Here is a 57,671-nt window from a genome sequence, read left to right as displayed (position 1 = left end):
ATGCTTCGCCCAGTACCTATGCGGTTAATGGCAAGCAATATGTGGTGATTGCCTGCGGGGGTGGCAAACTTAAAACGAAATCGGGGGATCGGTACGTGGCGTTTGCTTTACCGTAAACAACCCCTGTGTCGGTAAGCGGTTGGCCAACGTTGGGATAGAGCAAGAAGCGGCCAGGTAATTTTGAGAGCGGACTATCAAAATTACCTGGCCTGTAACCCAACCGATTTGACCGTAGGGCTTTCCGTCAATTCCTGAATACGATCTTGTCAAAAAAAGCTGCTTACAATGGAGCAGTAAACCCAAATCTGTGTTAGGGGAGTAGGTGTTTTACTGGTTATACACAAACTCTACTGTACTAACCTGGCGTTCATCCCGGTAAATAGCAACGCGGGACGGATACCCATCTGAACGATAGCTGTAATCGTACTGCCACTGGACACGGCTTCCTTCGGAGTTTGTTGAAGAGGCTGTAACGGTGTTGTTAACTGCTATCAAGTCAAGGCCATTCAGATCGCCAAAGTCGAGCGGTTGAATATCGCCGGTCGTGCGAAACGGATTTGGGTTTTGGTCGTAGCTATAGCGAACGGCTTCCCATCGGTTGTTAAGCAGGCCTGTTCGGCGAAGGATAACATTGCCCGATTCATCGCGACGGTACAGCGTGTACTGACTCAGAACACCTTTCTGGTCTGTTTTTTCATCCCAGATCAGCAGACCAGCCTGGCTGAATCCTAAACGAGATACCGTTGTGCCGGGCTTCTGATACCCGTCCAGAAATTCGATAGCGGTTGTTTTTTGAATCCAGCCAGCACTATCGGCCAGTGTGCTTACGGTGCTGGGCCGCAGCTCGTTCTTCCGTGGATAGCTCGTCAAGGCATTAACCTCCTTGTTGATCTCCGAGACAATTTTAGTTGGTTTACCCGCTTCGTAACTATACGTGAACTTTTTATAGATATGCGTTCCATCGGTGTAATAATCAGTTCGTTCGGCCAAACGTCCCTGATCGTTGTACAGATAGTTACGAATAGGCCGACCATTGTACAGAACACGGGTTAACCGGAGCGCTGTGTTGAGTTGATAGGCGTTGCTGTATGGAAACTGACGAACCGTATTAGCATCGCCAAAGGCAGGCCGGTAAGCCGCTATCGAATCAGGTGTAAGTGGGTCCGACGATTGCCGGGCGGCTGCTGAGGCTAGTTGCTGGTCGGGCTGAACGGGTTCATCGCCCCGAGACTGGCAGCCCATTTGTAAACCAGCCAAAACGGCTAATGAGAGAAAAAGACGCTTATCCATGGCTTTACAGAATTAAGGTATCATGCGACAAGGTGTCTTAATACAACGCATTTTGGGCAGATAGGTTGTATTTTTTAGGATTAGTGATCGTCTGTTTACTTATCCTATGGCCAAAGTAGGCTCATTGAAAGCCACTTAATGAATGCGACTGCTCTTAGGTTGATATCGTATTGGAGAATGGATGATGAGCATAGCGTAAGGAGAATACAGGTTTTCATCTATACGCTGAAATATAGGTATTCCTGTAACTGGAATACAGGCTTTTCGCTATTTCAGCCGCCAGGGGCAACGGCCAACTTTGTATCGTTCACCAAAACAAAATCTGAGCGATGAAAACCTTACTGCTTTTGCTTCTATCTACTTGTTTATTAGGCCTATCAGTTAGTTATGCCCAACGAAAAACAGCGAACCGGACAATCGATGAAGTCCTGACCGATTACATCCGGGCTGTAGAAACCCACGATACCACCCTGCTGGCTGACTGCTTCCATTCGAGTGTATTTCCGCTTTTTGAAACAACTCGACAGGGATTTGCCAACCAGATTTTTACAAGTATCAACAAGATTGGGTTTACGGTTCATTTCGAACGAGCTCCCTATCAGTCCATAAAAAAAGAATATACTGTGGATCAAATCGCGTACCAATCGCTTGGGGTTGTCTGGAAAGCAAGCTGGCGGGTAAAAGCGGGCTCAAAAGACGGCCCGGAACTGAAAAAAATGGCTGAGATTTACCGATCAATGTACAAGAATATGCAGGAGGTTTACCAACTGACGTATAATATCCCTGCCGATGTTGAACTGGTATCGCTCAACGAAAAGAAAGGGGAGTTAGTCGTCTTACAGCCTGAAACGAATCTGTTTGTGTATGAAAAATCGAAACGCGAATGGCGGATGGTTCCCCGCAATTATTCGGCCCTCCAAATGATGTCGGCTGCTTCGTCAACAAAACCGAAGACTACTAAAAAGCGGTAAAGGGCAAGCGTCGTAACTTGCCCAGCCGGAAAGGCAGCGAATCACTTCTGTTTTAATAGCTGATCCAGTTTTTGCTCCAGGGCTTCCTGCTTTTGTTTCAGCTTCTGTAGCTCCTGTTGCTGTTGCTGGTTCGTTTTCTCAAGTTGTATGCTGTAGAGTGTTAATTCCTCTACTTTTTCCAGCAAGGTAGCGTTCATTTGAACTAGGCCAACACCGTTATCAATTATCTGTTGGGCGGAAGGAACATTGGGTAAATGGCCGTGTTGGTGAATATAATCGGCAACAACAGATAATGGGCGAAGGTGGTACGATGGGCTGAACACCTTATCACTCCATTCATCGGCATGAGTAATACGGAGTTGATAGCCTGCTTTGACCACATCCCCCTTTTCGTTGACGGTTAGAAATTGATCCGTGGCTTTGACGGGTTTGCTTTGACTGGTCAGATTCGTTAGCCGTAGGCCGCTGGCATCGACAGCTTCACTGACTACTTCCAGCCGGGCGGTAGGGGCGGATGTGCCAATTCCGACATTAGCATTGCGGCCTAACACGACAGCATTACTAACTGCTACATGAGCATTGGCACCAATAGCCGTTGCATTGTGCAAAGCCATCGATTCTGCGCTGCTATAATGTCCAATGAGTGTATTGTTTCCTCCGGCCCAGAGTCCTCCACCGGCTTCTCCTCCAATAATGACATTGTGATTTCCGCTACCATCACCCGCTTGAGCGTTATATCCCATCAGCACATTATCATCACTGGTTGTTATGGTCGTACCAGAATTTGGACCAATGATGATGTTATTATTGCCCGTTGAGGTATTATAGCCAGCTCGATATCCTAATAGGGTATTTTGTATACCTGTAGTATTTCCCTCACCTGCTCCCCACCCATAAAATGAATTGCGCCCCCCTGATGTATTTTTACCGCCAGCTCCATAGCCCATAAACGAATTTTCGCTTCCTGTTGTGTTGGTGTAACCTGCAAATGAGCCCATAAATGAATTTTCGCGGCCAGTTGAGTTAAACCCACCAGTCGCAAAGCCGATAAAAGAATTGTAACTTCCCGTCGTACTATTAAGCCCTGCATTTTGGCCGATAAAGGTATTCTGGCTTCCAGAAGTATTATACAAACCTGCTGCGTTACCGAAAAAGGAATTGCCATATCCTATTGTATTCGACAAACCTGTCTGGGTGCCCATGAATGTATTGCCAAAGCCAGTACTATTCGAAATACCAGCTTTAGATCCTACAAATGAATTGTTTTCGCCAGTTGTATTGTTATAACCAGCTTCAAAGCCCAGAAAGGAATTATTATTGCCCGTTGTATTATAAAGGCCAGCCTGCATACCAATAAAAATATTATTGCTGCCTGTTGTGTTGGCATTACCCGAGAGTGAACCGGCAAAAACGTTACTCCAGCCGCCTGTCGTTTTAGCCCCAGCCTGAAAGCCTAAGAAAGTATTATAAAGACCTGTTATAGTCGAGTTGCCAGCCTGTATACCTACTATTGTATTGTTCGTACTGGGTGTATCTGAGGAAGGAGAAGTAGCAATGTAGTTGTTCTGGGCTGATACGAGATTACTGACTAGTAAAAAAAACAAAGGTATGAGTCTTTTCATTGATAGTGATGGGATGTAACTGTTTTTATCCGTGAGCAATTTAGTTGAATTTTGATTGACTAATTGTTTAATTGTTTTTTTGAAGTTGTTTTGGTTACTTAATAGGGCAGATTTGGGCCCTTAGTTGCAGTCAGCGTTTCTCCTTCATAAAAAATTTGTTTTTTTTATACTTCCAGTAAATACATCGTCATACTAGCTTCATTTAGTTTAAAGTTGGCTAACGTTCGTTTCTCATCAGTATTAATGAAAAATTACATGAAAAAAGTAGCGTTATTATATCTGTACCTGTTTGTGTACATATCTGCCAATGCTCAGCAGAAGGGCGTCTGGAATGGTAAAAAATGTGCCGTGGTCCTAACCTACGACGATGCTTTACAGGTTCATCTGGATAATGTGATTCCGGTTCTGGATTCGCTGGGTCTGAAAGGAACATTCTATCTGTCGGGATACTTTCCGGGGTTTGTCAACAACCTGAACCGCTGGAAATCAGCGTCTGATAAAGGACATGAGCTGGCAAATCATACATTGTTTCACCCCTGCGCGGGCGACCGACCGGGCCGTGAATGGGTCAATCCCAATTACGATCTGAGCAAATACACCGTTAAGCGGATGACGGACGAGATGAAAATGACCAACGTCCTGCTCAACACGCTCGACGGACAAAAAGCCCGAACCTTTGCGTATCCCTGTGGCGATACCAAAATTGGCGACGTGGATTACTACAAAACCGCTGAAGCCGATTTTGTAGCGGCCAGGGGTACAACCAGCGAAATGAAACCGATTACCGAAATCAACCTGGCCGATGTTGGCTCCTACGCCATCAATGGGCAGTCGGGCGAGCAGTTAATCGAACTGGTCAAAAAAGCGCAGGCAAGTGGTTCATTGCTGGTATTTCTGTTTCATGGTGTGGGTGGAGGACATTCGTTGAATGTGGCTTTGCCAGAGCATAACAAGCTATTGCGGTATCTGAAGCAAAACCTGGGCGACATCTGGGTGGCTCCGTTCATCGACGTTGTCCGGTATGTGAAGAGTAAGCAGGTAAGTCAAAAATGACCTAGCTATGAGCCACAAGCACCTGACGCTGCTCCTGCTTTCACTGGCCTGTTCGTTCACGGCATTGGCCCAACGGGTAGTTATTCAACAAACACAACCATCACCGCAGAGTCGGTATGCCGCTAGTCAGCTTGCGAAAGCACTTACGTCGAAACACTATACCATACTCAGGGAGAAGGCTGGGGATGCCGATTATGCCATTCGGCTTGAACCCGTCAACACCACACTCGGATCTGAAACGTATAGAGTAGACCGTCAGGGGCGTCAGCTACTTGTTACAGGTGGCGATGCACGAGGATTAATCTATGGATGTCTGTCGTTGGTCGAAGCCATTCAGAACGGAACATCGTTAGCGAAAATCACGTCCAGCAGCGAAAAGCCCCATTTGCCATTGCGGGCCATAAAGTTCGACCTGCCCTGGGATACGTATCGCCATAGCTATGCCCTTGACCTGCATTACGACACCTGCCGCGATACGTTGTACTGGAAAGCGTTTCTGGATATGATGGCCGCCAATCGGTTCAATGCGCTGAGTCTTTGGAATCTGCATCCATACACCTTTATGATTCGGCCGACGAATTTTCCGGCGGCTATCCCTTTCAACGATCAGCAACTGGCCGAATGGCAAGCGTTGTTTCACGCTATTTTTCGGATGGCGCACGAACGGGCTATTGATACGTACCTGGTGCCTTTCAACATCTTTACGAGTCCTGAATTTTCGAAAGCGTACAACGTCAATCCAAAGCTCAATAATCTGGAACACCACCATTTTATCGATGGCGACACGTCGGCGATTGTTAAACGCTACACGCGTGAGTGTGTTACCCAAGTGTTGCAGGAGTATCCTGAACTGACCGGCTTTGGCCTGACATTGGGCGAAGCCATGGGCGGCATGACACCCCAGCAGCGCGAAGAATGGATGAAGTCGACCATCATTGAAGGGATGCGGTTGGCCGGACGGAAAACCAAACTAATCCACCGGATTCCGTTCTCAAGCACGACGGGTTCGCTGGGCGTTACCAGCATCGATACCGAAAAACTGACCCGAAAATCGATTGAAAGCGAAGGGGATCTACCGTTTATCGAAGGGCCTGTCTGGGCTGATCTGAAATACAATTGGTCGCACGCGCACTCAACGCCTAAACTGGTGAAAGTGCATGGCGGGAAGTTATACGACACCTATTTCAAGCCATTGCCCACGGCCTACAAAATCACCTGGACGGCCCGTAATGAGGATTTTTTCTGTCTGCGCTGGGGTGCGCCTTCGTTTGTGCGGGCGCATATTGCCGAGAATAATCAACCGTATGTGGGCGGCTATTTCCTTGGCTCAGAGACGTACATTCCGGCCAAAGATTACTTCACCACCCCCGGCGGTCCCGTCGACTGGAAGTTTGCGTTTGAGCGGCAATGGCTGTTTTATAAACTCTGGGGACGATTGCTTTACAACCCCGCCACGCCCGATGCCCTCTTCAAGGCCGAATTTGTCCGACGGTATGGCTCGTCGGCCGCTTCGTTGCTGGAAGCCTATGCATTGGCCTCATCGACCCCGCTTCGACTGGCAGCCGACTTCGACTTTACCTGGGATTTTTCGCTGTATAGTGAAGGCATGATGGCTTTCGATGCGGCTAAAAATGTGGCCTATATCTCCGTCAATCAGCAGATTACCCAACCAACACTCGATCCAAACTATGTATCGGTGGCCGATTATGTGAAAGCAAAAAATACAGGCGCAGCATTCGGGTCAGAAAAAATAACCCCGCCTGTGTTGGTCAGTATGCTTGAAACGGATTGCCAGAAAGCCTTACAACTGGTCAGGTCGATTAATACCTTATCGAGTCGGTCGCTTTTGTATGAGGTGGCCGATGTAAAGGTGTGGTCCAATCTGGGACTACATTTTGCCGAAAAGTTGAAAGGCGCGGTTGCCTTGCAAACCTACCGGACTACCGGGCAGGAAGTACAGAAACAGGCCGCCATTCAGCACTTGAAAGAAGCCCTCCGTTATTGGGATGAGGTCATTGCCATTACGCGTCCACTGTACAACGACATGCCGTTGGTCCATCTGACCGAACAGAAAGGCCACACCTGGGCCGAAAATAATCAACTCCGCTTCCACTGGGAAAAACTCCGCCCCGATGTGGCCCGCGATATTATCGTCGCTGAACAGGCACAACCCGATTTGCGAAACTAGTGCAATCGGGTATTTCTGTGGTGTCAGATGCTCACATCTGACACAAGGAGGTTTCTCAAAAACCGATATAGATGAGATTTTGAGAAACCTCCCTGTGTCGGTTATAAGTAACCGACACCACAATGGCATCACAGCTACAAAGCTGAGTCTTCTCTGTGTTGTCAGATGCGAGCATCTGACACAGGGAGGTTTTTCAAAACCGATAGCCCATGTGTCATTTTAGTTGAAAATCGGGTATAATTCAATTTTTCAAAAAAATAATTAAAAAATGACTAAGTGTTTTTAATGCACTTTCCCGTCTATCCTCTAAGACGGGTTAAGGCAGTAGGCCTATGACTTCACCCGTCGGACTATTCCACTAACAGATCCTGGTTTTTTGTCGCAGCGTACAAGCCTCTTACCATAACCTAGCAGCACAAACTACATAAACCCTGTACCATATGGAAAAATCAGTACGTATTCTACTCCTTTTGGGAGTAGTGATGGGAGGACTACATCCTGGCTTTTCCCAAACCCTGGCGCGCGCTGAACAACTTCAGCCAAAAGAGGTATATGCCAAAGCCTCAACGAAACGATTAAAAGATGTATTGAAGAACTTACAGGATCAGTATGCTACCGACATCCTGTATCTGGATCGTCATGTAGAAGGGTTGACCGTTGCGGCCGATGCCGTTGACCTCAATGCCAAAATAGACGATAATCTGAGCACGATTCTGAAGCCATTGGGCCTGCGCTACCGGAAAATCAGAAACGGTAGTTATGTGATTACGGCGAAGGAGTCGTCGGGAAAGGTGGAGGCCACCAACGCCCGATTTCCGGTTGCTACACCGATAACCGAGCGGTACCAGGAGTCGGAATCAACAACACAACTGCCCTTATTGACCGCATCGGCTGAAATCACCGTCGAAAAAGTGCGGGCGGCCGATGTTTCGGTTCAGGGAAAAGTGTCAGATGAAAAAGGGGAGGGCTTGCCCGGTGTCAGTATTCTGTTGAAAGGGACTCAGAAAGGAACGACTACCGACGTTGACGGACGGTATAGAATCGACGTTCCGAATGCGTCGGCCACGCTGATTTTCAGCTTTGTCGGCTATGCTTCGCAGGAGATTGTGGTGGGTAATCGCACTAGCCTGAACATTACGCTGGAAACCGATAACAAAACCCTGAGCGAAATTGTCGTCATCGGATACGGGTCTATCGAGAAAAAAGACCTGACAGGCTCTGTGGCCTCTATCGGTAGCAAATCCATTCAGGAGGTGGCCGTTCCGCGGGTCGATCAGGCGCTGATGGGTAAAATTGCCGGGGTTCAGGTGAAACCTGTTTCGGGCGAACCCGGTGCTGCTCCGCAAATCCGAATTCGGGGCATTGGTAGTATTTCGGCGGGTGCTGGTCCGCTGTATGTAGTCGATGGTTTCCCGATTTCCAGCATCCAGACCCTGAACCCAAACGATGTGGAAACCATCGACGTGCTGAAAGATGCGTCGGCAACGGCTATCTACGGATCGCGGGGGGCCAATGGCGTTGTGATTATCAATACCAAACGGGGTAAATCGGGCAAGGCAGCAATCAGCTTCAGTTACCAGTTCGGTTTTCAGAAAATAGCCAAGCGGCCCAAGCTGCAATCGGGCCTGGAAGAAGCACAGCACTATTTTGATGGTGTTCGCAACCGAAACCTGGACGAAGGAAACGATGTGTCGGGCGATCCGCTCAAGTGGAAGGCGCCTGTTCCGCAAACGATTCTGGATGTACTGTCAGGAAAGATCACCACGAACGAAGACCCGCTCGATGCCATATTGCGTACAGGCCCTCAGCAGCAATATCAATTAAATGCGTCGGGTGGCACCGAAAATATCCGGTATGCTGTGAGTGGCGAATACTTCAATCAGGACGGGATTATTCTGAACACCAACTTCAAACGCTACTCGGTCCGGGCTAATATCGACGCCAAACTGGCCCCCCGGCTTACGTTGAAAGTGAACCTGAATCCCTCGTATACCGATAAATTCAACGTGGGCGGTGTCGGTGCTGAAGACGTAGCGACTTACTCGGATATTACCAACAACCCACTCTACAATGCGCTGGTCATTCCGACTTATCAGTCCTTATACAATCCGGATGGCAGTTATTATCCGTTTGGCAATGGCCTGGATGCGGTGGTGACCAGTAAGAATCCGCTGGCGCTAGCCAACGAAATAAAGGCCCGGCAAAAAGGCATCGGTTTTCTGGGGAATACGTTCATGGAATACGCCATCCTGCCCAATTTGAAGGTGAATGTGATGCTGGGTATCAACCTGATGAGTATCAAAGGGAGCTACTTCAAACCCCAGATGGCGGCTTTCCTCAACGAACTGGCCAGTGGTACCGACAACGCATCGCAACGGCTCAACTGGATTACGGAAACTACCGTGAACTATACCAAGAGCGTTGGTAAGCACAACTTCACGGGGTTATTAGGCTACACGACCCAAAAGGAAACCTTCGAATCCAACACACTGACCAGCAATCGCTATCCCAACAATCTGGTGCCTACGTTGAGTGCCGTGAGTGGGATTCTGACGGGCGGTTCGTCGAACGTAGCGGAATGGTCGCTGCTGTCGTATTTAGGACGGATCAATTATAACTACAACAGCAAGTACTACGCAACGGCTTCGTTGCGGACGGATGGTTCTTCGCGCTTTGGCGCAGAAAATAAGTACGGTGTGTTTCCATCGGTTGCACTGGCCTGGCGTATTTCGGATGAGGCTTTCATGAAAGATATTCGCGCCATCAACGAATTGAAATTGCGGACCAGCTACGGGAAAACCGGAAACAACAACATCGGCAATTACGACCACCTGGCTACGATCAACTACGAAAAGTATGTACTGGGTGGAACAGGCGTAGGTGGGTTCTCACCGGGCCGACTCGCCAATCCGAATCTGACCTGGGAAACGCAGCAGCAGATCAACGTGGGTGTCGATGTTAGTTTCCTCAATAACCGGCTGGCACTGACGCTGGACCATTTCCGGTCGAAAAACACCGATCTGCTGCTCAACGTAAATATTCCCGACATCACGGGTTTTAATACCGCGCTCCAGAACATTGGCGAAGTGCAGAATACAGGCTGGGAAATTACCCTGAACACGGTGAATACCCAGGGTGCTTTCAAATGGCAGACAGCCCTGAACTTCTCGATGTATAAAAATAAAGTGACCCGCCTGGGCCCCTCTGGCGACCCCATTATTGCAAGCCAGGGCGGAAACATCACCATGATTGGCCAACCGATTGGGATGTTCTACGGGTGGCTGACCGATGGTATTTTCAAAACCAAAGCGGAACTGGACAAAGGACCGATCTGGAACCCTGGTGGTCGTGATGCCTCGCGCGTGGGCGATGTTCGGTTTGTGGATGTCAGCGGGCCAAACGGCGTTCCCGACGGAATCATTAACAGTTTCGACAAAACCATCATGGGTTCGCCTTACCCCGATTTTTACTACGGCATGACCAACAGCTTTTCGTATAAGAATCTGAGCCTGAGCGTGAGTTTGCAAGGCGTACAGGGGAACAGCGTACTGGCATTGTCGCGGGAGCAACTGGCCAACGACCGTGCCCGGTTCCGGCAGTATGCTTTTATGAACAACTACTGGAAATCGGAGTCGGAACCGGGCGATGGCTATTCGGTACGGCCCAACGATGTGCCAACGGGTAATTTTCGGGGGACCTACAGCCAACGCTGGCTGGACGATGGTTCGTATCTGCGGATCAACAACATCGTGTTGGGCTACACCCTTCCCGAACTGATCGCGAAAAAGGCCAAACTCAGCTCAGTGCGCCTGTCGGTAACCGCTAACAATCCCTTCCTCTTCACGAAGTTCGTTGGGTTTAACCCCGATGTGAGCCGGACCGATAGCCCGCTTACGCCCGGTAACGAGCGGTACGATTACCCAACGGCAAAAAGTATTCTGTTCGGCATAAACATTGGCTTTTAACCCTTTCTTTTCCAATGAAAAAGACAATTTCTCTGGTGGCGCTGGTCATGTTGCTGACGACCGCCTGCCGAAAGGATTTTATCGAAATTCTGCCCGTCGATACCGTCACGGTCGATGTGCTGTATAAAACCGACAAAGACTATCAGGATGCTATTATTGGTGTCTATGGGATTTATCAGGATCAGTACGCCAATATGTACTACTTTGGCGATATCCGGGGCGACGACGTTTGGGATGAGCTGGTGAAAGGTACGGCAGGAGCCATTGATAATTTCACCCTGGCCAACGACGACCCGCTGCTGATAACCACCTGGCGGAATTACTACAAAGCTATTACGCGGGCCAACACCATTCTGGAGCGTATTGCTACCGCCGACGCGTCGATCACCAACAAAAACCGGCACATTGGTGAGGCTGAATTTCTGCGGGCGCTGGCCTACTTCGACCTGGTTCGGATTTTTGGCGATGTGCCGATGGTGACCAAAACCCTGAGCATTGATGAGTCGTACAAAACCCCACGCGAGAAGGTCGATAAAATCTACGATGAAGTCATTATCAAAGACCTGCTCGATGCCGAAAGTAAGCTGCCCGCTAGTTATGCCGGTTCGGAAGTGGGCCGGGCTACTAAAGGCGCGGCCAGAGCGTTGCTGGGAAAAGTGTATCTGACCCGGAAGGACTTTACCAAAGCGGAAGCCAAACTTCAGGAGGTAACTACCATGGGCTACTCGTTGCTACCCAACTGGGCCGACCTGTGGGATTATACCAAAAATGAGCACCACAGCGAGTACATTTTCGACATCGAATACGAGCAGGGTTTAGGGGGCGAAGGCAGTATTTACACTAACCGATTTACACCCAAGGTTACGTCGATGATTGCGTTCTATGGAATTGCTGGCTCGGTCGATGATCAGAATACGCCCAACCAGGTGCTGTTCGATCTGTTTGAGGCAAAGGACAAACGGAAAGATATAACCGCTAGTCGTGGGTATACCGATGCGACAGGGAAATTTATCCCGCTCCTGGTTTCGTCCAACAACATGTCGGCTTACACCCGCAAATACATTGTTAAAATCAGTACGGCCAACGATAGCCCCGCTAACTGGAAAGTGATTCGGTACGCCGATGTGCTGCTGATGTATGCCGAAGCGCTCAACGAAAACGGTAAAACGGCGCAGGCGCTGCCTTATTTGAATCAGGTGCGTACACGGGCGGGTATCGATGCGCTGGCTACCGGAATAACGCAGACAGACCTCCGCGATCAGATTGTGCTGGAACGTCGTCGGGAACTGGCGTTTGAAGGGCATCGCTGGTTTGATCTGGTTAGAACAGGGCAGGCGCTTAACGTAATGGGTAAATATGGAATGAAAGCACGTAATGTCGTATTTCCTATTCCCCTGGCACAGATTCAGTTAATTAACGATCGTACCATTTTCCCACAGAATCCGGGCTATGATTAAAAATAAGGTTTAGATAAGCGCTCGTCCGCGATTGTATAGCCTGCACCGTGGTCTGTGTCCTCTCAGATCACGGTGCAGGCCAGCCCACCTGAAAACTGAAATGTTTATCCGAACAATAAAAACACATCAACCCAATTAGCCTTTAAACCTTTCTTGTATGAAGACGACAAAAACCATTTTATCGCTGCTTCTGTGTAGTATACTTTTTATATCGGCAACGGCCTGGATCACCGCTTCGAAAGATAAGCTGGGCACTAATCCCACAAAACCTACGAAGCCCGCTCCGAAAGTACAGCGCCTGCTTTACGTGGTTACGCCAGGTATTCGAAATTATCTGGGTTATGGTGGGCACGGTATCCAGGTGTTCGATATCGACAATAATCACAAGTTTGTCAAATTCATTAGTACACCCGGTGGTTTGTTACGAAAAGACATGCCATCTCCCACAGGTTCGTCGAAAAAAGGTGTCCCATCGAATGTGAAGGGCGTCGATGTGAGTCTGGCATACAATTGTATTTATATCAGCACGCTGGAGGCCATTCAATGTATTGATCTGGTTACCGAAAAAACACTTTGGGAAAAAGATTACGAAGGTGGAGTGGACCGCATTTCGATATCGCCCGATGGTAAAATTATTTATGCGCCATCGCTCGAAAAAGCCCACTGGAACGTCATCGACGCCAAAACGGGCGATGTGATTACCAAGATTGTGACCAATTCGGGCTCGCACAATACGATTTACGGTCCCGATGGTAAAGAGGTGTATCTGGCAGGCTTGAAATCGACCATGCTTAATGTAGCTGATACCAAAACGCATACCGTTTCTCGCCAGGTTGGACCTTTCAGCGCCGATATTCGTCCTTTTACGGTCAACGGTTCGCAGACGCTCGTGTACGTGAACGTCAACGGATTGCTGGGTTTCGAGGTGGCCGATTTAGTAACGGGTAAATTCCTGCATCGGGTCGTGGTCGAAGGCTGGAATATGGGCGAAGTAAAACGACATAGTTGCCCCAGCCACGGTATTGGCCTAACACCTGATGAGAAGGAGCTTTGGTTGTGCGATGGGCATAACTACCGGCTACACGTATTCGACAATACCGTAATGCCGCCCGTTCAGAAAACAAGCATTGCCCTGAAAGACATGCCCGGCTGGATCACATTCAGCCTGGATGGGAAATATGCGTATCCGGCAACGGGCGATGTGATCGATGTAAAAACCCGCAAGATCATCGCTTCGCTGGAAGATCAGGATCATAATGATGTGCAAAGTGAGAAAATGGTTGAAATTCACTTTAGTGGTGGTAAGCCTGTTGCCGCCGGTGACCAGTTTGGTCTTGGTCAGGTGAAAAAGGTGAATAAAAATTAGTTCACGGTAGTTGGTTTAGAAGTTGTTTGAGCTTGTGAGGTCAGGTTCTTACAACCTGACTTGTGAGGTTTCTCAAAACCGAACGGGTTGTCTGGCTCGGTTTTGAGAAACCTCATCAAGGGTATATTTGAAAATCTGACCTCACCCTAACTGGCTAAAAGCTGTAAAATGACTAACGCAAACAACTGCTTACGCATGCCAGTCCTTACAGACACTGACATGCGTAAACCAGCTACAGAAAACCGTTTAATCGCTTCGTAATGAGAAAATTGCACATTAACCGCTCGCTGGCTTTACTGGTTGGTATGGTCGTATTGATGACTGTGGCGGTACGCGCACAGTCGGCCGAAAGCTGGACCGGAAAAAAGGCCGACCAATGGTTTGCTAAAATGGACTGGCTCGGCGGACTGCCTGCCAAACCCGCCGAGGTGATCAACAAGGAAGAGTTTGCCCGGCAATACCACGGCAATAAAGCCGCCTGGGACAAAGCGTTTGCGTTTCTGAAAAATACCGATTTCACCCGGCTTCGCCCTGGCAAATACCCCATCGATGATGAGGCTGTCTATGCTACCATTTCGGAAGGCCCACCGCGCGAAATCTCCAACGACAAGTTCGAAGCCCACCAGAACTACAGCGACATTCATTTCGTGGTAAAGGGCAAAGAACAAATTGGCATCATCCCGGTCGAGAAAGTAAAATCGAATCTGGTCGAGGCATATAGCCCCACTAAAGACATTATGTTTTACTCATCCGATCAGGGCAAATTCTACGTCGCCGAACCCGGTATCTTCTACATCGTTACGCCCAAAGAAGCGCATAATCCCGCCAACAAAGTAGACGGGTACGACGGGGTCAAAAAAGTAGTGGTTAAGGTGCGGACGATTCCGTGAGAGTGCTCTGCTCTGTATTTCCAACCCATTCGCAGTCTTTACCCCAGTACCGTTTACGATCCCCTTCTTATGGAATTAGTGTTTCTGGATACGAAAACCATTGGTGATATCCCCAATCTGAATCTGCTGGAAAAATTTGGTCGGGTGACCTACTACGAAACCACTCAGCCCGATCAAACGCTGGAGCGAATCAGGAACGCCGATATTGTTGTCTCGAATAAGGTAGTGCTGGATAAAACCATTATTGAGCAGGCGCCGAAACTAAAGCTGATCTGCATTGCCGCTACCGGCACCAACAATGTCGATAAAGAAGCTGCCGAAAAGCGAGGTATTCCGGTAAAGAACGCCATGGATTACTCGACACAGAGCGTTACCCAGGGCACATTTGCCATTTTGCTGCATCTGCTGGTCAATGTGCCGTATTTCGACCACTATGTAAAAGACGGTGAATACGCTAAAACGGACATATTCACTCATTTCGGATCGGGTTTCTGGGAGCTGGCCGGAAAGCGGTTTGGCATTGTGGGCCTGGGTAATATTGGTCGGCAAGTAGCCAAAATTGCGTATGCGTTCGGCTGCGAAGTCGTGTATTACTCTACGTCTGGACAGAATACCCAGCAGCCTTATCTGCGACTTGAATTAGATGAGTTTTTACATACCTGCGACATTGTTTCTATCCACGCCCCTTTGAATGAAAACACGGCCAATTTTATCAATTATGACCGATTGGCGCGTATGAAAAAATCGGCCATTCTGCTCAACGTGGGTCGGGGGGGCATTGTCAACGAAGCCGACTTAGCCCGAGCGCTGGACGAAGGACTAATTGCGGCCGCCGGTATCGACGTGTTTACCAAAGAGCCCATTCTGCCCGAAAACCCGCTTTTGCACGTAAAGCATAAAGAACGACTCGCTCTGACACCCCATGTAACCTGGGCCAGTATCGAGGCCCGAACGCTGCTGATGGAGAAAGTCGGCCAGAATATCGAAGCGTTTTTGAAAACGGAGTCGTTACTAGCTAGCACATAACAACTACACTATTGACTAACTGAATTGAGAAATAAGGTCGTTACACAGAGATTCACCAAGGAAACACAGAGCTACACAAAGGTCTCAGCGAATCTCTCTTTACTCGGCGAATCTCTGTGTAACAGCATCTCTTAGCACAACTAACGACTAGTATATGAAAATTAGGGCAGCCGTATTACACGAAATGGGCAAAGAACGCCCCTACACCACCAGCAAACCGCTTACTATTCAGGAACTTGACTTACAGGCCCCGCAGGAGGGGGAAGTGCTGGTGAAAATCAGAGCCGCCGGTCTGTGTCATTCCGATCTGTCGGTCATTGATGGGAACCGCCCACGACAGATGCCGATGGCGCTTGGCCACGAAGCGGCTGGTGAGGTAGTCGAGCTGGGGCCTGGTGTACATGATCTGGCCGTTGGCGATCATATCGTGTTTTCCTTTCTGCCCATTTGTGGTCATTGTATGCCTTGTATGACCGGACGCCCGGCGCTTTGCGAAAATGGATTGGCTGCCAACAACAAGGGAGAATTGATGAATGGAGGCATGCGCCTTCAAGACCAGCAGTACCATCCGGTTCATCACCACATGGGCGTGTCAGGTTTTGCCGAATACAGCGTGGTATCGCGGAAATCTATTGTCAGAATCGACTCAACCTTACCCTTCGATATTGCCGCCTTGTTCGGGTGCGCCATCATGACGGGTGTGGGAGCGGTAATCAATACGGCCAAACTAACGCTTGGCCAAACCGTACTCATTACGGGTATGGGCGGAATCGGCTTTGCTGCCCTGCTGGGTGCGTTGGCGGGTGGTGCCAGTAAAATCATCGTGGCCGATGTCAACAAAGACAAACTCGCCAAAGCCCTCGAACTGGGTGCCCATCATGTTGTTGATTCATCGGAAGCGAATGCGGTCGAGCAGGTGAGAGATCTCACACGTGGCGGTGTCGATATTGGATTTGAGTTTGCCGGGGTGGTTCCTGCACTGGAATTTACCTATAACGCAACCGGACGCGGTGGCAAGACCGTTACGGCAGGTTTACCTCACCCCAGTAAGATGCTACAATTGTCACCAACCAAACTGGTGGCCGACGAACGTACGCTACAGGGTTCCTACATCGGTAGTTGTGTTCCGGCTCGGGATATTCCGGCTTACATTTCACTCTACCAGGCCGGTCGGCTACCCGTCGATAAACTAATGACGCACAAGATACGGCTGGACGATATAAACGAAGGTTTCGAACGGCTGGCGAAAGGAGAGGCCATCCGTCAGGTAATCACTTTTTAACGATAAACTCGATGATCACTTCCGAAGATCGTATGGTGCCCAATTCACTTATCCGAACGCAGGGGTATGTGAACGGGCAATGGGTGAATGCCGCTAGTGGGGATACGTTCGATGTGACGAACCCAGCTACGGGTGAGGTGATTGCGTCCGTGACCGACATGGACCAGAACGATGTGCAGAAGGCCATTGAAGCGGCTCACGCGGCCTGGCCTGCCTTTCGTGATCTGACGGCTAAAGAACGGTCGTCGATGCTCAAGAAATGGTTCGCGCTGATTCTGGAAAATAAAGACGAACTGGCTCGGCTCATGACCATGGAGTGCGGTAAGGTAATCACCGAAAGCCGGGGCGAAGTGGACTATGGCGCATCATTCATCGAGTGGTTTGCCGAAGAAGCCCGTCGAACGTATGGCGATGTGATTCCGGCTAATACCAAAGACAAACGGCTGGTGACGATCAAACAGTCTATTGGTGTTGTGGCGACCATTACCCCCTGGAATTTTCCGTTGGCGATGATTACCCGCAAGGTTGGTCCGGCGCTGGCGGCTGGCTGCCCGGTCATTGTGAAGCCCCCGTCCGAAACGCCCTTGACAGCCTTGGCGGTGTCTGAACTGGCCGAAAAAGCAGGGTTTCCACCGGGTGTGTACAACACGATCACCACCTCGAAAAACGCAGAGGTTGGTCTGGAACTTTGTGAAAACAGCAAAATACGTAAGCTATCGTTTACTGGCTCAACAGCTACAGGTAAGCTCCTGATGAAGCAGTGTGCGTCGAATCTGAAAAAAATCTCACTCGAACTCGGGGGTAATGCGCCTTTTATTGTCTTTGAGGATGCTGACCTGGATGCCGCCGTGAAAGGGGCAATGGCTTCGAAGTTTCGCAACAGCGGCCAGACCTGCGTATGTGTCAACCGATTGTATGTGCATGAGGCCGTCTACGATGCGTTTGTCGAAAAACTGTCGAAGGCGGTAGGAGCCTTACAGGTAGGAAATGGCCTGGATGCTCAGTCGCAGATTGGGCCGCTGATCAACGAAAAAGGGCTCGATAAAGTGAAGCGTCATGTAGCCGATGCGCTGGCTAAAGGGGCGCATGTACGCATCGGTGGGCATGAACTGGACGGATTATTTTTCCAGCCAACGATCCTGACCGACGCCACTGCCGATATGATTATTGCTCAGGATGAAGTGTTTGGTCCTGTAGCGCCCATCTTTCGGTTTACTGACGAACAGGAGGTGATTCGGCAGGCCAATGATACCCCTTATGGACTGGCGGCTTATTTCTATAGTAAAGACATTAACCGTTGCTGGCGAGTGGCCGAAGCGCTGGATTATGGCATGGTGGGTATCAACGAAGGCATGATTTCGACCGAAGTGGCCCCCTTTGGCGGTGTTAAAGAATCGGGTATCGGGCGGGAAGGCTCCAAATACGGCATGGACTATTTCACCGAAATCAAATACATGTGCTTTGGGGGAATGAGTTAAGGTTTTTTTCGACAGGATTAACAGGATGGACAGGATTTTTTATTTTCTGTAATATTCTGTGTCGGTGTCCTTACAGACACAGGATAGCGATAGCCAATCCTGTCCATCCTGTTAATCCTGTCGAAAAGTAAACGCAAACGAAACATGATTGAGCCTGTTTACAAGAATAAACCGACAACCGCGAGCCATAAGTCGCTGATTCGCCAGTTGCTGCAAATCCCCGTCATCGTAGCGGCATTGGGTTACTTCGTCGACATCTACGACTTGCTGCTGTTCAGTATCGTACGGGTGCAAAGCCTGAAGGATTTGGGCGTTGCTGATGCTGACATGCTTCCAACAGGTATTTACCTCATCAATATGCAGATGGCGGGTCTGCTCGTCGGGGGTATTATTTGGGGGATTCTGGGCGATAAACGCGGGCGTCTGTCGGTCTTGTTTGGCTCCATCCTGATTTACTCGTTAGCCAATATTGCTAATGGCGTCGTTACCTCGGTCGATCAGTATGCGCTGCTTCGGTTCATAGCCGGTATTGGTCTGGCTGGCGAACTGGGAGCCGGTATCACACTGGTGGCCGAAATTCTTCCAAAGGAAATTCGAGGATATGGTACATCGCTGGTGGCATCGGTCGGGCTGTTGGGGGCCGTACTGGCTTACTTTATTGCCGATATGTTTGCCTGGCGAAATGCCTATTTCATTGGGGGAGGCTTAGGACTGTTGCTGCTGTTGATGCGGGTCAGCGTGATTGAATCGGGAATCTTTACCAGCGTCAAAGAACGGGAAACGGTGTCGAGGGGGAATTTCATGAAGTTGTTTTCGTCCTGGGGCCAGTTTAGCAAGTACGTCCGCTGTATTCTGATCGGCCTTCCGGTCTGGTTCGTGGCTGGTATCCTGATGACGTTCTCCCCCGAATTTGGAAAAGCCTTACATCTGAGTGAACCTATCGTGGCCGGGAAAGCGGTTATGTGGGAATACATTGGCCTGTCGATTGGCGACCTGTCTAGTGGCATATTCAGCCAGTATATGAACAGTCGGAAGAAGGTACTGGCGATGTTTCTGCTGCTGACGGCTACGTTGGTGGCGGTCTATCTGTACGTACCCTTTCAGTCGGCCGCTGTGTTTTATGCCATCTGTGTGGGTTTAGGCGTTGGTGTAGGGTACTGGGCTTTGTTTGTTACCATTGCCGCCGAACAGTTTGGCACCAACCTCCGCGCTACCGTTGCAACGACTGTACCCAATTTTGTCCGGGGAAGCATCAACATTATGACGCCGTTATTTCTGTTATTCAAAGGTGAGTTAGGTATCATTAACGGGGCAGCTTTACTCGGCTTACTGACCATTTCCATCGCCTATCTTGGACTATGGAAAATGGAAGAAACATTTGGGAAAGACCTGGATTTTCTGGAACACTAACTGGATAGCTATTCCCGTGTCTGTGAGTACATAGACGCAGAAGACCCCCTTGCCAAATACGATACTGATTAGCTCTAAAAGTAATTATCCATTCAGTAGTAAAATCTATTTGGCCTGCTTCTTTGGACAAGAAATGAAGTAAGCCTTACATGCCAATGACCGTCGGACTTTTTATCCCTTGTTACGTCAATCAGTTTTATCCCAACGCGGCTATTGCTACCCTGCAATTGCTCCAGAAATTGGGGGTAAAGGTGGTTTATCCACCGCGTCAGACCTGTTGTGGCCAGCCGATGGCAAACTCCGGGTTCGAGCATCTGACGCAGGAATGCAACAACCTGTTTCTGGAAAACTTTGCGGAGTTTGATTACATCGTTGCGCCTTCGGCCAGTTGTGTGTTGCACGTAAAAGATCATCTGCACTCGACCGAAGATCCGGTCAAAGCGGAGCGGGTGCGGTCAAAAACGTATGAACTGGTGGAGTTTCTGACCGATGTATTAAAAGTCGATAAGCTGGCGGCCCATTTTCCTCATAAAGTAGGCATTCACCAAAGCTGTCACGGATTACGTGGTCTGCATCTGGCCCAGATGAGCGAACTCAATGCAGCCCCTTTTTCTAAGCCTGTTCGACTATTAAACATGGTGGATGGACTAGAACTGGTCTCGCTGGAGCGGCCCGACGAGTGCTGTGGGTTTGGGGGTACGTTCTGTGTAGCCGAAGAAGCCGTTTCGGTCAAGATGGGGAAAGATCGGGTATCGGACCACGTCCGGCACGGGGCCGAGTATATCACCTCGGTCGACCTATCCTGCCTGATGCATATGGAAGGTATTTTACAACGGAACAAGAGCGCTGTAAAAGCGGTACACATTGCTGAAATTTTAAACGCGACCCGGTAATGGAAAAAGTAGAAAAAGACCACGCAGCCCTGGCCGAAGAGTTTATTAAAGACGAAGAACGGGTCGACTGGCACGATGGCGCCCTCTGGTGGATTCGGCAAAAGCGCGATATGGCGGCCAAAAACATACCGGAATGGGAAGCCTTACGCGAAGCAGCCTCGCAGATCAAAAACAACGTGCTATCGAACCTCCACGACTACCTGCTGGAATTTGAAGCCAACGTAACAAAGAATGGGATCAAAGTTCATTGGGCGGCCGATGCCGAGGAACACAACGCCATTGTATACTCGATTCTGAAAGAAAAAGGCATCGAGCAGATGGTCAAGAGCAAATCCATGCTCACGGAAGAATGCCATCTGAACGAGTACCTCATCGAGCGCGGCATCGACGTAATCAATTCCGATCTGGGCGAATACATACAGCAGTTGGACAATGAGCCGCCCAGCCACATTGTGCTGCCCTGCATTCATAAACGCAAAGAGGAAATCGGTGAGATTTTTCATGAGCATCTGGGCACCGAGAAAGGCGTATCGGACCCGACGACGCTCACCCGCTTCGCCCGCCGACACCTGCGCAATGTGTTCGTAACGCGCCGGGCTGCGCTTACGGGTGTCAATTTTGCCGTCGCCGAAACGGGCGAATATGTCGTTTGTACCAACGAAGGCAATGCCGATATGGGCGCTCATTTGTCGGAGGTACAGATTGCGTCAATGGGGATCGAAAAGATTATCCCGCAGAAGAAACACCTCGGCATTTTCCTGCGATTGCTGGCCCGTAGTGCTACCGGCCAACCGATTACGATTTATTCGAGCCATTTCAAAAAGCCGCGTAAAGGACAGGAAATGCACCTGATTCTGGTTGATATGGGCCGTAGTCGGCAGTTGGGCCGTCCCGATTTCCGGGATTCACTGAAATGTATCCGCTGCGGAAGTTGCATGAATACGTGCCCCGTATACCGGAAAAGCGGGGGACTTAGCTACCACAATACCGTTGCCGGGCCAATTGGGGCTATTTTGGCTCCGAATCTGGATATGCGTAAACATGCCGATTTGCCCTTTGCCTCAACCCTCTGCGGTTCCTGTTCAAACGTTTGCCCGGTCAAGATCAATATTCACGAGCAATTGTATAAATGGCGGCAGGTAATTGTGCAGGAAGGTTATGCGGCCAATACCAAGGTGTTGGGAATCAAAGCAATGGCCTGGACATTGTCGTCGCCCACTTCCTATTCTACTATTGGTAAAGCTGGACGCTGGGTACTGAACAACATCCCATTTGCGGTCAACAACAAGTTCAACCCCTGGTACAGGCAACGCGACATGCCCGACAGCCCGAAAGAGTCGTTCGGGGAGTGGTATGCAAAGCATGGAAAAGATGAGGTTAAATAGGTCCAAACGAACACTATGAGTACGAGAGAACGCATATTGGCAGATGTGTTAAAAAACCAGCCTTCGGCCAGCCCATTGCCTGATATGAGTGCCTTTAAAGGGGGGAATCAGGATGTTGTTGCGACCTATTGCGAGGTGTTTACCGGAATCGGCGGTAAAGCTTTTCGAGTCAAGAGTTTTGCCGAAATCAAACACCGGATCGCCGAACAGTTTGATACAGCCCAACGCATCATTACATCACTGCCTGAACTGAGCGATTCGTTTGAACGCTTATCAATAGATATTGACCCCCATACGTTCGATGATGTTGACGTAGCCGTAATTGAGGCCGAACTGGCCGTTGCCGAAAATGGCGCCGTCTGGTTGCCCGAACAGCGCATGGGACAGCGTATTGTTCCCTATATCTGTCAGCATCTGGCTGTGGTCATCCCTGCCGAACGAATCGTTCCTACGCTCCACGAAGCCTATGCAAAAATTGGAGCGGGCGACTACGGCTTTGCCGCCTTTATTGGTGGCCCCTCGAAAACCGCCGACATTGAACAGGCATTGGTGTTGGGTGCACACGGCCCTATTTCAATGAGTGTGTTTGTACTGGGACAGGGTACAACGCCTAATTCGGTAGCATCCTATTAATTCTGGCTTGTTCACCCCTAAATCCCCTAAAGGGGACTTCGTTTAAGTACGAGTAAAGTCCCCTTTAGGGGATTTAGGGGTGAAACTGATTCCTATTCGTCTTTCATCCATTTTACATTTTTGGCTATGCTAACTCAATTGATTTCTATTCGCGACAACCTGAACGAGACTTATTCCGACGTATACACCCATGAGGCAATCGATGCCCTTTCGGCCCTGGCACCGTTTAACAAGCGTATTAAGGAGGTGATGGATAGTCGGATGAAACGCCGGGCCGCCCGTCAGGAATCAAAAACCCGGATCAGCTTTCTGGACCCCGAAAGCCTGATTCCCGGTACATCTATAAAGGTACAGGATGCCCGTGATGGTAAGTTCGAAGGAGCTGCGGTTCCGGCCGATTTACAACGGCAATGGATACAGGGAACCGGCCCGGCAGCCAAACCCAACGCACCCGTCGAGAGTAGCATTCGGAATGTGGCGTATGCGTTGCTGTCGGGGGCAGATGGCTGGATGTTCGATGGCGAAGACGCGCTGGGTCAGATTACCACCATGTCGCTCGATAACCAGCGGAACCTGAAACTGGCCATTCATAAAGACCCGATTTTTCTAAAAGTAGCCGAACAGGTTGCCGCCGAAATGAACAAATGGGCTGAGTCATTTCTGGGTCGAAAAACGATTACAAACTGGGAAGAACAGCTCAATTTCACTACTAAAATCTTTCGGGCGCGGGGCCTTCACCTCGATGATCGCCATATCCGGGATGGGGATGGTGTTGCAATGGCCGCTTCAATAGTCGATGCTACGCTGTATGTCGTGAACAATTATCAGGCGTTGCAACAGGCCGGGTCTTCTATTGTGATGTACCTGCCTAAAATCCAGACGGCTGAAGAAGCAGGTGTGTGGAATGAACTACTTAGCGCCCTCGAAACCCATATCGGTTTGCCCGTTGGCACTATCCGAGTATACGTACTGGTCGAGCAATTGGAAGCTACCCACCAGTTGATGGAAATTCGGGCAGCTCTGGGAAAACATTTTGTTGGCTTCAACACGGGCCGTTGGGATTATATCAACAGCGTGTCGGATGCGATGGCCTGGGATAGCACCTTTGTCAATCCGAATATCGAAGCGATCACGATGACCTACGGCTATATGCGAAATTACGAAGACCGCGTTCGCCGGGCCGTCAATACGCCGGATCTTAACGGCCATTTTGCGCTTTGGCAGGGCGGTATGGAGCCGAACATTCCGGTGGGCTCCGAAGCAGGTGTATCCGCTAGCATGGCAAAGGCTGTGGCCGGTGCCGAACGTGAACAGCGCGAAGGAGCCAGCGGCAAATGGGTCGCTCACTGGAAAATGGTACACATCGTCCGGCCCGTCTGGGAAAAAGTGGGCGAAGCCAACCTGCTTGGCCGTTCGTTTCCGCCACTCACCTACACCCAGGCTGATGCAGACGGATTGATCCTGATCGAACCAGCCCCCCGTGATATTCGCGGAGCGCGTAACCTGCTGAGTGTGGCCCTGCAATACGGCAATGCCTTCGGGCAGGGGATGCAGGCAGCCGCCCTGAAAGCCGCCGATTTCTTTGGTAACGACGATATTCTGTATCTGATGGAAGATATGGCGACGGGCGAAATTCGACTGAGTATTCTGTGGGAGTGGCTGCACAAAGGCGCTGTTCTGACCGAAGACGATCCTGACGTTGGTGTTAAAGCGGGGGATACGTTCTCCGAAGCCCTGTTCAACACCTTGCTGGAGCAGGAATACGATAAGTTGCTGGAAGCCAGCAATAAAGACGTATTCGACGCATCGAAAACCACAACGTTGCCAATTGCCAAGGAAATCGCGACGGTTTATGTACTAAGCCCTGAAAAAGCGCCCTGGTTTATCGATCTGCTGAATATCAATCTGAATAATATGGATTTAGCAGAAGCGCAGGACCGCATCCGATTGTACATGGACACACTGACCAGCCAGGGAAAGCGGATCACCGAAAACCTCGATTTTGCAGTGAGTTAGTTTCTGAACAGCCACACGTAAAGCCAACGAGGGTAGGGCTCCTGATTAGTGGGAGTCTTACCCTCGTTGGCTTTAACTGCGTTTTAATCATCAGTACGTCTTTTATTTATCATATACTATTAATTATAAAAATTATGCAACCGATTGCAAATGATAAATTTATTATGATATTTGTGCTAAGAAAAATGATACCTGATTTCGTCAGCATACACGTAAAAGCCGATTAGAGTAGTCAATATAAGTAATTGATAGTTTATCAAATTTGTAACATACTACGCCCATAGGTAAATAAATAAGAAGTGATTTTCGGCTACGTATAGTTACAAAACTACTTTTAAAGATTTTGGTAACTAGTAGAATACGTACTCATTCTGATTTGTAGACTATATACACTGTTCAACCATTCTAACCCCTTTGTTTGCCTATGCCGTAGCATAATGTATACGCATAAAAAAGTCAGTAATGCGCTAACATTACTGACTCGCTAAGTAATCCCCCTGTACAATCGCTAGAAAGACGTCCGCAAAACGGATGCAGGGATTTTTTTGCCGTTGCTAAACCGACAAACCCTTAAAATTATGTCAAACCACCTACAATTCCATGCGTTAGTGATTAAAATCATGAGGCAGGGTTTTGCACTGGTCGTTTTAATCAATTGCCTGATTACGATGACCTGGGCCAGACCTGCCGATCAACCGGTTACAGGTACTGTACTGGATGAAAAAGGAAGCCCGTTAGTGGGCGTAAATATTCAGATCAAGGGCACCACACGCGGTACGGCCAGCGATACACGAGGTATCTATCGTATCGACGTTCCGAACGGAAGTGCGGTACTCGTTTTCAGTTACATTGGTTATAAAAAACAGGAAATTACAGTAGGTAATCAAAGTGTAGTCAATGTATCGCTGGAAGCGGATGCCGGTGCGCTCGAAGAGGTAGTTGTAGTTGGCTACGGTACGCAGAAACGCTCCTCACTGACGGGCGCCGTATCAACCGTAACGCCTAAAGAACTTACCGCTTTACCTGTTCCTAACGTAGCTTCCGCCCTCCAGGGGCGGGTTCCAGGCGTATCCGTTGTAAATAATGGTGGACCGGGGAGTTCGCCCATCGTGCAAATTCGCGGTATCGGGTCAATCAGCTACGGGTCGGGCCCATTATATGTGATCGATGGCGTACCCACCGGCGATCTGAATAGCTTCAATACCAATGATATTGAGTCGCTGGAAGTATTGAAAGATGCCAGTTCGGCGGCTATTTATGGGTCACGGGCGGCTAATGGGGTTATCCTGATTACGACCAAGAAAGGTGGCCGGGACAGCAAAATTCGCATCACACTGGACTCATATGTGGGTACGCAGAGTGCATCGCATAAAATTGATGTGCTGAATCGGGATCAGTATGTGCAGTATGCTAAAGCGCTGACCTCCAACGCTGGTATTGCTCTTCCGTCACGGTTGAGTAACCTGAATACGCCTATTTACGACGGCGCTACACAAACCTTTGCACAGACGGAAACTAACTGGCAAAACGAACTTTTCCGCAATGCCCCCATTGCTCAGCACCAGCTTTCCCTATCGGGTGGTAATGCGGTATCCCGGTTCTTTGCATCGGGTAGCTATTTCAAACAGGATGGGATTATGATCGGAACCGACTTCGAGCGCGGTTCGCTACGGCTCAACTCCGACCATCAGGTGTCTAAATTCCTGTCGATTGGTCAGACACTAACGGCTGCCTACAGCAACCAGCGGGGCGAAACCACCGGCGATCGGTCGCAACTGATGCACGCTCTTCGGATGATGCCCTACTGGCCAACAACAGACCCAACGAAAGTAGGAGGATATAGTGCGCCAACGGCGGCCGATGGGTCAGACCCTGAAAACCCACTGCGGGCACCAGCGATGGACGTTACCCGAACGAAGTTTCTGAAGGCGTTTGCTACGGTTTATGCAGATGTTCGGCTAACGAGCTTCCTTAGATACCGATTTAACTATGGGGTCGATCTGGGCTTCTCGAATGGCAGTACGTTCAATCCAATCTATAATGATGGGTATATCCAGCGGGTATCATCTACGGTTTCGCAAACACGTAACACGAATATCACCCAGACGATTACCAATCAGCTTTCGTTCGATAAAACGTTTGGGAAGCACAACATTACGGCTGTGGCTGTAGCTGAGACCCAGAAAGTACTCTTAACGGGTATGACAGGATCGGGCAACCGCCCCAACAATGATCTGGACGTGATTCAGGGGATAAGCAATCCATCCGTTAGTAGCTCCCGGTCTGAAATCGATCTGATTTCGTATGTGGGCCGTATCAATTACGATTATGCAGGCAAGTATTTACTGAGTGCGTCGATTCGGCGGGATGGATCTTCCTTATTTGCACCAGGCAAAAAGTGGGGTAACTTCCCATCGGCTTCGGTTGGCTGGCGTATCAATCAGGAAAACTTCATGAAGAATATGCCGAATCTGTCGGAACTCAAGCTGCGGGTTAGCTATGGTAAGACAGGTTTCAACGGCATACCTAACTATGCCTGGCAATCGCTTGTATCGGCTGATGCAACCCAGTACCCATTTGGCTCATCGACCAGTCTGGGGTCGTTTTTTAACGCATTGGGCAACACCGAATTGCAGTGGGAAACAACCGATATGGTCAACGGTGGGGTCGATCTGGGGCTGTTCAATAATAAAATTACGTTTACCGCCGAGGTATATAACCGAGTCACCGACGGGCTTATTCTGGGCGTACCCATTCCAAACTCGATTGGCTATAGCAATGCGCCGGTGGCTAACATTGGCAGTATGAAAAACTGGGGCTACGAATTCCAGGCGGGCTATAACTATGCCAAAGGTGATTTCCGTGGAAATGTGTCGGCCAATATCGGTATTACCCGCAACCGGGTACTGAGTCTGGCCACACCGACCGCAGCGATCTACGCAGGGTCGAATGCTGACTATGGTGGGGCCGATATTACCAAAACCGAAGCTGGTCAACCGATTCAGTCGTTCTATGGCTACGTAGTCGATGGTATTTTCAAATCAGTCGACGAAGTATACAGTGCCCCTATTCAGAACCGACCTGCTTCGCGCGATGCCGATAATCCGGCCAAAAACACATCGGCTGGCGATATCCGCTTCAAGGACCTGAACGGCGATGGTAAAATCGATGCTAACGACCGCACCTACCTGGGAAGCTACCTGCCGAAGTTCAACTACGGAGCCAATTTTACGGGAACCTACAAAAACTTCGACTTTACCTTGTATTTGCAGGGAACGTACGGCAACAAAATTTACAACGGAACGAAAGTTGTAACGCAGGGTATGCTACGGCTGTTCAATGCGGGGCCTGCTGTGTTAAACGCCTGGACACCAACCAATACCAATACCGACGTGCCACGGGCCGTAGCGGGAGATCCGAACAACAACAGCCGGACTTCGGATCGGTTCATTGAAGATGGTTCGTATATGCGTATCAAAAACCTGACCGTTGGCTATTCCATTCCTGCCAAGGCATTGGGCAGTCTGACGAGTGGTGTGGTGAACAAAGTTCGGGTGTATGTATCGACTCAGAACTTGCTGACATTTACCAAATACACGGGCTATGATCCGGAAATTGGTTCGCGCAATGGCACTTTACTGCGAAATGGTATCGACTACGCAAACTACCCGCAGGCGCGTACCCTGCTGGCAGGTCTTCAGATTACGTTCTAACCGACTTTAACGACTTTAACGCATACGTTTTCTATGAAAAGGCACTATTTCTCAATCGGTGTTTTATTGCTGGGCCTGGCGGTTGGGTGTAATGAAAAAAGCCTCGACCAGCTAAATCCCAACGCAGTTACGACCGACAGTTATTTTCAAAATGATGTCCAGATCAGGAGTGCGGTCAATGGGGTTTATGCTGCCCTTCAATCGACAAACCTGGTCGCTCGTGAGTGGTTTTTTACCCATGATCTTCGCTCCGACGATGTGGCGGCAGGCGGGGGACAACTCGAAACACCGCGTAACCAATTATTGCTAGGCGTTCATAGCACCGACAATTCGCTGGTAAGTTCGGTCTGGACGGGCGCTTACCGGATTATTCACCGGGCCAATGTGGTGGTAGACAAAGCGGCTGCTGCCAAGGGTCTAACAGCCAGTGTCGCTACTCAGGCCGTGGGCGAATCCAAGTTTCTGCGGGCCTGGGCTTATTTCGAACTGGTGAGTATGTGGGGTGGGGTTCCACTCTATAAAAACTACGTTACGTCGGTAGCGGGTTCGTTACCGCGTGCTTCAGAGGGCGATGTGTACGCATTCATCATTGCTGACCTGAAAGCGGCTCAGGATGCACTGCCTGCTACCTACGACGCGGCCAACCAGGGACGGGCCACCAAAGGAGCGGCTCAGATGCTCCTGGCGCGGGTTTATATGCAACAGGGCGACTACACCAATGCCAAAACCGAACTTCAGAAAATAATAACCTCGGGTAATTATGGTCTGGTGGATGAGTATAATGATAATTTTACGGAGGAAGGTGAGTTCAACAAAGAGTCGATCTGGGAAGTGAACTTCCTGCCATCGGGCGGTAATTTCAACTGGAACGGCGATGGCGATGGCACAGCAGGGGCCGAAGAAACCGTTCGGACGCAGGAGTACTCGGGCATAGGCTGGCGCAACATCATTCCATCAAACAGTCTGCTAGCTGAGTTCGAACGGCCCAGCAAAGGGGATGCAAAGATGGATCCTCGGTATGCAAAATCGGTGTATACGACTGGCGATAAGTATAACAAAGATCAGACAATCCTGACCGACGAAATCCAGAACGGGAATAGCTCAACGGTGGATGGTAAAGTGCAAAAAGTTAGCTGGCGGAAATTTACGCTGATGTATAAAGCCGGTACGTCAACAACGGGCGGTATTAATCAGCGGATTATGCGCTATGCCGAAACGTTGCTGTCGATGGCTGAGTGTGAAAACGAACTGGGCAATCTGACCAGTGCGGTTTCGTATCTGAACATGATTCGGAGCCGACCAAGTGTATCTATGCCAGCCTACCCAACGGCCAACTACCCCGTATCGACCAAAGATCAGGTATTCACGGCTATTGTACACGAACGGCGTATCGAACTGAATGGTGAAGAAATTCGGAACCGCGATATTCTGCGCTGGCGGAAGCTGGGTAAACTGAAAACGGAGCCCATTGCCTATTTCCAGAAAGGTAAACACGAACTGCTGCCCATTCCCCAGCAGGAAATTGACAACAATCCGAACATCGGCCTGAAAGGCCAGAATCCTGGTTATTAGTACATTGCTGGTTCCAAATAGACCACGGATTATTATGATAATTATGATTTACGCAGATCATAACGATCATAATAATCCGTGGTCTATTTTACTCAAAATGCTTTCTATGAGACTTGTACCGTTTTGGACGATCGGAATCGGTTTATTGATCAGTAGTTTGCCAGCCTGTCATCAATCGACACCAACGCGATTTGAGCGGCTTTCCAGCGATCATACACACGTTACGTTCAACAACTCGCTGACGCCCACTGAACGCTTAAATGGGTTTACCTTTACTAACTTTTACAATGGCGGTGGCGTAGGCGTTGGTGACGTGAACAACGACGGGCTGGTGGACCTGGTTTTTACAGGGAATCAGGTGAGTTGTCAGCTCTATCTGAATCAGGGCAAACAGGGAGAAAAGGCTTTTTCGTTTGAGGATATTACCCAATCGGCTGGTTTAACGACCAATCGCTGGTGTTCGGGCGTAGCGATGGTCGATGTGAATCAGGATGGCTGGCTGGATATGTACATCTCTGTTGCCAGTCACCCAGCCTTAAAGCACACCGAAAATCTGCTGTTTATCAACCAGGGTTTAAAAAACGGTAAGCCTGTTTTCAAGGAAATGGCCGCTGATTATGGGCTGGCCGATCCCGCGTTCACAACGCAGTCGGCTTTTTTTGATTACGACCGGGATGGCGATCTGGATGTTTTCCTACTCAATACCGCCCCCGATTTTCAGAACCCGGCTCATGTTCGCCCGGTTGTAGCGGATGGATCACACCCGAGCACAGGTAAACTGTATCGTAACGATGGAGTAGGCACCAAAGGGCATCCAGTCTTTAAAGACGTTTCGAAGGAAGCTGGAATAACCTACGATGGATTAGGTTTGGGCTTGGTTATCAGCGATTTTAACAAAGATGGCTATCCTGATATTTACTGCTCCGACGACTTCACCAGCAGCGACATCCTGTATCTAAACGATGGGGAAGGGCATTTTTCCAATGTAATCAAGCAGGCGACGGCGCATACCAGTATGTACGGGATGGGCGTCGATGCGGCCGATCTGAACAATGATGGGTTCCCCGATCTGATGCAACTGGATATGCTACCCAAGGAGAATGACCGGCTTAAAATGATGCTGGGCGGACAGGACTATGATCGCAAGCAGATGAGCATTTCGCCCCAGTTTGGCCATCAGATGCAGTACATGCGCAACTCACTTCAGATGAATCTGGGGATAGGGCAAAGGGCAGAGGGCAGAGGACAGAAGGGAACAAATGTTCCGCTTTTTTCGGAAGTGGGGCTGATGGCCGGTGTGGCGCAAACCGACTGGAGCTGGGCAACCTTGCTGGCCGATTTCGATAACGATGGACGGAAGGATATATACGTTACGAATGGCTATCGGAAAAATGTTACCGACCGCGATTTCATCAATTTTACCGAAGACTTTTCGGGCTTTGGTACCACCGAATACAACACGAAAAAACGACTGGAGATGCTCGACAAGGTTCCTGAGATTCCGTTGGCTCATTACGCCTTCCGCAATAAAGAAGACGGAAGCTTCGAGGATGTTTCCAAAAACTGGGGATTACATGACGAATCTTATGCGAATGGAGCCGCTTATGCCGATTTCGACAACGATGGTGATCTGGATCTGGTCGTGAACAATGTGGATGGCGAAGCTTTCATTTACCGAAATCAGAGCTGGGAACAGAATCCGACCGATCATTACCTGACCATTTCCTTGCAGGGAAGTCCCACAAATCGTCAGGGTGTTGGCACTAAGGTAACACTCTGGTCTGGAGGAACGATGCAGTACAGTGAAGCGACGATCGTCAGAGGGTATTTGTCGTCGGTCGACTCCCGACTTCATATTGGGCTGGGAAAAAGCACTAAAATTGATTCGCTGCGCATCGAATGGCCCGACGGACGAGTAGAGACAAAACGAAATCTGCCAGCCGACCAGGTCCTTACGCTTTCACAGAATCAGGCATCTCCGGGCAATGAGCCTATGTTTGACGAAACGAAAAAACCACTATTTACGGATGTAACGGACCTATATCCCATTGATTTTGCCCATACTGAGTCGGACTTTGTCGATTTCAAACAAACGGCGGCTATGCATAAAATGCTTTCACGGTCTGGTTTTGCGCTGGCGGTTGGCGATGTCAATGCCGACGGCCTGGACGATTGTTTTATGGGCGGCTCGTACCGGGGCAGCCCATCCTGTCTGTTCTGGCAAACGGCAAGTGGTGGATTTGTAAAGCGTCCGTTTCCTGCTACCGCCGATCAGGAGGCAACCAGCGCCTTATTTTTTGATGCCGATGGGGATGCGGATCTGGATTTATACGTAGTGTATGGAGGAAATGAACGCCCAGCGACCGAAAAGGCGTTTTATCAGAATCAATTGTTTCTCAACAATGGCAAAGGCGATTTTACTCCAGCCCCTGCCGGAACCTTACCAGACGTATCGGGTAGCGGCTCCTGTGTCGTCGCTGCCGATTTCGACCACGATGGGGACCAGGACCTGTTTGTAGGCGGCCGTCAGATACCCGGTAAGTACCCGCTGCCCGCCCGGAGCTATCTGCTTCGGAACGATCGGTCGGCAAATGGCTGTCGCTTTGTGGATGTGACTCAGCAACTCAGTCCATCGCTGATGCAGGCAGGTATGGTCTGTTCGGCGCTTTGGTCCGATTACGACCGGGACGGCTGGGCCGATCTCATATTGGCAGGCGAGTGGATGCCTCTTACGATCTATAAAAATAGTAAAGGCTCCTTTCAGGCATCGGCACCGATTCAACTGCCCAACTCATCGGGCTGGTGGAACAGCCTCGCCCAGGGCGATTTCGATCAGGATGGCGATCTGGATTACATAGCGGGTAATGAGGGGCTGAATACGCTCTATCGCGCTTCGGAGCAGGAACCTGTCACTATCATGGCGAAGGATTTTAACAACGATGGTACTATGGACCCGCTGATGGGCTACTACATCAATGGGGTGTGTTACCCGGCTGTACCGCGCGATGCCTTAAATCAACAGGTTATTCAGTTCCGACGGAAATACCAACGTTTTGCGGATTATGCGGCTGTCAGGTTCGATCAGTTGTTTACGGACGACGATAGGAGTGGGGCGTATGAAGCTAAGGCCACTTATCTGCAAAGTGCGTATATCGAAAATCTGGGTCAGGGGAAGTTTGCCGTTCATGCCTTGCCTCACATCGCTCAGGCGGCTCCCGTTTTTGGCATTGTTGTCCATGATGTCAATCACGATAGTCGACTAGATGCTGTATTGACCGGAAACTTTTATCCGAACGAAGTAAATATGGGTCGCGAAGATGCCTCCGTGGGGGTTGTTCTACTGGGCGATGGGCGTGGTCATTTTAAACCCCTGAGTCCGGCCGAGAGCGGATTAGTGATTCGGGGCGACGCCCGCACATCGGCTTTGTTGACCGGAAAAAATAAGGAAATGCTGCTGTTAACGGCTATAAATTCGCAGGGTGTACGGCTGAATCGCTGTGTAATGCCTGATAAAAGAAAAGAAGAGGAAGGTATATCAAGGAAATAATCGGTGTTTGATCAGACTGATTAATCTGTTTTAGCACACTGTACTGAAAAGTTTTTTTGTCCTTCCAACGAAAGAAGAATCTCAAGATTTCTCCTTCGTCGGAAAGACAAAAAAATGCTGGGAACTCAATTTACGGCGTAATAGTTTCCAGCGATCCATCCGGGTTCCGTTTCAGCTCACGAACCTTGATGTTACGCAGATGTGTTTTGCCAGATAGTTCTACATCGTGGTAAAAAATGTACCATTTCCCCTGAAACTCTATGATAGAGTGGTGCGTAGTCCAGCCCGTAACGGGTTTCATCAGCACACCCTGATAGGTGAACGGGCCGTATGGCGATTTACTAGTGGCATATACCAGCAAGTGCGTATCGCCCGTCGAATACGAGAAATAATAGGTCCCCTTGTATTTATGCATCCAGCCACCCTCGAAGAACCGTCGATCATGGTCGCCACCAAGTAAGGGCTTACCCACTTTGTCGACGATCACCAGATCTTTGAGCGGTTCATCGAACTTAAGCATGTCTTTACTCATCCGGGCCACTTTAGCACTTAAGGCGGGTTCTTTATCTTTTTTCAGGTCCGTTTTCAGGCTACTGTCATACTTTCCTGTGTGCCAGCGTTGTAATTGCCCTCCCCAAATGCCGCCGAGGTACATATACGATTTGCCATCAGTATCGGTAAATACGGCTGGGTCGATGCTGTAACTACCAGGAATGGGAGCTGGTTCGGCCTTAAACGGGCCCGTGGGCGATTTGCTGGTGGCTACGCCAATGCGAAAAGCGTCCTTTTTGTCTTTTACAGGAAAATAGAGGTAATACGTACCATTTTTATAGGCAGCATCAGGAGCCCACATCTGCCGACCGGCCCAGGGAACGTCCTTAATGTCGAGCGCAACGCCATGATCGGTCACTTTTCCGCCAATTTTATCCATCGAAAAAACGTGGTAGTCGCGCATGTTGAAATGGCCCCCTTCATCATCCTGGGGCACGTTGGCTTCAATATCGTGCGACGGATAAATATAAATTTTGCCGTTGAACACATGGGCCGATGGGTCGGCTGTGTAAATGTCCGTTACGAGTGGTTTCGGCTTAACGGCGCTGGATGTCGGATTCTGGCAAACACCGGATTGGCTGGCCCAGAGTGCCAGGCCAGCCGTAGCGATAATGAGTTTGGTTGGACTAATCATAGACTAAGAATAGGTAAGGAATTGTACGGTAAGAATAACAGCAAGTACCTTTGCAGGCTCTTATAGTGCTTTAGTTCGCTGAGACGACTGCCTGATAATCAGTTCGTAGTTCAATAGAATACTGTTGGTTGTGCTCAGATGGATCAGGCCATTGAGGTGATTGATTAGTGTTTGGGCCGCAATTTCACCCATTTCCTGCCCAGGGTAGTGAATCGTCGAGAGGTTCGGCTCCACAACCTGAGATACTGGATCGTTATTGAAGCCTACTACGGCAATATCGGCTGGAATGGCAAATCCATACTGACGCAGCGCACCCATGCAACTGGCTGCGCAAAAGTCACTGGCAATAAAAAGGCCGTCGGGCGGAGAGGCCATCTGGCGAATATGAGTAGCCATATCCAGGCCAGCCTGACGGGTTAAATCTGTTAGTCGAATAAGTTCGTCGGAAATCGGAAGCCCACAGTCGACCAGGGCCATTTTATAGCCTTTGAGCCGATCGGCATATACGTTTCGCTTGATGTTGCCCGTTATGTGCATTACCTGCTTGCATCCCTGATCGATGAGGTGCATCGTTGCATCATAACCCGCCTTTACATTGTCGATGACAATATTGGTGCAATTCTTCTGCGGCATCACCCGGTCGAACAGAATCATCGGGATACCTTTGCGGAAGAATGTATTAAAATGCTCCAGATCGTCCGTATCAGCGGCTAAAGAAACCAGTAAACCATCGACACGGCTGTCGAACATCGTTTTGGCATTAGCCAACTCTTTCTTGACCGATTCCAGCGACTGGCTGATAATCAGGTTGTAATTATTCTTGTTAGCTATTTTCTCCATACCAGCCAGAACGGTCGACATAAATGCGCTATCGAGACGAGGTACGATTACACCAATGGTGTTGGTGCGCTGACGGCGCAGATTGCTGGCAAACAGATTGGAACGATAGCCCATTTCTTTTGCCTTACTGGTAATGAGAATCTTGGTTGAAGAGCTAATAGCGGGATGGTCATTCAATGCCCTGCTTACCGTAGCAGGTGACAACTCCAGGAGTTTAGCAATATCATAAATCGTTACATCCTTTTGCATTGTTGCGGTGGGTATATGCCAATAGGTTGCAATCGGTTGAAATCGGCCGATTTTAAGCTTCAGAACATGTTAAAACGATCAGTTCAACGTAAAATACACTACTCTCTGTTTAAGAATAGTGAAGAGTTATCAGGAATATGTGCAATTATACGAAAAAAGACGGAAGAGACTATCCTCTTAATTCTTTTCATGCAACCGATTGCTTTTTCGGAAAATTAACGGAAATTTATCACAGATCGGTAAGCGAATGAGGAATTAGGTGATCCTCTCTCTTTTTTAGATTTATCATAGGTTAAATGCTAACAGTCCCCTGTCAACTGACAGGGGCTTTGTTTTTGAACCCATTCGACCATCATTAGCAAAAACGCCCGACTCAATATGGCCAGGCGTTTCTAAGATTCCTCTATTTAACTAATGTATTGTATGATATACGTCGTCGACTAGTTCTCAGATTGCTTCACATATGGATTGGTATAAAAAAGAAACATGCACCAACGGTTGGTAGCATGTTGAGGGTATTATCTTCTTAACTCTATGAAATTTACATAAGTAGCACAAAGATTAATGGCTATAAAGCTTTATTGGGTGCAGTGGATAGCAAAATTGTATTAAACATGAATGCATTGATATACATAGCAAATTAGAGGTATTGATTAGTAAAATTGTCTACTTTGTTACTAGTTATTTAGATTTTTACCTAATTTGTTATCGATTGTAGTTGGGTGTGAACTCGGCTGCAAGCTCTTATGGGTTAGATTTAAACGCTGGTACTTTTAGTGCCAGCGTTTTTGTTACCTAGAAGCACTTTTTTGAGTCAAAAGGGTAAATAGATAATCTAACCCATAAGAGCGATTTTGTATTGAACCACTCTCCATAAAAAAACCGCCAGGCATCTGGCGGTTTTTTTATGGAGAGTGGTTCAGCTATGAAAGCATAGCTCGGTCTATTTTGCCGGCTTTTTGAAAATGCTTTCGTCTACCGGGCCATTAACAGTTATTTTTTCCGTCGTGAACGTTAGCGCACCTTGTGGCGAAGCCATTTCCATCGTATTAGCGAACTTAATGCCGTCCTTGTCTTTATAATCCGAAAAGGCAATTTCAGCATTTTGTCCATTCATCGCCATTTTGACCTTGCTGACCAGGTAGGTATTCGCATCCAGAAATTCGTCGACAGTTTGCCCTTCTTTAGTCGTTACCTTCAGGTGATAGGCATCTTTACCATCTACTTTCTCTTTGCCAACCAGTTCGACCTGATTGCCTTTGGTTTTATAATTGACCAGAGCGCCGAAAGGGTCAAGCTGGCCTTTTGAGCTTTTCAACTGATCGGCGGGCATATCTTCCGGATCGCCGGTACCACCCATCATGGCTGGGCGCACCATCCAGCCGGTGGTGCCGTCTACAACCTGAATCATCGAGTTGCCCATTACCGACGTTTCGGTCCGCATGGATTTGCCAACCACAATGGTTGACTTGCTGGGAATTTCCATGCCGTTAATAGCCATCGACCGTTCGATATACAGCGTTTTGACGTTGCTTAGTTTATCCAGGCCACCCAGCGCGGCTACGTGTTTATCGACCAGCTCGTCGACGGTCTGAGCCTGCGCAAGGCCGGAAAGACAAAGGGCGAAGCCTAAAGCCAGGAATTTGTTGGTTTTCATGTTGCTGAATTAGGTTAAACTTTTAGTTGGCAAATAGTAACATTTATGCGGGATTTTCAACAGTTACGGGCGAGACTGACCTCCTCCTGGCGTGCCACTTGATTGTGTCTGACCATTTCCATCGCTTTTTACGTCGTCGTTATTGACCGATTTGGCTTTCTTGCGTGGAGCGTCCATCGTCATTTTGCCAATTTTGAGCGTGAAGGTAAGGCGAACACCCCGGTTATACATATACACATCGTTGACCTGGCTGAATAAAGGAGAGTTTAGCGTCGTATGGATATTGAAGCGGTTGCTGAGGAAGTTTTCGGCCGCTAAACCCAGACTGGCTTTTTTGTTGCTGAACTCCTTCTTGACACCAATTGTGTAGAAACCGAAGCCACCCTGACGACCCTGCAATTGAACCTGCGATCCCTGCAGGAAGCCAAATGCCTGAGCCCCCCAGCCATTCTTGAAGGTAGCGTTCATAAATGTACCCCCACCGATGTTCATACCACTGTTGGTAATTTCGGACGAAGCTCCGTCCAGTCCTGTAGACTGCCCCGTCAGGCTTGTATAAAAAGCATTCAGGAATAAGCCAATGTTGATTTTGGAGGTAGCGGCTACGTTGGCAAACAGGTTGGTTCCATAGGCATGCTGACGACCGATGTTCTGATAGGTTGTGACAATGGCGCCTTTTATGGAGTCGGATGGCGAGCTAACCTGCGTGATGGCGTTGTTGGTAATGCGACCGAAGAACGTGGCGTTGATAAATGTTTTGCCAATGGTTTTGCTCACACCCAGTTCAGCGTTGTTGGTCAGTTCGGGCTTCAGTTTAGGGTTACCAAGTGTAATGACCTGTGGGTTCGCAGCATTGAAATTGGGGTTCAGCTGTTGCAAACCAGGGCGCTGAATCCGGCGATTAAACCCAAGTTTAAGGGTCGTCCCTTTGAAGGTCTTGGAGGCATTTACGCTGGGTACCAGTACACCGTAGTCGCCTACACCCAGGCTGCCGCCTTCGCGGGTGCTGGCATCAATAAACGTGTGCTCATAACGTACCCCACCTTTCAGCGTATAGCGGTTTTTGGTGGTGTAGGTATACGAGGTATACCCTGCGGCAATGTTCTGATGGTAGGTTAGTTCGCCCAGCGTGTTGTTCGATTCTGTAGTGAATTGCCCTGAAGGACCAGCAAACAGGTACTTATAGTCGCTGTTGACTTCCCGGAAAATGGCTTTGCCACCGAACTCCAGCAGTTGATTTTTCTTGATCGGGGTTTGATAGTCCGTTTGCAGCGTAAATTCCTGGTTCACGTTTTTATTCAGATTCCGCTGACGGCCTGATAGATCACCAGTGCTACCGAACAGATTTGCGTCGAAGTTGTTGGTCAGGTCGTTACGGCTGTAGAGAGTCGAAATACTCCATTCCTGCTGAGGTTTGAAGGTGTGCAGATAATCGATGTTCGCATCGACGGTACCCGACAAATTTTTGGCGTCGACGTTCCGGTTGGTTGTTGAGTTGAGTGAACCGTTGTTGAACAGTTGGGTAACCAGGTCTTGTTGGTTGGAGAAGTTACGAACTCCGTACCGCACACCAGCCGTAATACTTTGATTTTTAGCCAGATCATAGTCGAAGCCTAAGTTGTACTGCCCAAAAAGACCTGAGCTGTGACCATCGCCACTTTGGCGGGTAAGGGTCGTTACACCGCCCGACTGGCTGGTCTGGTCAAGATTGGTTTTCGTGATGGTATTGTACATAGCCCTACCAAAGCCACCTAGCGTAAATCCGGCTTTCCCTTTCCGATAGTTACCATTCAGGGATAGCAAAGAACCCCGGTTACCAACTCCCGAGTCGATGTTGAGATTTAACCCTTGCAGACTATTCTTTTTGGTGATGATGTTGATGATACCACCCGAACCTTCGGCATCGTACTTGGCGGATGGACTGGTGATGACCTCAACCGTTTTGATCTGATCGGCTGGAATTTGTTTCAGAGCGTCCGAAACACTGCTGGCAACAATCGTAGAAGGCTTGTTGTTGATCAACACTTTGATGTTCTGGCTACCCCGGAGCGACACGTTACCGTCCAGGTCTACAGTCAGCATTGGCACCTTACGCAGAATGTCGGTGGCATCACCACCTTTGGCCGTAATGTCTTTATCGGCGTTATACACCAGCCGATCTACTTTTTCTTCGATCACGGCAGCCTGGCCGACTACCGTTACTTCTTCCAGTGTTTTGATGCTGGACGATAGTTTGATAACTCCCAGATCCAGCGTTTGGCCGTTGGTCAGGGTCAGGTTAGAAATTGTTTTATTGCGGAACCCGACGAAACTGACCAACACCTGATAGTCGCCAGCAACCAGTTTGGTAAGGGCAAATTTCCCTTTTTCATCGGCAACGGTACCATCGATGGCTTTGCCAGTAGACTTGTTGTAGAGGGCAACACTGGCAAATTCAACAGCTTTAGCCTGGGTTGAGTCTACTACCGAGCCGATAATTTTAGCACTCCCTTTCGGGCTTTGGTCACCAGCCGTACCGGGCAATGCCTTAGATTGGGTTGAGCCACCCATCATTGGGAACTGGGCCTGGGCTGGGGTTAGCAAACTGCCAACCCAAAAAAGAAGAGCGGTTAAGAAGATGTTCGTTTTCATAGCTTTATTCTGACATAACAAAGGTCAGTCATGCTACGAAGCCTTAAAAATAAAAGTGGATGAAGTGGCTATAAGACCGGATGGACTAGTGTTTATGGCTGATGAATGAAGTGGGTGAGGTTGCCTTAATGGCCCCAATACAGGTTTTAGGGCCATAACCGAAGGCTAAAGGCATTTATAGAAAGCATTCGTTTCGTTCATCCATTAGGCCCTGTCGGTGGGGAGGAACGTACAGGATTTAGAGGAGATCCATGCATTATCCGGTGAAAATGACGAAATTACCGGCGAATTAAGTACTATCTGTGAAATCGTTACCAGCCATCGGTTTTTTGATCCTGCTGCTCTATCACTGGTTAGGGCTGCCTTTGGCTGTGTTAACGTTTGAACAAAGCTATCAGGAAGCCTCGCAGCGATCGGTAACCGATGAGTTTAAACTGGTCAAATTGCCAATATCCTTACCCTACACCGCAGCCTGGGAAAACCCGGACGGGCAAGAGGGGCTCATTCAGGATGGAGATACGTTTTATAACATCGTTCAGCAGCGGTATGCGAATGATACCTTGTATACGCTGCTCAAAACGAACCAGAATGCCAGAGAACGATTTTTTGAGCTGGCTGAACAATGGCAGCAACTTAGCAATGACCAGAATGACTCCCAATCGCCTTTGGGTAAACTGCTTAAACTGATCAGCGAACGACTAACTACTTACCTTCCTCCTTTTTTCTGTCAACTCGATCGCCCAGTGGTTCGTTCGTTGATGTGTGTGCTACACTTTCCGAATGTTACGGCTGCCCGGTACCAGGTAGATCGGTCACCTGTTTCGCCCCCTCCTCAAGCCTGATTTCGATTTTCGGGTTGTTTTCAAGTAGATCCCAACGCTTCATGATTGGGGGGCACAAGTATGTCCGTCAATCGCTATCTGGCGGATGTGCAGCAGAGTTTTTACTCGGGAGCTAGGTGTTTTTGCCCCTGAAATCGTCTTGGTTACAACCGCCTGACTAAATCAGTATCATGATGGTATGCCCTTCGAATTTACGGGTGTCAGTAAGGCAAACTATAGAGCTGGCTAATCGGCTAGGCTATAGGAGTTTACATGCTAGCACTACCGTAAGTCATCCATCGCCAATTTTCTAAAGCAATCAGCGTAACGTGCTTTTATCAGAGCTGGCACTGCTTTTGTACTAGCTGCCAAATGTCTTTCCTCTGATAATTAGCTATTTAAATAAGATATTAATTCATGAAACATTTTTCAATTAGAAAGAGTCTGTCCACCTCGCTTATCCCTATAACATGTCTGGTTGTTGGGATGGTACTGGTGTCGGCTTCATTGTTTGCTCAGCAACAAAAATCGACAGTCGACTCGGCTCGTCTATTAAATCCTGTTACCGTAACGGGCAACCGCTCCATCGTTGTACAAGCCTTACCAAACGTGCACGGAACCTACCTGATGGGAGGAAAGCGTAGTGAGGCCATCCGCATAACCGAAATCGATGCCAATGTCGCGGAGAAAAACCCCCGGCAGATCTTCGCCCGGATTCCGGGGGTATTTGTCTATGACATGGATGGTACTGGGAATCAGATCAATATTGCTACACGAGGACTCGATCCCCACCGTTCCTGGGAAAATAATATTCGCCAGAATGGGGTCATTACAAATTCCGATATGTATGGCTATCCGGCAAGCCATTATTCTCCACCTATGGAAGGAATCGAACGAGTTGAGCTCGTACGCGGAACAGCTTCACTGCAATACGGGGCGCAGTTTGGCGGGATGCTTAATTATATTACCAAACAGGCCGATACAACGCGCCGATTCGGTTTCCAGACCATTAATTCCGTTGGATCGTATGGGCTGCGGAGCACCTTTAATGCCATTGGTGGGCGGGTAGGTAAATGGACGTATTACGCCTATTACTATCGGCGTCATTCGGATGGCTACCGTCAAAACAGCGGTACCGATGCTCAGGCTCAGTTGGGCCGAATCCAGTTCCAGGCGACACAGCGGCTCAGTCTGACGGCCGAGCTAGGTCGATCTGCCTACATTTATACTATTCCTGGTCCGCTGACTGATGCCATGTTCGCACAGGACCCGCGTCAGTCGACCCGTAGCCGGAACTATTTCAACCCGGATATTTACATTCCATCGTTAAAACTTGACTGGCGCATTTCGGATCGAACCCGGCTTTTGTGGACTACGTCGGCCGTGCTGGGCAATCGTAATAGTGTTCAACTGGATGCTTTCGCTACGGTTCCCGACACGATCAATCGGGTAACGGGGCAGTATCGGGCTCGCCAGGTCGATATCGATAACTTCAATAGCTATACGACCGAAGCCCGATTAGTACATCAGTATAAACTGGGGAGCATGAACGGAGCTCTGGCTGCTGGTGTGCAGTTAATGAGTACCGATTTACACCGTCGGCAATTGGGGGTTGGAACAACAGGGAGTGATTTTGACCTGACCCTTACCAGCCCGTTTAAGCGCGACTTGCATTACCAGACGAAGAATATTGCTGCTTTTGCCGAAAACCAGTTTTACCTGACCAATCGGCTCATGATTGCTCCGGGTATTCGGATTGAGCATGGAAAAACGGAAATGCGTGGCATAATCAGTTACTACGACGCGTCTAATTTGCCAACCGACATTAGCCATCATTTTGCTCTGCTGGGTATCAACGCCGAATATCGGCTCAGTGATGCCGTAAAGGTATATGGAGGTTGGTCGCAGGCTTATCGACCTGTGGTCTTCAAAGATATCATTCCGGCTTCTACGTATGAGCAGATCGACAAGCACCTGAAGGACGCCTATGGCTACAATGCCGAAATCGGTTTGACGGGGCGCTGGCAGGGGATGCATGTAAACCTGACCGTTTTTGACCTACTCTACCGAAACCGATTGGGGACGTTGTTACTGACAAATACCGATGGAACCAACTATATCTACCGGACTAACATCGGGGATAGTCGGAGTACTGGTGTTGAAGCGCTGGTTGAAACACAGCTTCTCCGCACGACCAACCTGTTGATCAGTGGCTTTAGCTCAACGGCCTATAATTATGCCCGGTACATTAATGGCCGGGTTTCGGCCGGAACCGAGAACCGGACCGTAACGGGCAATCAGGTGGAATCGGCCCCTCGCTGGACAACGCGCAATGGTCTTACAGCCCGTTATGGTACGGCCAGTCTGACACTCCAGTATAGTTATGTAGCGCAGACGTTCTCCGATGCATTGAATACGCCGACCGCTTCGGCCAATGGAGCCATCGGCCCTGTACCCGCTTACAGTTTATGGGACCTAAATGGCACCTGGCATATCAAAAAGCTTGTAACAGTGCGCGGAAGCATCAATAACCTGCTTAATACGCAGTACTTTACCAAGCGACCGACCTTCTATCCGGGCCCTGGTGTGTGGCCTTCCGATGGCCGAAGCGCCGTACTGACCGTTGGCTTGAACCTCTAAACAACAAATTCGTATTCCCCGCATGGTTGCTTTTTATCGAAATGCAGGCGTGTGGGGAATTGTATTTTTTAGTCAGTTTGGTGCTCCCCAATAGTTGGACAGGATTTCAACGTTTTAAAGCTTGTTAGGTAAAGCTCCAAAATTGTACTTTTTCTTCCCCTCCTATACCTGCTTCATACCACATGGCCGGAGTTTGATAACCCAACGACTGGTGTTTGCGGTCATGATTATAGAAGCGAAAGGACTCCGTTAAGCCCTGATGCAGATGACGCCCATCCGTGTAGGCGCGTAAGTAAAGATGTTCGTATTTAATGGTCCGACAAAATCATTCGATGAAAATATTATCCAGAGCGCGACCTTTGGAATCCATACTCACTGAGATCTCATTACTTATCAGCGGTTTGAGAAAGTCGTGGCTGGTAAACTGGCTCCCCTGATCCGTATTAAAAATCTGAGGTTTACCCCATCTTGAAAGGGCCTCTTCCAGCGCATCCACGCAAAAAACGGCCAGTAGGGTGTTCTCTGGACGGGCAGTAAACAGCTTATCGATGCGCTCTATTAGGGCTAGGTTCTCCCTAGTCTCGCCGACTGGCCGGTAATAATAGCTGGAGCGAGCCAGGCCTGACAGGCTACACTGCTGGGCGACGGAAAACTGCTCATCAGCAGGGTTGATCAGGATGCGACGATCCAGCCTCAACTCGTCCGTAATTTTTTTTGAGCCAATCGTTTTCGACTTTTAGCTGGCCAATCTGCTGGAAAAGAGGAGCTTCGATCTCCTCGCGTTGTTACTCGGAAAGAGTAGGATTGATCGAGCCGCTCTCGAAGTGCAACGGAAATTTGTCGAGGGCTTGTCGTTTCCACCGGGACGCCGGAGCGTTCGGTAATCTACTGGGCGTGAATGCCAAATTCGCTGGCGAGTTGGGGTAGCGTTTTGAGTCCTTCGAGGACGACCTTGGTTTTGAAAGCGGTATCGTGAATGCGCCAGATTGGCTTGGTCATATTTGAACATTTTGTAGATAAGTGCTTGATAGTTCAAGTTATACTACCTGTCCAGGTTTTGGGGAGCACTATATCCAGCGCGACACAGCGTCGGCGTAGCAGTTCATATTCGATTTATTTTTGGCTTGCCATAGTAAGAGCAAGATACAAACATTACGACTTTATTCCCGCATCAATAATGGCTAAACGCTTAGGCGATACTGATTTAGCGGATTTGAACATTGCCAAGGTGGTTTGAATGAAACAATTTAGAAAACTGTCTCTTTCCATTTTCACCCTTTTTGTCCACTTCCCTTTGACGACGTACAGTATTAGTCACGGGCCAATATCAAAACATCATTGAGGATCTGTTTTGCAATCCAATGCTTTTTTCATAATTTCATTTTGTAAGCTTAAATCTGCATACATTATTTTAAGCTGACGATTTTCATTCTCTAGCTCTTCAATACGCTTCAATTCAAAAGACTTTGTATCGGTAGGTTTTATTTGAGGATATAATAAGCCATTTTTGTTTGTTTTATTATAATATTTTATATTGTTTTTAGGCTTAAGGAGTGGCAGTGATTGATCCCGCAATGGCACAACGTCATGTAGCCTTAAACGAATACCAACAACGCCATCGTTCAATAGAACATCCTCACTAATAAATGAATATAAAAATACCTTGTAATCTAATTGAAGCTTATCTAGTAAACTATTAAGTTTTAATACAGCACTGTATTTGTATCGGGTAATAGAAATGCCCTCAATTTGTGGCTCAACAGCTGGGCGTAATAGTAGAGCGTATAGCTGTTGGTTATCGGTTATCTGTTCTATTATTTTTAAATGTGTCCTCCGGAAATTAATCCCTAAAACTTTAGTAACTAATCGACGGTGGAGAACAATATTCCCTGATGATGTTGTTTGACAGTATCCATCTTCTACGGGATTAAAACGATACCTTTTTGAATCGTCAACCTTTTCACAGTTGATTAAAGTGCTGAGTGTATTCATTAGGAATTTAATTACTAAAACAATTACTACTTTTCAGGAAGATATTGGCTAATTCTGTAGACGAAATTTCCTGAAACCAATTTCTGATCGTTGATAAACTGATAGCCTTGTAGATTACAACGAATTCGTGAATCTGTGCTGGCTATTAACCAATTAAGTATAAACAATATCCTAAAAAAGTATTGTTTATATACTAGTTCCGTAAACGTATAGTCTTAGGTAGCTTATGACCTACCCCTGTTTTTTACAACCAATTGATTTTACCTAAAATTTTGGGGTTCACTAGTTTACGTTGCTACCACCTGTTTAGCCAAACTATGCTTAGGTGCATCCAGGCCCAACTTGGCTGGATTTAGTTCAGAAAAGTACTTATACCTCCACTTTGCACAGAGGTAATTTTATAAAACAGTAAAGATTTATTTATCAGTATTATCTAAAATATTTAAATTATTCATAAATGTATTCTTATAGGTAATCCCGATTGGAATCTCGTATCCGTTGATAAGTAAATTTTCACTAATAACTCCATCTACCTTTTTTAGGTTTACGTAAAAACGTTGATGGCATCTTGTAAAATGATTATTTAATTTTTCAACGGTTCGTTTTAATGATTTCTTTATTGTATATTTTTTTCCATTACTTATGACAATTGTAGTATAATTACCTTCTGATTCAAGCCACAAAATCTCATCTCCTTCTATCTTATGCATTTTCCTGCCTTGATTTATATATAGTATTTTGTTTTTATAAGCCTCTAAGTAGTTGCTTTTATAGCTGGAAAACAGTAAGTTGATCGTTGCCTGCAGTAATATTGGACTAAGGGGCTTTATTAGAAAACCAAATCTAAAATTATCTTTAATAGTATTATATATATTTATATCCTGCGTAACAGTCATAAAAATGGTCGGTATATCAGGAATAGAAGGGTCATATACCAGTTCTAGCGATGTACTATCTTTCAATATAACATCAGCAATAAGTAATGATGGCAGCCGCTTCTTCATAAACGTTCGCGCTTCCTCAAGCGAAGTCACACAGTTTATATCGGTATAGCCTAGCTCTTCCAGTATTTTTTTTACTGAGATTTGATCGTTAGGTTCATCATCAAGTACCAATACACTTAGCATAAAGAACTGCATTTACATAGTTGCCTTTGATGGCTACGTAATCAAACTATTTTAAAAAATGGTGCGATCAGTACAGTTAGCGAACTGCTATATGAAAGGAGTATTGAGAATGGCTCCAACTGTGTACCGGATAGAAACGGAAGTCGAGCTTCAAAAAACGCTAATTGATTTACAGGTAATCTGAATGTAGCCCTTGTCGTAGTTAGAAAAAACAACCAGAACGTTAGAGCTAAGAAAGCCAGTAACGTTAGGCAGTGGCTGATTTACAACTAAATCGGGTATTATGATTACCGCCTGAATAAACTAGTAACGATGATATCTGAATAAGCCAAAAGGGCTATAACAGTTAGTACTAGGTAAAACGGAATGTGATTAAAATATTTGGATAAAGCAGGTAGTTTCATGGCATTAGTACAGATACCAATTTATCCTCTGTAAGCGATTACCTTAAAGAAGATAAATTGGTATAGATAGAATCAGAAAGTAAAAGAAAATGGTATACGCACCAGGCACTCGTCGGCCTATTTCACATACTGAGTCACTCTGGATTGCTTACCTTGCTGAAGAATTCAATAGCATTGATCAAAATTTGCCAAAAGCCTAGACAATGCAAGAAAATAGATGAGGACAAAAATGTAGACAATCTACAATAGCCTGTAAATCAAAGGTGTATTCCCTAATAACGATCAGTTAATACAGAAGAAATAGATTAATTTCATTCACTTATTAATAGTCTAAAAACGTACATTGCTTAATCGCCTACTTACAAATAAATAATCTTATATATAATATAGGTGCTACATAAATGCACGATCGTAATGAACAGCGTACAATTGCTATTACTTGATCAGTTTAATTAGTCCAATAAATCTGCCAGGAGGGATTGTTGGCTAGTATCCAGGCGCTTCTTCAACCTGTACTTCGCCTTTCGTACTGAACCAGGCGAAATACCTAATATACGACTCATGTGCCGAATATCAATATTGAGTTTCGCCAACGCTAAAAGCCGCTCTTCAGCAGGAGTTAGGGGAGAAAATTGAATATGGATCATGGCAAAGAAATCAGGATAGACGCGCTCGAAACGCCGTCGAAACTCCTCCCAATCCTTGCTCGTCAGCAAGCTGGAATTAAAAAGTTGTTGAACAAGTGGGGCGTTCGGATGCGACTGTTCAATTTCCTGCAAGTGATTTGCCGGAGAGCCCTGTAATTTGGCAGTTACTGAATCAATGAAGTCATTTCGTTCACGCAAATTCTCCACAAAAACTAGTAAATCTTGTTTGGCACGTTGTAGCTCCTCTTCAACGAGCTGTTTTTCAAGTTGCAATGACCGTTTCTGCTCAGCGCTGATGATTGTTTCCTGCCTACGTCTCAGCATACTGAGTTGAAACAAGCGCCAAAACAAGGCAGCGATAAGCGATAAAATGACAACTGCAACCCAGAACAGTATGCGCTGTTTCTGACGCTCAGCTTCGAGCGTTTTAACTTCCGTTTGGTGCTGGTGGATCATAAGCCGTTTTTCAACCAGTGATATCTGATCTGATTTTTGGCGTTTATTCATCCGATTTGTCAATACTAACATGCTATCCAAATAGCGATAGGCAGTCTTTGTATCGTTCATTAAATAAGAATACTTACGAACTACATCACAATATTTTTTCACAAACAAGTCATCATCGAGCTTCGTGATAAATGTATTGGATGTTAAATTGTGCTGATAAAATTTTTTCGATTGGTCTAAAAAATACTTGCAACTATCCAGTTGACCCTTCTCTAAATAAAGGCGAGAAAGGGTAATAGCGGCAAACTCGGGTAGCTCTTCTGAGTCGTTTAACCTTGCTTCATATTCGTAACGCAGCACCTGTATAGCCTCTGTCCATCGTTTTTGATCTTCATAAATTAGTGACAGATTTCCGTTAATGAGGCCCACCCAGGTTTGATTCTGTTGTGCTTGTGCAATCTTCAGCGCTTGTTTAAAATATTTTTCGGCTTTTTGGGCGTCCTCTGAAGTCATCTGACTATGGCGATGTAGAAAACACAAAGCCATTGTATTGGGCGTTTGAATGGCGTCAACGTCGCTCAATGATGAAAAAGGAGGGACATTCTGCAGCAGTTTAATTGTTTTATCATATTCTCTGAACTGATAATAGCACAGAGCCAGCGAGTTCAGATACCGATGAATACCCGGCACATGTCGATAGCCAATCGCGCGAAAAATGTTATCTGCTGCAATCAACTCATCGAATGCTTTCCCGTATTCTTCGTTCAAATAATAATAAAGACCAGCAAAATGCCGGCAAACCCCGACGATTTGGTCTTTGCCTTCATCCTTTACCTTTTGCGCTACCAACTCAAATAGTTCAGCCTTTTGTCGATTGGTTAAGGTATTGCTGTGTTTATCCTGCGTGTCTTGCAAAAACTGTATATACTCTTTTAGCTGGTTATCCCCCTTTAAACTGGCAAACTCATTCAGTCTTTTTAATAGATCAAAGGCTCTGATTTTATTCTGTGTAACTGCCCGGCAGGTATCAAAATAATTAAGCACAAGCTCAACTCGTCTTGAGGGAGTCGCTTTTTCGACCTTTTGAAGAAACGGATCTGCTCGTAACACGCCGATAGGCAACAAACTAATCAGCAATAGGACTAAGTATTTATACTTTATTGCACCACAAACTTCCATAGTGTTCACTTCAAACGGCAAATGCACTTTTTAATATTTACAAAAAATAAATTTTCTAGTGTACCTTTTCAGGTACCCTATCGTAAAAACACGGTTTTATTTCCTGATTCAAGTTTTAAGTCATATGATAGTCAATATGGCTTATGAAAAGTAAATTATATCACATATTTTGGCTAATAAAGAGTCCTATTAGGTTCTAACCCTTATAAATGCTATTGTTTTATTTGTTGAATGTATTATACATGCACACAAAACAGAAAGATTAAGCAATAAAAAGAAATTAGAAGTTATTCGAATTATTAATCAACAAATTCAGGCGTTACTTTATAATAAGGTAGTTAATCAAATTGATAACTCTTATTCTTCTGTTACCTAGACCCCTCCTTAATTATAAAGTTGGGTGTAGTTACTATTTCAATTGATTTACTTAAAAAAAATAACCATAATGCATATACGTATAAACATAAAATGCATTCTCGATCTTGGTATGATTTAATCTGCTACCAAAAAAGACTACTGGTCAGGAAGTGATAAAGAGAATTGGCTATAGTGATGGCCACAGTATTGTCCTGAGGGATGACAAAGCCATACTGAATCGAACAGGTAGTTATGCCTCCTTAAACATTACCAGTCTGTGAAACAACATCGATGATAGTGCCGGAAACGGTCATCTGGTATTCCGATGTCGCTACTGAGGGTAGACTAATGGGCAAGACATTGGCGCGATCAACTCGGAGGGTGTTGGCTCAGAGAGGTTTTGCTTTCCTGAAACCTACCATACATCTTCACCCATTCCTTCATTTGAAAAGTAACTGAACGGCCAGCAGACGATTTGGACTTATAAATACTGGTGGCTACCCAAATAAAATCGTCTGCATTACTGAGGTCAATGGCCCACAGTAGGCTTCTATTATTGAAGGCTAAACTGAACGCGTAGACCGGGCTAAAGATGTCATGAGCCATGATGTCGAACGTGACTTTAGCCAAACGTGTATGCATTAACTTTGTTAACAGATAGGATAGAGTAGTAAAGGATAAAGCAAAACTGTTGGTCATAAGTCAGAACAATAAAGGGTTAGAGTTTATGCCGATATACTAAACTTATATACTTACCATGTAAAAGTTCACGACATATCTGTATGCCTGGGACTTTTTAACAATGTACTTTTCTACACAGGTGTTAATTGCTGAATACTATACATCAAACATATTGATGGTACTAGGATAGCAGCACATTACACATTCAAACGTTTTGTTGTTGTAGACAATGCTTTTGTAACAAAGTTTACGATCAATAGTAGGATATAACTAGTAAATAAACACCTGAGGAACCATTTAAGTAATAAGAATTTATACTCAATGAAATTAATATTACTATTCGGGTCTTTTTGTATTATGGATAACTTTAAAATTATTTTTTTATCAAAATAGGATAAATAAATATAGACAAAAATTTATAATTAGTTACTATAAAGGCTGCTCACTAAACGGTGTCTCAGGTAAATAATGGGATCAAAACTATAACGGCCCCGACCGCCCGGTTTCACCATCATGACCAACGAGTTCGAATAGTCCGCCGTCGCGGTTTGAGGGCTCAAAACAGGCCGCTATCAAGGGTCTTCATGAAGGCAAGCCTATCACAGGCGAAAACGGTTTGCCCACCCCTTTACGTAAGGAATACGCCACCGCGGCACTTTTAGAATCGGCTCTAGAGGGCGAACTGGATAGCCACCTAGTACAAACACGCCTGACTGAGGAGAACTGTCGAAACAGGAAAACCACCAAGCAGGTTCTAGGCATCTTATAGGGACCAACGTTTGCCCCGGACCATCCAGACCTCCGCCCCCACCACCTGGCCTACAATACTAGTGACCATATCGCCTGTTAGCAGGGTAAAGCTGCCCGCTACGCTGGCCCCACTTCTCCCTTTACCTAGACCGTCGGGGTCGGTTGCTCCATCGGCACCTTCTGCAATAATCTGCACCATAAAGGGGCCACCCGCTGGTACGGTAGTAAAAGAATAGAGGCCCGTGGTAGTGTAGGGAGCCAACTGAGCCATTGTTGGGCCAGAGATTAAGAGGAATGCCAAAAGGGAAAAGAGAAACAGGGTTGGCAGGCGATTGAGCGAGTAGATATACATTCGTTGGATCATGACTGGTAATAGGACTATAGTGTGATAAGTGGGTAGGCTTACCTGAAGGCTTGGGCGAAATTGGCTATGAGTCTAATTTAGGCTTTTGATATAGATGATCACCTTCTGCCGCCCTCGTAGCAGGCGCATCTTTACGGCATTGGGTGTTAGGCGGTATTGCTGACTGAGCTGGAGAATCGATAACCCTTTCTGGTACTTCAAGCGTAGCAGATTGGCTTCGTCAGCGTGCAGACTCAATAGGGCCTGTTCAAATAAATCGGTTGCGTTGTCAATCCAGTTGGTTGTATCCACCAGGGTTTCGATTAGTTCCTGAGAGAGTTGGGTCATCTTGAACCGCTTTTGTTCTCGTAAGTGATTCATGCACTGGTTAAAGGTGATGGTATAGAGCCAGGTAGAGAAATGAGCCTGATGATTGAATGAGTCAAGTTTAGTAAATACTTTGAGGAATACATCCTGCGTAATATCTCTGGACAATTCATTATCCCTGGTTATGGATATGCATTGCTGGAATACCTTATTGGCATATTGCCTGTAAAGAGAAGCAACTAAGTCGGTATGGTGGCGTTTGTCAGGTGTTTCGAATCGTTTCATTCTAGATAGACCTTTATGTTACTTTTTGATGCAAAATAGTATTCTTTAAACTGCTTTATGAATACAAAAAAGTTTAATATAATAATATGTTATTGTTTGTGTTGATGAAAAAGTAAATGTATAACTTGTAAAAAAAATATAATTTATTGGTTTAGTTATATTAATATTGGCGTAAAGTTGTTTGTTGAGTATTCTGTGTTGGCCAACCCGGGTGATAAAAAGTCAATATGTTTACTTATCGGGTCACAGAACGCACTTGTAGTGAATTGCCTACTATGTGAACCTTTAACTCTCGCTTCAGTACATTGGTGAGCGATAACGAGTTAAGCAGCCATTTGCATACCCTGATCAGGCTAAATCAGGGTTGATATTACTCTGGGTTTGTCGCTAAAACATATGTTGTATACCCGAGCATCAAGGTATTTGGGGATATAACGTAACCGGCAGAGTATAGGGTAGGGGAAATGATCGATATTTTTGGGCTTTGATTATAAGGCAGTTACGCTTTTGTCTACATTTTTGTCCACACCCTTTATTGCCAACATACGTGGTTAGGCTGGTAGTTTTGGATAGCATTGTATACCTGAACACGGCTTAAAAGGCTATTCGCCAAAGATGATGACCTCTACAAAGTTTGATTGTATTTCGATTGGCAACGGTGGTTATGTTGGCCAACCAGCTAGCCTCCATACTTTTACCAGCCCTACTAAAATAACTATACTAACTGTAGGGGTAGCCAGGTCTACGATTTCTGCAATGTTGGTAGCGGCCTAATCTGACGGTCTTTTCAGGCTTGTCTCACTCCTTTTTCGGATAGTACACATTGGTTCCTAACCTGAACGGGCCTCCATACATTGGCGTCTATTTGCCAGTCTTTTCAACTGCGCGTTTACTCTTAACCAATAGCTCATGCTCATTTGGATCAGACCCAAGCAAGCCATAGCCACACGATGTATATTATTTATAGTCAGCTGGCAAGGGGGATTTTTATTTCTGAAGCCTGCTAATAGAACCCTCAAGCGTCTGTCAAAGCTGTAGCAGTGTGGAAAATGGTTCAGTATCTATCTACGTCTGAACACTGAATGGGCTGGAATGAAGCAAAATAGCTAGCTAATAAGCAAGATCAGTTCCGAGTAATTTAGTATATACTGTTAATTGTCATGAGATCATATACTTCCAGCAAAGGGAGCCATTTCCGGGTTGGTTCTACAAAAATTCTTTACCTTATTGGTGACGCCAACTATTGTCGTATTTATCTTATAACAGGCGAAATCGTCATGATGTCGCGCACATTAAAATGGTATGAAGGACGTTGGCCTTCGTTTATACGAATCCATAAGCATACATTGATCAATCCAACCTATGCCCGTAGCCTACAGTTAGCTCCCCGCTATCGTGAAAATAGCTATGTGGTTATGGACGACTATGCATCATTGCGTATCGCCCGCCGTCGGAGGGCTTTTATTGAGTCTGAATTAGCCCATCTTCATGTAGAGGCAATGGCTTAATCGAGCCATTGCCTCTACATGAAGATGGATGTTTCACTAGTCGTAAATGATAGAGCTCTTCGTCAACAGCACTACGCATATTTTGGTTTTCGGAGTACGGTCGATCGGTTTAAATTTATTATTTACAATATACTAATAGTTGTGAATGTTAAGGATTTTATTTAATAATCTCCTTTCAGTATCAACGGGAATTAATATAAAAAACTAATCATATTTTTTTGTTTTACGTGGGCGCTGTAACTGGTAAACTTTTGAAAACTTCACCATTTTTTAGGGTATTGTCACCAATGTATAAAATTAGGCCTAACAAGGTACAGATTTTGCCTATCATTGTACCATGTAGATATACTAATACTATTTAGAAAGCCGCTACCATATTGAGTAGTGGCTTTTTTGTATTTATAGTGAGATCTATAGCGGTTTTTTTTGCCATGTTCATGAAAAGAAACTGTTAACCTGCTAATCAAGAAAACATATAGTTAATAAAGAACTTCAGTAACGTTATTAGTATCTATGAGTGATTTTTTTCTAGTCGTCACTATAAGTATATTTATTGAAAAAGCTTCGCCTATTATTTGGTTTATAAATAGACAAATTGATATAATTTTATTTATAACCTTATATACAACAAGCCGTTCTGGGTTATTAGACAAATAGATACATAAATACAGTAGACCTTTGCTGTAAAATGTATAATATGACCTGGATTTATATTCTTGGAATTGGATAAATAAGTTTGTATCAATGTGACAATACGGCTTAACGTAAATCATTTGATAATGAGCCATATAAACGACAGCCATGGAGAACGTTTTTTATTTATTTATTCAGATGAACTGCTGGGTTATGGTTGATTATGAAATTTTTACTTTTCTGTAGTTAATTATCTGTATATAAGAATTTTATATATTTTAGTAAATGCTGCTGTGTACATACTTGCCTACTTTAACAGAACTTTAAGAAGTTATTACAATGCACTTATGTATTACCCGTTGAGTAGCTGTATGATATTGCCAAGGGTTGATTAATGATCTATGGGATCTTATTAATTTAGTTGAAATATAGTTTATTGCCCTACTTATGTATAGTGTTTCCGTGTTTTATGGATAAAAGGCGTTGTTATTTGTCCCTTTACCTATAGATAATTTGAATAAAATCCATAAAGCTCATACTGTATTGATTGCTATAGTAAGGTAAATGAATTTGTTGATAAACTATAGTTTCGCATTATGTGTAACTGTGCTTAACTGGTATACGCTGCTTTATCACTTTTATTCATGCTGCCTATAGCCTTTAACTTGTTTATACATATAGTGTGTAGAATAATAAAAGTACAACTGTTGTTGAGGTCGCCTAAAATATTCTACTATCACCAGTAAAAGACTCGTGTTACATTGAGCAGCAACTTTTTTATTTTGTGAATTTACAATTACTTTCAGCTATACTATTCGCTCTTCGATTTCTGAAACTCGGCATTCAGCCAGTAAACTTCTTATGCCTTATTGAAAAGAAATGAACAGCTCTGTGTGATAACAGAGCTAGTCACGTGGCTTATTATTAGGGATTAGCATGGTAATATGTTGTTTGTTTTGTTGTAAAGAAGCCGAGTCTAAATACTAGATCGATCAAACGCTTTGGCATGAAAAAAATCAAAAACAGGTACCTTTTAATGGTTACAAATTGTTTTCTTTTATTTTTCATGGTTAACAAATAAAAAAAACGTCCACCAAAATAACTAAAACGTCACCATTTCTATTTCTGATTACTATTTCTAGCGTGCCTATTGCTCTGGACTTAGCACTTATCAAACAATAAGGTTAGCGTCTTCACTTTTAAGATAACGTTTGTGTAAAAAACCTCTTAAAAGTAGACATGCTGCCGGTAAGTCCTGATGTCTATGCCTAGCACTACAAGTCTATTCGTTTACGCTCACCCATGCTCAAAGCCGGCTACGGATCTGAGAAACAAAACAGAATTGAGTTGGATAAAGACCAATCTCAAATCCTTCTGGAAGTATTGGAAAGCTTTCGCTTTACTAGCGATCATTCTGAATGTACTACCACTAGTTAGCCAGGCGCAGTACGTTCAGTTCTCTCGAAAGCTCGGTATACCTGTCACGAAAGAATCATATGCTGCCATGCAGGTGGTGAATGGTGAAACGTATATGCTTGGTAATCGGACTGATATAGAACAGTGGATTATTACGAAGCTGGATGCTGCTGGGAACACAGTATATACAACCACTTTACCAGGGGGGCGGATAATTACTCAGGCCCAGATGAAAGTGGTGAATGGGGAGGTATACTTGTATGGACAGACAACGTCGGCCAATTTCCCTGTTACCAATGGCAGTACCTATTCGGGCAACACCGATATGTTTGTCACCCGGCTCAATACCGCTGGTGGCATTGCCTTCTCCACCTATCTATCGGGGAATGGGATTGATGTGGGACTTGCTCTGGACGTAGTGAACGGAGAGATCTATCTATTAGGTCAGACCCGATCAACCAATTTCCCGGTTACCAACGGGAGCGTTCATCTTGGGCCTGCCTATAACACAACCTTTACTAAACTGAGCGCCACCGGAACGATCCTGGTGTCGGAATATCTGGCGGGATCGAACAATGAAATTCCTGTTCAAAAACTAGAAGTGGTTGGTGGGAAAGCGTATCTGATTGTTAATTCATTGTCATCCGATTTCCCGGTAACGGATGGGAGCACCAATAAGACACAGTATGGTTTCCCCACGTTCGATATGATTCCGGTCCGGCTGGATGCCGCGACGGGGGCGGTTGAATATGCCAGCTATATTGGCGGAACGGGCAATGAAACGGCAGCCGATTTTGAGATTGTCAACGGACAGTTCTATATCGTGGGCAGTACGGGCTCTGCCGATTTTCCGGTAACGGATGGGAGTACAAGTGGAGGTGTAGAAAGTAACATTAATACAGATATGGTTTATATGAGGGTGAGTCCAGGCGTAGGAGCCACCTTCGCTACCCGCCTGGGAGGGGCTATCGCAGATAGTGGGCACCGCATACAAATCGTCAACGGAGAAGCCTACCTGATTGGCACTACGACCTCAGTCAATTTCCCGACGACGAATGGTAGCGGTGGTGCTAGTATCGATTTTACTTTATACACCTATGCCCGGTATAATGCCGCCGGGCAACGGGTTGTTTCCGCCGTTCTTGATATTACACCTGTCGTCATACCCCTCATCACACCCCGCGGCTACTTCCTCGAATTTGCAGTCGCTAATAATGAGGTACATATCGCATCAACGCGGCAATACATAACCACGTTTTACACTCAAACAGGTGGCCTTTACGAGAAACTGGATGCCGCCACGGGCAATCGGCTGTATTCCCGCTTTTTTGACGCTCAGGTAAATATCGGCACGACGATCGGCTTTTTTGGGGGTATTCAGGTTGAAAACGGGCTGGTCTATCTGGGCGGCCATGCGGATCTGAACTACCCCGTTACCACCAATACCGGCTACACGCCCTCTCAGGATTTAACCCTGGCCATCGTCCGCCTGTGTGGCACCTATCCATCCACCCCAGCCGTGGTCTCCCCCGCCAGCCAGACCATCTGCCAGAACGGATTGACCCAACCCCTGACCGCCCCCGACATCCAGATTGCCTCCGAAGCGATGCCTACCCTCTATGCCGATGGCGTCTCTACATCACAGGAACCGATTGGAGCCAGTTACCAGTGGCAAATAGCCAGCTCACCCTCCGGCCCCTGGACCGATATTGGCGGGGCCATTCAGAAAGACTATTCACCGGGCACCTCTACCACCAGCCGGTATTTCCGGCGCATCAGCACCAGCGGTCCCTG

General features: G+C 47.0%; 36 protein-coding genes (1 of these 36 running past the window's edge). 23 read left to right on the top strand and 13 right to left on the bottom strand.

Going from position 1 to position 57,671, the window contains the following annotated elements; translation table 11 throughout:
• Positions 1 to 116 carry the final stretch of a PQQ-binding-like beta-propeller repeat protein gene (locus BGO59_RS32475; protein WP_293691273.1) on the top strand. Its footprint begins 1,990 nt before the window's first position, so 116 of the gene's 2,106 nt are visible here — the last part of the coding sequence; its start codon lies beyond the left edge, outside the window; the stop codon is at positions 114 to 116.
• A gap of 211 nt (positions 117 to 327) precedes the next feature.
• Here BGO59_RS32475 and BGO59_RS32470 read toward each other — a convergent pair whose 3' ends face one another.
• Complete coding sequence (locus BGO59_RS32470; protein ID WP_293691271.1) at positions 328 to 1,290, bottom strand: hypothetical protein; 963 nt, start codon at positions 1,288 to 1,290, stop codon at positions 328 to 330.
• Positions 1,291 to 1,619: 329 nt separating this feature from the next.
• Between BGO59_RS32470 and BGO59_RS32465 the strand changes: the two genes are divergently transcribed.
• Complete coding sequence (locus BGO59_RS32465; protein ID WP_293691269.1) at positions 1,620 to 2,261, top strand: hypothetical protein; 642 nt, start codon at positions 1,620 to 1,622, stop codon at positions 2,259 to 2,261.
• Between the two features lie 41 nt (positions 2,262 to 2,302).
• On the opposite strand, the gene BGO59_RS32460 is transcribed toward BGO59_RS32465, so the two are convergent.
• On the bottom strand, positions 2,303 to 3,883 hold the full coding sequence (locus BGO59_RS32460) for a hypothetical protein (RefSeq protein ID WP_293691267.1): 1,581 nt from the start codon (positions 3,881 to 3,883) through the stop codon (positions 2,303 to 2,305).
• Positions 3,884 to 4,138: 255 nt separating this feature from the next.
• On the opposite strand from BGO59_RS32460, the gene BGO59_RS32455 reads away from it, so the two are divergent.
• From BGO59_RS32455 to BGO59_RS32375, 17 genes are all read left to right on the top strand, one after another.
• Positions 4,139 to 4,936 (top strand): polysaccharide deacetylase family protein, encoded by a 798-nt coding sequence (locus BGO59_RS32455; protein WP_293691265.1) that lies wholly within the window; start codon positions 4,139 to 4,141, stop codon positions 4,934 to 4,936.
• A gap of 7 nt (positions 4,937 to 4,943) precedes the next feature.
• Entirely contained in the window at positions 4,944 to 7,124 is a 2,181-nt protein-coding gene (locus BGO59_RS32450; protein ID WP_293691263.1) for a glycoside hydrolase family 20 zincin-like fold domain-containing protein, read from the top strand.
• Positions 7,125 to 7,564: 440 nt separating this feature from the next.
• The gene (locus tag BGO59_RS32445; RefSeq protein WP_293691261.1) at positions 7,565 to 11,089 is read left to right on the top strand and encodes a TonB-dependent receptor; all 3,525 of its coding nucleotides are present in this window, start codon (positions 7,565 to 7,567) and stop codon (positions 11,087 to 11,089) included.
• A gap of 14 nt (positions 11,090 to 11,103) precedes the next feature.
• Positions 11,104 to 12,546 (top strand): RagB/SusD family nutrient uptake outer membrane protein, encoded by a 1,443-nt coding sequence (locus tag BGO59_RS32440; RefSeq protein ID WP_293691259.1) that lies wholly within the window; start codon positions 11,104 to 11,106, stop codon positions 12,544 to 12,546.
• Positions 12,547 to 12,703: 157 nt separating this feature from the next.
• A complete protein-coding gene (locus BGO59_RS32435) occupies positions 12,704 to 13,912 on the top strand; it encodes a hypothetical protein (protein ID WP_293691257.1) in 1,209 nt (402 codons plus the stop codon).
• 260 nt (positions 13,913 to 14,172) lie between these two features.
• Positions 14,173 to 14,802: a YhcH/YjgK/YiaL family protein gene (locus tag BGO59_RS32430; protein ID WP_293691255.1), complete on the top strand. Its 630-nt coding sequence runs from the start codon at positions 14,173 to 14,175 to the stop codon at positions 14,800 to 14,802.
• A gap of 69 nt (positions 14,803 to 14,871) precedes the next feature.
• Positions 14,872 to 15,828, top strand: coding sequence for a D-2-hydroxyacid dehydrogenase (locus BGO59_RS32425; protein WP_293691253.1), 957 nt, complete (start codon positions 14,872 to 14,874; stop codon positions 15,826 to 15,828).
• A 154-nt stretch (positions 15,829 to 15,982) separates the two neighbouring features.
• The gene (locus BGO59_RS32420) at positions 15,983 to 17,110 is read left to right on the top strand and encodes a zinc-dependent alcohol dehydrogenase family protein (RefSeq protein WP_293691251.1); all 1,128 of its coding nucleotides are present in this window, start codon (positions 15,983 to 15,985) and stop codon (positions 17,108 to 17,110) included.
• Positions 17,111 to 17,121: 11 nt separating this feature from the next.
• On the top strand, positions 17,122 to 18,588 hold the full coding sequence (locus BGO59_RS32415; RefSeq protein ID WP_293691250.1) for an NAD-dependent succinate-semialdehyde dehydrogenase: 1,467 nt from the start codon (positions 17,122 to 17,124) through the stop codon (positions 18,586 to 18,588).
• Positions 18,589 to 18,732: 144 nt separating this feature from the next.
• The gene (locus BGO59_RS32410; protein ID WP_293691248.1) at positions 18,733 to 19,998 is read left to right on the top strand and encodes an MFS transporter; all 1,266 of its coding nucleotides are present in this window, start codon (positions 18,733 to 18,735) and stop codon (positions 19,996 to 19,998) included.
• Positions 19,999 to 20,153: 155 nt separating this feature from the next.
• Entirely contained in the window at positions 20,154 to 20,891 is a 738-nt protein-coding gene (locus tag BGO59_RS32405) for a (Fe-S)-binding protein (protein WP_293691246.1), read from the top strand.
• Positions 20,891 to 22,276, top strand: a complete 1,386-nt coding sequence (locus tag BGO59_RS32400; protein ID WP_293691244.1) for a lactate utilization protein B — start codon at positions 20,891 to 20,893, stop codon at positions 22,274 to 22,276. Before BGO59_RS32405 ends, BGO59_RS32400 begins: the two co-directional genes overlap by 1 nt.
• Before the next feature lie 15 nt (positions 22,277 to 22,291).
• Positions 22,292 to 22,909, top strand: coding sequence for an LUD domain-containing protein (locus BGO59_RS32395; protein WP_293691242.1), 618 nt, complete (start codon positions 22,292 to 22,294; stop codon positions 22,907 to 22,909).
• A gap of 126 nt (positions 22,910 to 23,035) precedes the next feature.
• Positions 23,036 to 24,925, top strand: a complete 1,890-nt coding sequence (locus tag BGO59_RS32390; RefSeq protein ID WP_293691240.1) for a malate synthase — start codon at positions 23,036 to 23,038, stop codon at positions 24,923 to 24,925.
• Between the two features lie 578 nt (positions 24,926 to 25,503).
• Positions 25,504 to 28,638, top strand: coding sequence for a TonB-dependent receptor (locus BGO59_RS32385; RefSeq protein WP_293691238.1), 3,135 nt, complete (start codon positions 25,504 to 25,506; stop codon positions 28,636 to 28,638).
• A gap of 33 nt (positions 28,639 to 28,671) precedes the next feature.
• A complete protein-coding gene (locus BGO59_RS32380) occupies positions 28,672 to 30,210 on the top strand; it encodes a RagB/SusD family nutrient uptake outer membrane protein (protein ID WP_293691236.1) in 1,539 nt (512 codons plus the stop codon).
• Positions 30,211 to 30,316: 106 nt separating this feature from the next.
• A complete protein-coding gene (locus tag BGO59_RS32375; protein ID WP_293691234.1) occupies positions 30,317 to 33,757 on the top strand; it encodes a VCBS repeat-containing protein in 3,441 nt (1,146 codons plus the stop codon).
• 130 nt (positions 33,758 to 33,887) lie between these two features.
• On the opposite strand, the gene BGO59_RS32370 is transcribed toward BGO59_RS32375, so the two are convergent.
• The 4 genes from BGO59_RS32370 to BGO59_RS32355 all read right to left on the bottom strand — a co-directional run bounded on the left by BGO59_RS32370 (position 33,888) and on the right by BGO59_RS32355 (position 40,320).
• Positions 33,888 to 34,943 carry a glycoside hydrolase family 43 protein gene (locus tag BGO59_RS32370; protein WP_293691232.1) on the bottom strand — a complete coding sequence of 352 codons (1,056 nt, stop codon included), beginning with the start codon at positions 34,941 to 34,943 and terminating at the stop codon, positions 33,888 to 33,890.
• 60 nt (positions 34,944 to 35,003) lie between these two features.
• Entirely contained in the window at positions 35,004 to 36,032 is a 1,029-nt protein-coding gene (locus BGO59_RS32365) for a LacI family DNA-binding transcriptional regulator (RefSeq protein WP_293691230.1), read from the bottom strand.
• A gap of 943 nt (positions 36,033 to 36,975) precedes the next feature.
• Positions 36,976 to 37,689: an outer membrane lipoprotein-sorting protein gene (locus tag BGO59_RS32360; RefSeq protein WP_293691228.1), complete on the bottom strand. Its 714-nt coding sequence runs from the start codon at positions 37,687 to 37,689 to the stop codon at positions 36,976 to 36,978.
• 63 nt (positions 37,690 to 37,752) lie between these two features.
• Positions 37,753 to 40,320 (bottom strand): TonB-dependent receptor, encoded by a 2,568-nt coding sequence (locus tag BGO59_RS32355; protein ID WP_293691226.1) that lies wholly within the window; start codon positions 40,318 to 40,320, stop codon positions 37,753 to 37,755.
• Between the two features lie 302 nt (positions 40,321 to 40,622).
• Here BGO59_RS32355 and BGO59_RS32350 point away from each other — a divergent pair, with 302 nt between their 5' ends.
• Positions 40,623 to 41,162: a hypothetical protein gene (locus BGO59_RS32350; RefSeq protein WP_293691224.1), complete on the top strand. Its 540-nt coding sequence runs from the start codon at positions 40,623 to 40,625 to the stop codon at positions 41,160 to 41,162.
• Positions 41,163 to 41,558: 396 nt separating this feature from the next.
• Positions 41,559 to 43,781 (top strand): TonB-dependent receptor, encoded by a 2,223-nt coding sequence (locus tag BGO59_RS32345; protein ID WP_293691222.1) that lies wholly within the window; start codon positions 41,559 to 41,561, stop codon positions 43,779 to 43,781.
• A gap of 124 nt (positions 43,782 to 43,905) precedes the next feature.
• Here BGO59_RS32345 and BGO59_RS36490 read toward each other — a convergent pair whose 3' ends face one another.
• The 7 genes from BGO59_RS36490 to BGO59_RS32315 all read right to left on the bottom strand — a co-directional run bounded on the left by BGO59_RS36490 (position 43,906) and on the right by BGO59_RS32315 (position 52,320).
• A complete protein-coding gene (locus BGO59_RS36490; protein WP_365981365.1) occupies positions 43,906 to 44,094 on the bottom strand; it encodes an integrase core domain-containing protein in 189 nt (62 codons plus the stop codon).
• Positions 44,095 to 44,106: 12 nt separating this feature from the next.
• On the bottom strand, positions 44,107 to 44,478 hold the full coding sequence (locus tag BGO59_RS32340) for a DDE-type integrase/transposase/recombinase (protein WP_293691220.1): 372 nt from the start codon (positions 44,476 to 44,478) through the stop codon (positions 44,107 to 44,109).
• Between the two features lie 638 nt (positions 44,479 to 45,116).
• Positions 45,117 to 45,773 carry a hypothetical protein gene (locus BGO59_RS32335; RefSeq protein WP_293691572.1) on the bottom strand — a complete coding sequence of 219 codons (657 nt, stop codon included), beginning with the start codon at positions 45,771 to 45,773 and terminating at the stop codon, positions 45,117 to 45,119.
• A 416-nt stretch (positions 45,774 to 46,189) separates the two neighbouring features.
• A complete protein-coding gene (locus BGO59_RS32330; protein WP_293691218.1) occupies positions 46,190 to 46,900 on the bottom strand; it encodes a LytTR family DNA-binding domain-containing protein in 711 nt (236 codons plus the stop codon).
• An 856-nt stretch (positions 46,901 to 47,756) separates the two neighbouring features.
• Positions 47,757 to 49,577 carry a hypothetical protein gene (locus BGO59_RS32325; RefSeq protein ID WP_293691216.1) on the bottom strand — a complete coding sequence of 607 codons (1,821 nt, stop codon included), beginning with the start codon at positions 49,575 to 49,577 and terminating at the stop codon, positions 47,757 to 47,759.
• 1,801 nt (positions 49,578 to 51,378) lie between these two features.
• Positions 51,379 to 51,729: a hypothetical protein gene (locus tag BGO59_RS32320; protein ID WP_293691214.1), complete on the bottom strand. Its 351-nt coding sequence runs from the start codon at positions 51,727 to 51,729 to the stop codon at positions 51,379 to 51,381.
• Positions 51,730 to 51,801: 72 nt separating this feature from the next.
• Positions 51,802 to 52,320, bottom strand: coding sequence for a sigma-70 family RNA polymerase sigma factor (locus BGO59_RS32315; protein WP_293691212.1), 519 nt, complete (start codon positions 52,318 to 52,320; stop codon positions 51,802 to 51,804).
• Positions 52,321 to 53,480: 1,160 nt separating this feature from the next.
• Between BGO59_RS32315 and BGO59_RS32310 the strand changes: the two genes are divergently transcribed.
• Together BGO59_RS32310 and BGO59_RS32305 are read left to right on the top strand one after the other, a co-directional pair.
• Positions 53,481 to 53,828: a LytTR family transcriptional regulator DNA-binding domain-containing protein gene (locus BGO59_RS32310; protein ID WP_293691210.1), complete on the top strand. Its 348-nt coding sequence runs from the start codon at positions 53,481 to 53,483 to the stop codon at positions 53,826 to 53,828.
• A 1,975-nt stretch (positions 53,829 to 55,803) separates the two neighbouring features.
• On the top strand, positions 55,804 to 57,671 hold a 1,868-nt coding region (locus BGO59_RS32305), incomplete at its 3' end, for a hypothetical protein (RefSeq protein ID WP_293691208.1).

This window comes from Spirosoma sp. 48-14, from assembly GCF_001898575.1.
In the GTDB taxonomy this organism is placed as follows: Bacteria; Bacteroidota; Bacteroidia; order Cytophagales; family Spirosomataceae; genus Spirosoma.
This window is presented reverse-complemented; position numbering and strand designations above follow the sequence as displayed.

What these genes read in the sequence shown, in the direction of transcription:
- BGO59_RS32470 (WP_293691271.1), bottom strand. Translation starts at nt 1,290, where the DNA reads ATGGATAAGCGTCTTTTTCTCTCATTAGCCGTTTTGGCTGGTTTACAA.
- BGO59_RS32465 (WP_293691269.1), top strand. Translation starts at nt 1,620, where the DNA reads ATGAAAACCTTACTGCTTTTGCTTCTATCTACTTGTTTATTAGGCCTA.
- BGO59_RS32460 (WP_293691267.1), bottom strand. Translation starts at nt 3,883, where the DNA reads ATGAAAAGACTCATACCTTTGTTTTTTTTACTAGTCAGTAATCTCGTA.
- BGO59_RS32455 (WP_293691265.1), top strand. Translation starts at nt 4,139, where the DNA reads ATGAAAAAAGTAGCGTTATTATATCTGTACCTGTTTGTGTACATATCT.
- BGO59_RS32450 (WP_293691263.1), top strand. Translation starts at nt 4,944, where the DNA reads ATGAGCCACAAGCACCTGACGCTGCTCCTGCTTTCACTGGCCTGTTCG.
- BGO59_RS32445 (WP_293691261.1), top strand. Translation starts at nt 7,565, where the DNA reads ATGGAAAAATCAGTACGTATTCTACTCCTTTTGGGAGTAGTGATGGGA.
- BGO59_RS32440 (WP_293691259.1), top strand. Translation starts at nt 11,104, where the DNA reads ATGAAAAAGACAATTTCTCTGGTGGCGCTGGTCATGTTGCTGACGACC.
- BGO59_RS32435 (WP_293691257.1), top strand. Translation starts at nt 12,704, where the DNA reads ATGAAGACGACAAAAACCATTTTATCGCTGCTTCTGTGTAGTATACTT.
- BGO59_RS32430 (WP_293691255.1), top strand. Translation starts at nt 14,173, where the DNA reads ATGAGAAAATTGCACATTAACCGCTCGCTGGCTTTACTGGTTGGTATG.
- BGO59_RS32425 (WP_293691253.1), top strand. Translation starts at nt 14,872, where the DNA reads ATGGAATTAGTGTTTCTGGATACGAAAACCATTGGTGATATCCCCAAT.
- BGO59_RS32420 (WP_293691251.1), top strand. Translation starts at nt 15,983, where the DNA reads ATGAAAATTAGGGCAGCCGTATTACACGAAATGGGCAAAGAACGCCCC.
- BGO59_RS32415 (WP_293691250.1), top strand. Translation starts at nt 17,122, where the DNA reads ATGATCACTTCCGAAGATCGTATGGTGCCCAATTCACTTATCCGAACG.
- BGO59_RS32410 (WP_293691248.1), top strand. Translation starts at nt 18,733, where the DNA reads ATGATTGAGCCTGTTTACAAGAATAAACCGACAACCGCGAGCCATAAG.
- BGO59_RS32405 (WP_293691246.1), top strand. Translation starts at nt 20,154, where the DNA reads ATGACCGTCGGACTTTTTATCCCTTGTTACGTCAATCAGTTTTATCCC.
- BGO59_RS32400 (WP_293691244.1), top strand. Translation starts at nt 20,891, where the DNA reads ATGGAAAAAGTAGAAAAAGACCACGCAGCCCTGGCCGAAGAGTTTATT.
- BGO59_RS32395 (WP_293691242.1), top strand. Translation starts at nt 22,292, where the DNA reads ATGAGTACGAGAGAACGCATATTGGCAGATGTGTTAAAAAACCAGCCT.
- BGO59_RS32390 (WP_293691240.1), top strand. Translation starts at nt 23,036, where the DNA reads ATGCTAACTCAATTGATTTCTATTCGCGACAACCTGAACGAGACTTAT.
- BGO59_RS32385 (WP_293691238.1), top strand. Translation starts at nt 25,504, where the DNA reads ATGTCAAACCACCTACAATTCCATGCGTTAGTGATTAAAATCATGAGG.
- BGO59_RS32380 (WP_293691236.1), top strand. Translation starts at nt 28,672, where the DNA reads ATGAAAAGGCACTATTTCTCAATCGGTGTTTTATTGCTGGGCCTGGCG.
- BGO59_RS32375 (WP_293691234.1), top strand. Translation starts at nt 30,317, where the DNA reads ATGAGACTTGTACCGTTTTGGACGATCGGAATCGGTTTATTGATCAGT.
- BGO59_RS32370 (WP_293691232.1), bottom strand. Translation starts at nt 34,943, where the DNA reads ATGATTAGTCCAACCAAACTCATTATCGCTACGGCTGGCCTGGCACTC.
- BGO59_RS32365 (WP_293691230.1), bottom strand. Translation starts at nt 36,032, where the DNA reads ATGCAAAAGGATGTAACGATTTATGATATTGCTAAACTCCTGGAGTTG.
- BGO59_RS32360 (WP_293691228.1), bottom strand. Translation starts at nt 37,689, where the DNA reads ATGAAAACCAACAAATTCCTGGCTTTAGGCTTCGCCCTTTGTCTTTCC.
- BGO59_RS32355 (WP_293691226.1), bottom strand. Translation starts at nt 40,320, where the DNA reads ATGAAAACGAACATCTTCTTAACCGCTCTTCTTTTTTGGGTTGGCAGT.
- BGO59_RS32345 (WP_293691222.1), top strand. Translation starts at nt 41,559, where the DNA reads ATGAAACATTTTTCAATTAGAAAGAGTCTGTCCACCTCGCTTATCCCT.
- BGO59_RS32335 (WP_293691572.1), bottom strand. Translation starts at nt 45,773, where the DNA reads ATGAATACACTCAGCACTTTAATCAACTGTGAAAAGGTTGACGATTCA.
- BGO59_RS32330 (WP_293691218.1), bottom strand. Translation starts at nt 46,900, where the DNA reads ATGCTAAGTGTATTGGTACTTGATGATGAACCTAACGATCAAATCTCA.
- BGO59_RS32325 (WP_293691216.1), bottom strand. Translation starts at nt 49,577, where the DNA reads ATGGAAGTTTGTGGTGCAATAAAGTATAAATACTTAGTCCTATTGCTG.
- BGO59_RS32320 (WP_293691214.1), bottom strand. Translation starts at nt 51,729, where the DNA reads ATGATCCAACGAATGTATATCTACTCGCTCAATCGCCTGCCAACCCTG.
- BGO59_RS32315 (WP_293691212.1), bottom strand. Translation starts at nt 52,320, where the DNA reads ATGAAACGATTCGAAACACCTGACAAACGCCACCATACCGACTTAGTT.
- BGO59_RS32310 (WP_293691210.1), top strand. Translation starts at nt 53,481, where the DNA reads ATGAGATCATATACTTCCAGCAAAGGGAGCCATTTCCGGGTTGGTTCT.